The organism is Advenella alkanexedens (assembly GCF_019132845.1).
Lineage (GTDB): Bacteria > Pseudomonadota > Gammaproteobacteria > Burkholderiales > Burkholderiaceae_B > Advenella > Advenella alkanexedens.
The window spans coordinates 1-57,671 of record NZ_JAHSPR010000001.1; the positions used below are offsets into that span (position 1 = coordinate 1).

The following is a 57,671-nucleotide window of genomic DNA, read 5'->3' on the forward strand; positions in this document are numbered from 1 at the left end:
ACGTTTTCATTTCCCGCAAGAGTTTGAACGTTTTTTATTTACCCAAAAACCACAAAATCATCTATCTATTTGATTTATAAGGAAACGTCAAAAACAATAATTTGTTGTGTTTTTACACCACAACCAGGGCCGGCATTTTTAACTGCCTGCCATATCCTCTTTGCCATCAAGGATCAATATGACGATTTTTTTTCTGTCTTTGCCCAATTAATGGCATACCTGGCTGCCAGCACCCACGGTTGAACCATAAAAATACCGTGTGCCAATTTACAACACAAACAAATAAACGAACACTCACACCGTCATCAACACACACGCTTGCCCTTCAATTCTTTGTAAGTGTTTTTTTTACACTTTCATAAGCACCTTGATTAATCACATTTGTGTATCCCATATCCAGCAATGTTTGTCTGGCAATTTCTGAACGGCGACCACTTCTGCAATATAAATTAATTGGCACATCCTTATTAGGCGCTATGGACATAATTGCCGAACCAAGATTTTGGTATTCAATATTTATCGCATCAGCCCGATGACCGCTCGCATATTCAGCTGGTGTGCGCACATCAATCCAAACAGCTGCCTGCTCTGAAGTTTGCTGCAAACCCACTTCCTCTATTTGGGCATATACATATGTTCCCGCACCAAGACTCAATAAAAAAACAGTCCCGCATATAAGGTTTTTAAATCCTGTCATCACTTGCACCTTTCTTTGTTATTTAACCAATTCGACCAGACTGCCATAACCCTCAGCTTGCATTTTCCCCAAGGGAATAAAACGCAGACTGGCACCGTTTATGCAATAACGTAACCCACCCCGGTCCTTTGGACCGTCAGGAAAAACATGCCCCAGATGAGAGTTGGCAATACGACTTCTTACCTCTATACGTTGCATGTTGTAGCTAAGGTCTTTATGCCTGGTAACTGCATTCTCATCTATTGGTTTGGTGAAACTTGGCCAGCCACAGCCCGAATCATATTTATCCCTGGAACTGAACAAAGGTTCATTACTGACAATATCCACATATATTCCCGGTTCAAACAAATTATCATAAGCATGGCTGAAAGCATACTCAGTTCCGTTTTGTTGAGTAATTCGATACTGTTCTTGGCTCAGACGATCACGCAACACTTTGTCACTTGGCTTCGTAAAGTTTTTCCAACTACCCTCTTTATTTGCTGAAATCTGTTTTTTTAACGGTATCTCCGCCTTGCTTAAGTCAATATGACAATAACCGTTGGGATTTTTTGCCAGATAATCCTGATGATATTCTTCGGCATCATAAAAATGCACTAAAGGCTGGTTTTCCACAACCAAAGTCTTGCGATATTTTTTCTGTTCCTCATCCAATGCAGTCTGAATAATGGATTTTTCAGCAGGATCGGTAAAATACACCCCGGTACGATATTGTGTTCCACGATCATTACCTTGCTTATTCAAGCTGGTAGGATCAATAACTCGAAAATAATACTCAAGAATATCGGACAAACCCAAACGGTCGGCATCGTAAGTGACTTTAACCGTTTCGGCATGACCGGCTTGCCTGAAAATGACATCTTCATAACTTGGGTTTTCTGTACGGCCGTTGGCATAACCGGAAACCGCATCAATCACACCGGGAATACGTTCAAAATAAGCCTCAACACCCCAGAAACAACCACCTGCCAGATAAATGGTTTTCTGATTCATGGTTATTGAAGCCGTATCTTTAGCTGGTTTGTAAAACGACTGAAGGACTTTTTTCAAATCAGACTTAGGGTCTTGTACTAAAACAAGTGCCTGATCCTTATGCAAACTACCTTTAACAACACGAACCAATTGTTTGTTTTTATCAAATAAAAGCCAACTGGGATAGACGGCAACACTGGCATTCTTGATTGTCTTGCCTTCAGGATCCAGGAGCACTGGAAGATTAGGGTAATTCAACCCGGCATACCACTCATTGAAATCCGCCAAGGATTTTTCCCCCAGCATCCCGGGCGAAACAACAGAAACAAGATTAATATTTTCAAAAGCATTATCTTGCGTCCAAGCCTGGGTCGCCTCCAACTCAGACAAGCATAAGGGGCACCAACTTGCCCAAAGCTTTACCAATGTGGGACGCCCTTCCTGTATCCATTTTTTTGCCTGTTGCCCTTTTCCATCTTGCAATGTCAATAATTGCTGCAATCCAGCGGTTTCATTTGCATAAGCCTTGCCTGTACCCGCAAATAATATTGCCATCCACAATATTAAAAAACCCCATAAAAACACTCTTGCAGAATCACATTGCCTGAGTTTCATGATTGAACCCTGAAAAAATTAAAATAAGATCCTTTAAATAGGATCAACTTTCTTATCAGTCGTTCAAAAAAACAGTCAGTTTTTTACTATTGATTGCAACTAAATGATTCCAGCTGGTGTTTATTTTTATTAATACTGACTGAACCCAGAAACGTCTTGATAAAAACCAAATACAAACCACTGCTCAACAAGGGCCAGATAACCTGGTTAACGATGCATTTATACAACATTTTTAACCATTGCAGGCAATAAAAAAGCCGCTATAAAAGCGGCTAATTTATTGAATACAAAGCGTTTTATTGGTCCCCCCGACTGGACTCGAACCAGTGACCAAAGGATTATGAGTCCTCTGCTCTAACCAACTGAGCTACAGGGGGACAAGCAAAGGATTATGAGTCCTTTTACCTTACTTTTGCATCAACTTCTCCGAATGACTTATCACATTCAGAAAAATCAGTATTAAACCACACTTATTACTGATTTTCAAGGAAGCTTTTAAGTTTATCAGCCCGACTTGGGTGACGCAACTTCCTTAAGGCTTTTGCCTCAATCTGACGAATACGCTCACGAGTAACGTCAAATTGCTTACCCACCTCTTCAAGCGTCTGATCTGAACTGATTCCAATACCAAAACGCATCCTTAACACTTTTGCTTCGCGTGGTGTCAACGAATCAAGCACTTCCTTAAAGGCATCGCGCATTGAACCATATAACGCTGAATCGGAAGGAGCCAAGGTTGCACCGTCCTCAATGAAATCACCCAGGTGAGAATCATCATCATCACCAATAGGCGTTTCCATGGAAATGGGCTCTTTGGCAATTTTAAGGATCTTGCGAATTTTATCCTCTGGCATATCCATTTTCTGGGCCAAGGTTGCCGGATCGGGTTCTACACCAGTCTCTTGCAAAATCTGACGATTGATACGATTCATTTTATTGATGGTTTCAATCATATGAACCGGGATACGGATCGTACGGGCCTGGTCTGCGATAGAACGGGTAATTGCCTGGCGAATCCACCATGTAGCATAGGTAGAAAACTTATAGCCACGGCGATACTCGAATTTATCAACGGCTTTCATAAGACCAATATTGCCCTCCTGGATAAGATCCAGGAATTGCAGGCCGCGGTTGGTATATTTCTTGGCAATTGAAATCACCAGACGCAAGTTGGCCTCGATCATTTCACGCTTGGCTTTCTTGGCCTTGGCTTCACCTGTAACCATGCGCTTGTTAACTTCTTTCAGATCCTTGATTGGCAGGATAACGGCCGTTTCAAGGTCGATAAGTTTTTGCTGGATCTCGTGGATATCAGGAATTGACCGCTCTAGCGTAGCTGCATAAGCAGGTTTTTTTGCCACTTCCTGGTGAACCCAATCAAGATTGGTTTCATTACCTGGAAACACCTTGATAAAATAAGCACGTGGCATACCTACACGATCAATACAAGTGTGCAAAATGGTGCGTTCAAGGGCGCGAACCTCTTCAACCTGCGTGCGCAGGGAGTCAGCCAAACGTTCTACCATTTTAGCGGTAAAGCGCACCCCGATCAGCTCATCAAGGATAGCCTGCTTGGCTTCCATATACGCGGGCGATTTGTAACCTCCCTCTTCGTAGATGGTTTTCATTTTGCCAAACCAGTGTTCAACGATGTCGAATTTGGCCAACGCCTCATCACGCAAAGTCTCAATCTGCCTGCTGCTCATACCACCCGCTGGCACGTCTTCCTCGTTTTCCTCGACCACCCCTGAGCCTGCGTACTCTTCACCATCCTCAGACAGCAAGCCATCAACGACCTCATCAATTTGAGCCTGGCCATCACGGACGCGCTGGATATGATTCAGGATTTCCTTGATCGTTGTGGGACAAGCGGCAATTGCCATGACCATATGCTTAAGGCCATCTTCAATTCGCTTGGCGATTTCAATCTCACCTTCTCTGGTCAGCAGCTCTACCGTTCCCATTTCCCGCATATACATACGAACAGGATCAGTCGTACGACCAAAGTCGGAGTCAACCGTAGTTAATGCCGCTTCCGCCTCATCTTCAACATCATCATCTGCTGAGGCCATGGTCGCGTTGTCGTTCAAGAGCAACGCCTCGGCATCTGGCGCCTGGTCATAGACAGAAATACCCATATCACCGAAGGTGCTGATAATGCCGTCGATTGCTTCGGCATCGACCAGATCATCGGGTAATTGGTCATTGATTTCACTGTAGGTCAGGTAGCCGCGATCCTTACCCAGCTTGATAAGTTGCTTGAGTCGGTTACGGCGAGCCTCAAGTTCTTCTGCAGAAAAAGGCCCACGCGCTCCACCCGTAACAACGTCTTTGGCGTCTTTACCACGTTTTCCACGTTTTACAGGCTTAAGCTCAGGAACATCTTCCGCTTCTTCATCACCCGTATCAAGAAAATCATCCTCGTCATTTTTGGGTTTTGATGGGCGCCCAGGCTTACGGCCACTTGAAGCCGATGCCTTGGTTCTTTTACCTGAGAGTTCGTCATCATCCAGAAAATCGTCATCAAAATCATTCAGCGAATCATCTGTGTCAAGATTTTTACTGGAAACACGAGTCTTTGTCGTTGTGTCTTTAATTGATTTAGCCACCGTATTACTTGCTGCCTTATTAACTACTTTTGAAGATAGGGATGCATCATCCTGAAGCCGCTGTTCTGATGGGACATTTGCCTGCTTCACGGACTTGGATGCTGAAGATTCTGGTTTGATTATGCTTTTTGTGTCAAGCTTTGCCTTGGTTGAACTCTTGCTTACCGTTTTTGTTGCTGTTTTTTTTACTGCTGTCTTGGTAGAAGTTGGCTTACTACTGTCTTTGATCATTTTAGATTCCGAAAGTGACAAAACAACCACAAAACAACACTAACTTATGAATTTTTTATAAAAAAAGCTATAAATTAGAATTGGCGAAAAAGCATGAACAACCGTATATTGTACATCATTTATCGTTTTACCACACGACCCAATAATAAAATACGTTTATTCAATGCCTTGTAACGTTGGCGTGCCAATTCGGAATTCAATCCTTCCCGAACCAGCTTAGCCTGTTCATTGCGTAAGGCCTCCATTTCAATGCGCTGTAAAGCGTCATTCCACTCATCAACCGGATGCGGCAACTCTTCCATATCCATGATTTCCACTGAAATGGAAGACAAAAAGGCATGCAGGTCTGAGCCTTCGTCAGCAGCCTGCAACAACGCTCCCATATGCCTTGCACCACTTGAAATAGCCAATGAAATAAACTCACGTACCAGTCCTAGATGGGGGCTATGACTTAAAACTTCAAGTTGCTGATCTGCAATTTGATCCACCAACGCAGGATGCATGGCCAATAATCGCAACAATCTTTTAGCCAAAGGCGTTACCTGCTTGCCAGAATTATTTTTGGCATTACTGGCAAAAGGCTTTGTTTTCTTAGGCTGCGCCAGAGAAAAGTCTTCAAATGGCACCGCATCATCAGTATGGAACCCATCAAAAACAAAGGGATCAAACGAAGGCAGGACTGAACCAGAAGGCATGACAGGATTATGCACAGCAGCCTGAGGCTGCATCACCAATGAAGTACGCGCTGCCACTTCTGCCTGGTAAAGCGCAAGATCTTTAAGCAACTCTTCGGAAGTGAGCGAAACAAGCCTGGCGAAATCATGCCCTATCTGGGTTTTAATACCAGACTCGGGGATTTGCACCATCAAAGGCCTTGCCTCATGCAAACATGCCGCCCTGCCCTCTGCCTCATTTAAGGGATGGCGCTCTGCCAGTGTTTGCAACATAAATGAAGACAAGGCCATGGATTCCTGCACTTTTTCCCGGAAAACATCAGCACCAAATTCTCGAATATAAGAATCAGGATCATGCTCAGCCGGCAAAAACAAAAACCGGATGGAAACGTCATCGCGCAACAACGGCAGACAGGTTTGCAGTGCTCGCCAGGCTGCCTTCTTGCCCGCATTATCACCATCAAAGCTGAAAACAATCCGATCACTTGCCCGAATCAGCTTCTGAATATGCTGAGGCGTAGTTGCCGTACCCAGGGTAGCCACCGCATTATGCATACCCTGCTCTGACAGGCCAACCACATCCATGTAACCCTCAACCACCAGAACAAATCCTTCCGCACGGATTCCCTGACGGTTTTCCCACAAGCCGTATAATTCCTGGCCCTTGGAAAAAACAGGCGTTTCAGGTGAATTAAGGTATTTGGGCTCACCCTTGCCAATGATACGCCCACCAAAGCCAATCAATTTCCCTTTTGCATTGAAAATAGGAAACATGATCCGCTCACGAAAGCGATCGTAACGACGTCCGTCTTCTGACTCAATAACGAGACCGGACTCAAGCAAAATCGGCGCTTCGTAATTGGCAAAAACCGCTTTAAGCCCCTGCCGGTTAGTACCGGACCATCCCAAGCCGAAACGCTTGGCCGTTTGACCGCTTAGACCACGTTGTTTTAAATAGGCAATAGCCTGGGGGCTGCTTTTTAGCTGAGACAAGTAAAAGCCATGCGCCTTCTCCAGCACTTGCTGATGCAGCATGGTTTCTGTCTGTTTTTGTTTGACTTGCTTTTGCTGGAAAGCCGTACGCTGTTCTTCGGGCACAACTAGGCCCACCGAACCCGCAAGGGATCGGACCGCTTCCGGAAAGCTGGCGCCGGTATGTTCAATAAGGAAAGAAATGGCGGTACCATGAGCCCCGCAACCAAAACAATGATAAAACTGCTTGGTGGGACTAACCGTAAATGAAGGAGATTTTTCGTTATGAAAGGGGCACAGACCAAGTAAATTGGCCCCGCCCTTTCTTAACTGAACATACTTGCCAACCACATCGACGATATCGACACGGGCCAGCAAATCCTGAATAAAACTTTCAGGAATCAATATAAGCGTGGAGGCAGTTGCTGACTACGAATGCGTTTGTAGTGACGCTTAACAGCAGCGGCGTGTTTACGCTTGCGCTCTGCTGTTGGTTTCTCGTAGAATTCGCGTGAACGCAATTCTGTCAATAAACCGGTTTTTTCAATAGTGCGCTTGAAGCGACGCAATGCAGCCTCGAATGGCTCATTCTCTTTTAATCTTACTTGTGGCATGTATATGAAAGCAATTAAGCTCAGTTAATGGTAAATAAAAATTAGCCCGGTAAATAAATAAAATCACATAACGCTTGTTGACCAGCTATGCCAAGTTTGGGATTTCGCTGTATCAACTTCACGCCATGGTTATGATCTTATCTATTCCCAACTAAAACCTTGCGTTTCATTAGCCTTGCCGTTTTCCGGCTAGACCAACTAAAAACTGAAGTAATCCAGGATTATAACATAAATTAGTTATTTTCCACACCTTTTCTAACCCAAGCTTCCAATTGGTGTGGCCTTAAACTGTCATAATCCTCGAAAGGCTGGTGAATCCAGGGGTTTGTAGGCAATTTATCAACATAGTAGTCGGGTTCAACCTTAGCGTGACCTTTCCACCACAAAACCGCCGAACGCAATTCGATAATGCTGGGAAACTGCTTTAATAAATGCTCTTGCACCTTGCTAAAAGTAAGCCCCGTGTCCACCATATCATCCACCAGCAAAACACGCCCCTCAAGGGTGCCTTTCGTGATGGTGATAAATTGGGCGATATCCAGCTGCCCCTGAACCGTACCAGCAGCCTCGCGGTAACTGCTGGTGGCCAAAATACCCAAAGGAACATCAAACACACGGGAAAGCACATCACCCACGCGTACACCACCGCGAGCAAGACAAACAATACTATCAAATTTCCAGCCTGATTTGTATACAATCAGACCCAGCCTTTCAACCAGGTGATGATACTCATCCCAACTGACCCATAAATCGCTATCTGTACTTGCTGGCAATGACATATATTCACCTGTATTGGTTAGTCCTGGAATGGGTGACGACGAAGAATGGTTTCCATACGATCGGGACCGGTTGAAATCATATCAATAGGCACTTCGCAAATCTCAGCAACACGATCAAGGAAACGACGGGCATTTTCAGGCAACTGCCCGTACTCTTTGACACCAACTGTTGAGTCATTCCAGCCCGGCATCATTTCAATGACAGGCTCAGCCTTGGCAACTTTATGCGCTCCGTAAGGAAGGAGATCCACTCTTTGGCCATCAATATGATAGCCCACACACAAACCAATGCTTTCGATACCATCAAGAACATCAAGTTTGGTAACGCATAAACCGGATATACCGTTAACAATAACCGAACGCTTGAGGGCTGCCCCGTCAAACCAGCCACAACGGCGTGGACGACCGGTTACCGCACCAAATTCGTTACCGACTTTGGCAATGTGGGCACCTATCTCATTATTAAGTTCGGTTGGGAAAGGACCTGAACCCACACGGGTTGTGTATGCTTTGGTAATACCCAGAACATAATTCAGGCGCTGCGGACCCACACCCGCCCCCGCTGAGGCTGCACCAGCCAGACAGTTGCTGCTGGTAACAAAAGGATAAGTACCATGATCAATATCCAGCAAGGCACCTTGAGCACCTTCAAACAGCAGCCTTTGGCCTTCTTTTTGAGCCTGATACAGCAAAGCAGAAACATCCGCAACCATTGGCTCGATAATGGGAGCCAGGGCCATGGCCTGTGCCTTGACCTCATCAAAAGAGATCGGCTCCGCACCCAGATGCTGGGTCAGAATGAAGTTATGATATTCAAGCACCTCGTGCAATTTTGCATCGAACAGGGCAGGATTATAAAGATCCTGTACACGCAATGCACGACGGGCAACTTTGTCCTCATACGCAGGACCGATACCACGGCCGGTTGTGCCAATCTTGTTCTCGCCTTTTTTCGCTTCACGTGCCTGATCAACAGCAACGTGATAAGGCAGGATCAAGGGACATGCTTCTGAAATTTTCAGGCGTGAACGAACATCCAGACCTGCGCTTTCCAACTCTTCGATTTCTTTTAGCAAAGCCTCGGGAGACAGCACGACACCATTACCGATATAACACGTAACGCTGGGATGCATAATGCCGGATGGAATCAGACGCAAAACAGTTTTTTTACCATTAATCCACAAGGTATGACCTGCATTGTGACCACCCTGGAAACGCACAACGCCTTGCGCAGATTCGGCCAGCCAGTCAACAATTTTTCCCTTGCCTTCATCACCCCATTGGGTACCGATAACAACTACGTTCTTGCTCATATTAAATCATATAAATAAAAATACATCGTTCGTCACTTGCCGGCAAAAATGCCCCGGTCAAGACCTGATTTTACTGAATACTTTCCAGTACCCAGTCGCCCTCACTATAGACCAACTCACTTTCAAAAATGAATTCATCAATACTTTGCGTGCTATTTGGAAAAATCTGTACTACCACATGCCCCTGATTGCGCAATTCACGAATCCGATCAACCAGATTCACATCGAGCCCCCACGGTGCCTTGATGGCCCTTGAAGGCTGCGCAGGTGAAAGACCCGCTGAAACCTTGCGCAAGTCGAGACTGAAGCCGGTTGCAGGACGCGCCCTGCCAAAAACCTTACCTACGTTATCATAACGACCACCGCGCACGATGGCATCATGCCAGCCTGGTGCAAAAATAGCAAAACTGACGCCCGAGTGATAATCGTAACCACGAACATCAGCCAAATCAATACCCACACAAGCATTATCCAGAGCACCGACCAGCTCACGCAAAGACTCTAAAGCCTGACGAATACCCGGCAAATCAGGCAACCTTTCCTGGGCCTCATCGAGCACATTGATGGAGCCATACAGGCTTGGCAACAAGATCAGCGCATTGGCAATATCTTGTGGTACATCCTGACATCCATCAAGCAGTTCTTTCAGGCTTGGTACATCCTTGTCGTTAAGCAAAGAGAAGATCTCGCTGGCACGCTCGGCAAGTGATGGCACGGAATCCACCAGAACACGGGAAACATTGGGATGATTCAGATCTATGCGCGGCTTTTTGACACCAGCCATTTCAAGGCTTTCAAGGGCCAACTGAATAATTTGCAAATCCGCCTCGAAGCCGGCGTGACCATAAATTTCCGCCCCAATTTGCAGCAGTTCGCGATCAGACAGCAAACCGGATGGGCGCGCATGAATGACGCTGCCGCAATAACAAAGGCGTGTAACACCCTCACGATTCAGTAAATGCGCATCAATGCGGGTTACCTGCGGCGTCATGTCTGCCCGCAAACCCATGGTGCGGCCAGACAGCTGGTCTACCAATTTACAGGTACGCAATTGCAAATCAAGACCCTTTGCAGCCAAGAGTGAATCGGTATATTCAATTAACGGCGGCGCAACCATTTCAAAACCGTAGGTACGGTAAAGATCTAGTAATTTACGTCGCAGCTCTTCAATACGCCGCGCCTCTGCCGGGAGAATATCCGACAAGTGTTCGGGCAATAACCAGTTACTTGTTGTCATGGCAATTTATCAAATAAAAATGCGGCTCATTGCGTAAGCAATGCGAGCCGCATTTAGGAATAGTTTCTGAACTTACACGGCATTGTACAACTAATTAAGCATAAGTTCAGCAAATAAACCCGTTTTTCAATTTATTGTGTGCTGGTCGACACATTTCCATCTGCTTGCTTGAAGAAACGGAAGAAATCAGAGTTTGGATCAACAACCAATAAATCCTTTTTGGAGCCGAAAATGGATTTATAGGCATTCATGCTATTGAAAAAACTGTAGAAATCAGAATTCTTTCCATAAGCATCAGCGTAAATTCTGGCTGCCTCGGCATCCCCCTCACCACGAATGGCCTGGGCCTTGGCATTAGCCTGTGCAAGCTCTTCCTGAACCTTACGATCAGCCTCGGCACGAATTCTCTCGCTTTCAGCAGCACCATTGGCCCGCAAGCTGTTTGCCTCTTGCTTGCGCTCTGCCTGCATCCTTGAATACACGGAGTCAGACACCTCCTGCGAAAACTCAATACGTTTCAGGCGAACATCAACCACCTGAATCCCCAAAGGCTTGGCACGCTCTTCCACATTATTCAGGATCTCGGCCATTACCACATCACGCTCCTGAGATATAACAGCGCGAACCGTACGGGTGTTGACTGATGCGTTCAGGGCATCGCGAATTTGCGCGCCCAGACGATTCTGGGCCGCATAAGTGCTGTCACCAAAAGACACATAGAACTGCAACGGATTTGAAATACGCCACTTGATATAAGAATCGATGATCAGGTTTTTCTTTTCCGAAGTCTGAATTCTTTCGGTATCTCCGGACTCGATAGTCTGGATCCTTTTATCAAGATAAACCACATTTTCCAGTGGTGTTGGAAGCTTGAAATAAAGACCGGGTTCCTGGATGGTGCGTTGCCATTCACCCAACTTGAACACCAGTGCATAGTTTCGCTCGGAAACAATAAAAATGGATGACGACAACAAAAGAGCCGCCACAAAAAGCACGATACCTACGACAGTATTACGATTCATTTTACCTACCTCCTAGCGACGATCGAAGTTATCACGGGATAAACGATTCCGTGATGCTGCACTGACATCATTGCCAGAGACTGACGCGGGATTGCTGGAGGAAGTAACAGCACTGGATGGCACCGATGTTGCAGCTGGCGCCGATGTTGCACTGGATGTTTGCTCAATCAATTTGTCGATAGGCAGATACATCATATTATTGCCGCCCTCAGTGTCTACCATCACTTTGGAGGCATTTTTAAAGACATCTTCCAAGGTGGAAATATACATGCGTTCACGTGTAATTTCCGGTGCTTTCGCGTATTCCTTTTCTATGCTTTCAAAACGGGCTGCCTGACCCTGGGCCTGACCAACCACTGTTGCACGGTAACCTTCCGCATCTTGCAGCATACGTGAGGCCTGACCACGTGCCTCGGGTATAACCTTGCTGGCATAGGCGTTACCTTCGTTTTTCTGCCGTTCGTTATCCTGCCCTGCCTTGATGGCATCCTCGAATGCGGCCTGAACCTGCTCGGGAGGCTGCACGTTTTGAATCGCCACCGTGGTGACCTCTATGCCAGACTGGTAACGATCAAGAATTTGCTGCATTAACCTCATGACATCCATGGCGGCTGCTGTACGGCTTTCATACAGGATTTTATTCATTGACTGCTTGCCAACCACTTCACGCATGGCCGTTTCTGCCGCCTGACGCACCGATTCATCCGGAGAAACCAGACGGAAAATATAGTCAGCAGCAGGGCTGTATTCACCGGTCTCAAGTGGCATTTCCGCCTTGAGACGATACTGGACATCAAACTGCACATCAACGATATTTTCGTCTTCAGTCAGCATCAAGGCCTCGGGCAAAACCTTATTGCGTGAATTATCGCGATAACCCACCGAGAAAGAACGGACACTCGCGATATCAACCAATTCAACGTTTTGCACAGGCCGGGGGATATGCCATTGGAAGCCAGGCTGAACCGTTTTAAGGTATTTTCCAAATTGCGTGACCACCCCTACCTGACCTTCCCGAACGATATAAAAACCGCTGGCCAGCCAAAGCAACAAGGCAACAATGACAATAAAAACAATACCAAATTTGGCCGCTTTGGGAGAAGGATTGAAGCCACCGGCACGAGGGGGCTTGCCAAAGCCGCCGCCACCGCCTTTTTTATTACCAAACACGCTCTTGATCCGATTATTGAAATCCGCCCATACCTGATCAAGATCAGGTGGTCCGTCACCCTGATTGGTGGGACGTTTTGGCGGTTCATTCTGGCCTGAACCATTTTGATTACCACGACCCCAACCCGGATCGTTCAAGTTAAATATTTTTGAGACTCGCAACATTATTTCCTATTATTTCTTTGGCTTCAGCGATTGCCCCGCGCAATCCGTCCAAGCCGGTTCGATCTAATGCACTGACAAAAACGCGGACTATTCTGCCCTCTTCGTTTCGTTCAATTTTTGGTTCATAGCCCACAGCATCGATCTTATTGTAAACAAGAATACATGGTATGTCTTTAGCACCGATCTCTTCAAGCACTTTATTCACTTCCAGAATCTGCTCTTCACGTTGCGGACTGGAGGCATCAATAACATGCAATAGCAAATCAGCCTGAACCGTTTCTTCAAGGGTTGCCTTGAAAGCGGCAATCAGGGTGGTGGGCAGATCACGAATGAAACCTACCGTATCCGAAACAACCACCTGACCGGCGCCTTCAATCCATATCCTTCTTGTCGTTGTATCAAGGGTGGCAAACAATTGGTCTGCCGCATAGGCACCAGCACGGGTCAGGGCATTGAACAACGTTGACTTGCCCGCGTTGGTATACCCCACCAGGGAAACTGACATGGTCCCCCCCCTGGCCCTTGAACGACGCTGCGTGGTGCGTTGCCGCTCGACCTTGCTTAGCCGCTCCCGCAGTACCTTGACCTTGTCCCCAATCATCCGCTTGTCCATTTCAAGCTGGGCCTCACCCGGACCACGCATGCCTATACCCCCCCGCTGACGTTCCAGGTGGGTCCACATCCGTGTGAGCCGGGTCATGAGATGTTGTAATTGCGCCAGCTCCACCTGAAGTTTACCTTCATGGCTTTTGGCACGCAGGGCAAATATATCAAGAATAAGTGCCACCCGATCAACGACTCTTAAATTAAATGCCCGCTCGAGATTTCGCTGCTGGGCCGGGCTAAGCGCCTGATCGAACAAAATGATATCCACATCAGAAGACTGGGCCAGCTGAACAGCCTCTTCCAGTTTTCCTGAACCAATAAAATAAGCCGCATCGGGTTTGTCACGTTTGGCGACAACAGTGGCAACAACTTCTGCCCCTGCACCTTTAGCCAGCATTTCAAACTCTTCGGCATGTGCCTGATAATCGGGTTTACCGAAATTTACACTGATAATTAATGCGCGCATACACCCCTAAAAAGGAAAATGCCCGCACAGGCTAACCTGGCGGGCCATGTTTCCGCGAAAAGATTTTTATTCTTATTCAGCAGGAACATCAACCTGAAAACTGACAGCACGAGCTGGAACAACAGTGGAAATCGCGTGTTTGTAAACCATTTGGGTAACGGTGTTTCTTAGTAAAACCACATATTGGTCGAAAGATTCGATTTGTCCTTGTAATTTGATCCCGTTGACCAGATAAATTGATACGGGTACATGCTCTTTACGCAGTGCATTCAAGAAAGGATCTTGTAGTGATTGCCCTTTAGTGCTCATTGGCGAGGCTCCATTTTAATGTTATTAATAGGTGAATTTTATAAAAATAGTACTTTACCGACATTTTAAACAACTTACCACCTAATAAGTAAATTCCCATATTTTCGGTAATTTTTTTATTCAGAACCAATATTAGTTGAAGTTAATATTTCAGACAATGTTTTTATTAATACTTCACATTGTTTTCGGGTTCCTATGGTAATTCTCAGGTACTGGGAAATACGACTCTGGTCAAAATGACGAACCAAAACAAGATGCTGGCGCAACTGGGCACTTAATACCGCAGCATCAATCTGTGGATGCGAAACAAACACAAAATTGGTCTTTGAAGGCAAAACCACAAATCCCAAACCGGCAAGTTCCTGACTGACAAATTCACGTGAGGTGATGATCTCTTGCCGGGTTTGCTCAAAATAAGCATCGTCCTCAAAGGCGGCAATCGCCCCTACTTGGGCCAGTCTGTCCAGCGGGTAAGAGTTAAAACTGTTCTTAACCCTGACCAATGCCTGCAACAAATGGGGCTGCGCCATGGCAAACCCGACCCGCAAACCTGCCAATGAACGTGATTTTGACAAAGTTTGCAACACAATCAGGTTATCGTATTTTTCCAATAAGCTAACGGCTGAATCCGCACCGAAATCAACATAAGCTTCATCAATGGCCACCACAATATCAGGTTGCGCCTGCAATAACTGCTCTATTTGTTCCAGGCTGACTGCAATCCCCGTAGGTGCATTCGGATTGGGAAAAATAATACCGCAAACTTCTTCGGAAGAAGCATTGATATAGTCATTAATATCAATTTCAAATTGACTGTTTAATGCAACAGCTTCAAAATCGAGGTCATACAATTTGGCATACACCCGATAAAAACTGTAGGTTATATCCGGGAACAGGATTTTCTTGCCCTTGTGTTTGAACAAGGCATGAAACAAATGTGCCAGCACTTCATCTGAACCATTACCCGGAAAGACAAAGTCAGCAGGAATATCGTAGTAACGACCGATTACCTCACGCAATCTATCTGATTCGGGATCTGGATACAAACGCAGATTTTCCTCGACTTCCTGCCGAATCGCGTCAATAACTACCGGAGAGGGATCGAACGGTGATTCATTGGTATTGAGCTTGATGTACTCACCGTCTTTAGGCTGCTCTCCCGGAACATAAGGCTTCAGTTCCTGAACGAAATCACTCCAGAATTTACTCACGCTTTACTCCGCCTGTTTATATGGGTTTTTAGAAGACTTGAATTCTATTCGCAAAGGTGTTCCCGACAAATTGAAAGCCTTGCGCATTCTGGATTCCAGATAGCGCTTGTATGAATCGGGCACGGCATCAAGAGCATTACCATGAACAATGATAAGCGGCGGGTTTTGTCCACCCTGATGCGCATAACGCATTTTAGGCCTGAAAATCCCTTTGCGAGGGGGCTGCTGTTGCTCTACTGCCGCATGCAGTTCCCGGGTCAGTTTGGGTGTTGACAGCTTGATGAAAGCGGCCGCATGGGCCTCGTTGACCGATTTAAGGACCGCATTGACACCCTGCCCTTTAAGAGCAGAAATCGTATGCATTTTGGCAAACGACAAGAACCGCAATTTGCGCTCAAACTCCCGCTGTATCCATTCACGCTTGTCGGCATCAAGACCATCCCACTTGTTGATGGCCACCACCAGCGCACGACCCGATTCGAGAATGAAACCGGCAATATGGGCATCCTGTTCGGAAATTTCAGTCTGGGCATCAAGCATTAACAGAACGACGTTACTGGCTTCAATAGCCTGCAATGTTTTAATGACGGAAAACTTTTCAACCGACTCAAATACTTTGCCACGCTTACGCAAACCAGCCGTATCAATCAAGGTATATTTTTTGCCATTACGCTCAAAATCAATCTCAATGGCATCCCGTGTAGTACCCGGCATATCGAAAGCGATGACCCGTTCTTCACCCATCAATGTATTGATGAGGGTGGATTTACCTACATTGGGGCGACCGACAATGGCAAGCTTGATCCGATGATCGGTAAAGACTTCCTCTTCCTCGGTAGCAGACTCATCCTGCCCCAGTTCAGGCTCGGGAACCTCGACATCATCCTCTGCAGGAACGGCCTGAATATAAGGATTATCAAGCTGGGACAGCGCCTCTTCGATCAGGGCAACAACACCGTCACCGTGTGCCGATGAAATGGGATGAGGAGTCCCCAGGCCAAGCTCGTGGAACTCGGCACTGGCTTGTCCACTGTTCATACCCTCGGCTTTATTCACCGCAAGCACTACCTTGGGACCGGCACGACGCAACATGCGCGCTATTTCATGATCATGCGCATTGACACCGGCACGGGCATCCACCAGAAAAATAACCACGTCGGATTCGGCAATTGCCTGCTCGGTTTGACGTGCCATTTCCTTCAGAATACCAGTCTTGGCCACCGGCTCAAAACCCCCGGTATCAATGACAAGAAAAGGATAATCACCCACACGACCTTCACCATAATGACGATCACGGGTAAGGCCGGAATAATCGGCAACCAACGCAGCCCTTGAACGGGTCAAGCGATTGAAAAGCGTTGATTTGCCAACATTAGGTCGCCCCACCAGGGCAACAACGGGTTTAAACTGAATTCTGTTCACTTAACACCAAGCATGACTAAATTACCGGAACCATTTTGCACCAAAATGCCGATATTGGTTGCCGTCACGGGAGAAACGATGGACTGCCCGCTACCTGCGGAAACACGCCCAAGAAGGGTACCATCGGCGGCCGAATAGAAGTGTACATAGCCTTCGTAATCACCCGTGGCAACCACGTTGCCATAAACGACAGGATTGGTCAAACCGCGATTGGTTAATGTTTGATCTGTCCATAACTCCTGACCATTCGTAATATTATAGGCACGCACTTCACCATGCACACTGGCTGCATACAAAGAATTACCGGCAGCGCCTACACCCACAGCACTTGAAAACGGTTGGTTCCAGACTGGCTGTGCACCATTGGCAGAAATGGCATAGCATCCCACACGCCCCTGGTATGTGGCAATACACAAACCATTACCCGACAGCAAAGGTTGTCCCACCACATCAGTCACACTGTCAAGATCGGTTGGCCCCTGTATAGTCGCCGCCAGAATATCCCAACGAGGTGTACCGGTTTGCAAATCCAAAGAGACCAGTCTTCCGGTTGGAACACCCACCAGCACCTGATTGCCATCAATCAGCATACGTGAGTTTGCCTTGAGCGCCATTTCCGGATTCGTTCTGAGATAGCTCCATTGCAGCTCGCCATTTTGCGCATTGAAGGCCTGCACGCGATAGTCATCGGCACGCACAATCACCAAACCACCCCCAATAGCTGGAGGAGTTGAGGCAATGGTAGAGGCATTGGCTGTCCAGAGTTCTTTACCCGATGCATCCAGGGCAATGACTTTTCCTTTTGTGGTGGTCACAACTGCAATATTGCCATCGCTACCCACACCGGCAGCCAACTCCTCGTCCAGTTTTGTTCTCCACTGGATTGACCCATTGGAGAGGTTTGCCTTGACAACAGAGCCATCCGGAGTGGCCGCATAAACCGAATTCCCCACCAAGGCAGGCGCAAAACCATAACCACTGCCTGAGCCGACATTGGCCGACCAAACGGTAAAGCCAGTAACTTGTTGTTGATATTCCGTAAGCGCTACCGGCTCAAAACGCGACTCGTTGCTAAAGAGGGAGCACCCCCCTGTTGCAGCGACGGCAAGCGCAAGCATAGAACCTGACAAAATACGATGACACGTTTTTTTCATAAATTATTCCCCACCCAGCACACTTAATTTTAATTCAACTGCACGAACAAATTCGGCGGCCAGATCTGGCTGCTCAAGCGCGGCTTTCCATTGTTGTACAGCCTCTTTTGTTTTCCCCTGCGCCACCAGAACATCACCGGTACGATCCAGGAATACGGCCTTGAAAGCCTCTGGCGGATTGGCCAACTGCAATAAGGCAGCATCGTACTTTTCCTGATCTGCCAACAGGGATGCCATTCTTAAACGGGCAACCGGAACCAGATCCGGAAAGGTTTCGGCCTGCCCAATCAGCCATTCAAGCTGGGCTTGGGCAGCTTCAGGCTGCTTGTTATTTGCCAGAAAACTGGCTGCCAGCAACACCGCCCTGCCTGCATAAGGTGTTTTGGCATAATCTTTCTGTAAAATCGCACTGGCCTCATGCACCCGGGTCGCCGCTGCCTTGTCGTCATTGACCAATGCACTTTGTATAACCTCAAAATATCCCAAGGCCTGCCTGGACTGGTTCGATTGGTACCATTGCCAGCCATACCAGGCCAAAAAAGCCAGCATGATGACTGTAACCAGCGACATAATAGGCGTACCCCAACGATCCCACCAGGATCTCAGGGCATCAATTTTTTCCTGTTCTTCTAAGTCAAAAGCCATACTTCTGTTTAAACCCTATTTTTTAATTCATTAATGAATGCTGCCACAGGTACTGTCACCTGAGGTGCAATATTACCACCTTCAGCGGCGCGCAACGATTTAATGCCAATAGTACCGCTTTTCACTTCATCTTCACCCAGAATGGCAGCAAGCCGTGCCCCACTGTTATCCGCGCGTTTGAACTGTGCCTTGAAGGAGGCGGCACCGGCATGCACAATGACACGAATCCCCTCATCGCGGCATTGCTCGGCCAACACCTGGGCATGGCGTGAAGCCTCTGGTCCCTGGTGAATGAAATATACATCACATTCAGCCGGTTTAACCAGTTCTTTATCCTGTATCACCAGTGCCAGCAAACGCTCGATACCAATGCCAAAACCGATGGCAGGAGCAGGCTTGCCACCGAGCAAGGACAACAGGCCGTCATATCGACCACCACCGCATACGGTCCCCTGGGCGCCCAGACGATCGGTGACCCATTCAAAAACCGTCAGGTTATAGTAATCAAGACCACGCACCAGACGCGGATTAATAGTGTAAGCAATACCTGCCTCATCAAGGCGGGCCCGTATTTCATTGAAATGGGCCAAGGACTCTTCTTTCAAAAAATCAAACAGCTTGGGCGCATTATTGGCCATGTCCTGCATGACTGGATTCTTGGTATCGAGTACACGTAAAGGATTGCTGTACATGCGACGCAAACCGTCCTCATCCAGCAATTCCTTATGTTTTTCCAGGTGAGCAACCAAGGCCTCCCTGTGCGCCTGACGCTCTTCGGGCTGACCCAAAGAGTTCAATTCAAGACGAACATCGGTCAGGCCAAGGATTTTCCACAAACGGGCCAACATGATGATTTGCTCGGCATCAATATCGGGGCCTGCATAGCCCATAGCTTCTACGGAAACCTGGTGAAACTGGCGATAACGACCCTTTTGCGGACGCTCATGACGAAAAACCGGACCCATTGAAAAAAGGCGTTGGGGCGCATCATAAAGCAAGTTATGTTCAATCACCGCACGTACGATACCTGCCGTAAACTCGGGCCGCATCGTCAGCATTTCACCCACATCGGTTTTATCTTTTGACATGCTGAAGGTATACATTTCCTTCTCAACGATGTCGGTCACTTCACCAATTCCACGGGCAAACAAACGCGTTTGCTCAAGAATGGGGGTACGGATATTGTTATAACCATATTGAGCCAACCATTCACGAATGGTTGCTTCCAGTTTTTCCCAAAGCCAGCTTTCAGCCGGCAAAATATCATTCATTCCACGTATTGCAGAAACTTTTTGGAATGTTTTAGTCATACAAACGGATCTCTTTATTCAGATAATTTATTTTTTTACTGTACGCTTTATGAACGGACACCGTAGCGACGTTCTACATAGTTACGGACAATTTCATGAAACTCGGCTGCAATATTATCACCCTTAAGGGTTACTGTGCGTTCTCCATCGATAAAAACCGGTGCGGAAGGCACTTCACCGGTACCGGGCAGACTGATGCCAATATCAGCATGACGACTTTCACCTGGGCCATTCACCACACACCCCATCACGGCCACGTTCATATTCTCAACTCCGGGATACCTGGTTTTCCAGACCGGCATTTGATCACGCAAATAAGACTGGATGCTATCGGCCAGTTCCTGGAATACCGTACTGCTGGTACGGCCACAACCGGGACATGCGACCACCATGGGCGTAAAAGCCCGCAACCCCAGACTTTGCAGTATTTCCTGGGCCACAACCACCTCTTTACAACGATCACCGCCCGGTTCTGGTGTTAGCGAAATACGAATGGTATCGCCAATTCCTTCCTGCATGAGCACGGCCAAAGCTGCTGTTGAGGCCACAATACCTTTGCTGCCCATACCGGCTTCCGTAAGACCCAGGTGCAAGGGGTAATTGCAACGCCCGGCCAGATTCCGGTAAACGGAAATCAGATCCTGAACATGACTGACCTTGCAGGAAAGGATAATCGCATCTCCAGGCATGCCCAGCTGCTCGGCCCGCTGTGCATTACTGATGGCCGAAACAACCAATGCCTCACGCATGAGGGATTGCGCATCCCATGGCTCGGGCTTGGCATTGTTCTCATCCATCATGCGGGCCATTAATTCGTGATCGAGGCTACCCCAGTTCACGCCGATACGAACCGGTTTTTCATATTTACAGGCAACTTCGATCATTTGGGCAAAATTATCATCGCGTTTTTTGCCGCCCCCCATATTACCGGGGTTGATGCGATACTTGGACAGCGCCTGTGCACACTCGGGATATTGGGTTAACAATTTATGGCCGTTGTAATGAAAATCCCCCACCAACGGCACCAGCACACCCATTTTATCAAGTTGTTCACGAATGGCTGGCACGGCCTGTGCTGCCTCGGGGGTGTTGACGGTAATACGCACCATCTCGGAACCCGCCAAGGCGAGTTCTTTAACCTGAATAGCTGTGGCAATGTGATCGGCCGTGTCGGTATTGGTCATTGACTGAACAACAATAGGCGCACTGGAGCCAATGGGCACAACCGTAGAACCCCAGGCAACATTAACCAGACGGGTCTGATGACGGACAGCGGGTCCGACAGGAAATGGATTTTGGCAAATGGACATGATTAACTAAATAAATTCCTGAGATTTTCCAAACCGATTTCTTCAAGCGTAAACCATTCACGGCTATATCCATAAACAGCGATAACAACCAGGATCAGGAAGATGATAAAGATCCATGTTCCCGTACCCGAACGCCTTGACTCATACCCTTCATGGGTGCTGAAATCGGTCGTTGACTGTAGGCTTGTCACTTCCTGCTTATTGACATTGGCACCACTTTGCCTTGCCAGAAGATCAAGCATTTGTTGCTCATCTTCCCCAAGAAAACGGGCATATTTGCGCACCAAACCTTTTAACACAAAACCTTGCGGCAACGCAGACCAGTTCTGCGCCTCTAGCGAAATGATTTGAGCCGATGAAAATTTGATCTGATTCGAAACATCGTTGACTGACAGCCCTTTTCTTTCTCTCCGTCCTTTTAACAACAAACCCAGGTTTTTATCTTCCAGGGAATCTGAACCGGACACATCACTCGTACCTGAATTCAATTGAGTCACTACTGCACCTCGATAATGGGAATGGATTTTCTGGCCTGCATAAGCGCGCTGATTTTGGTTTTATCCTTGACATCGCCAGCCAGCTGACCACAGGCAGCATCAATATCATCACCCCTGGTCTTACGCACGGTTGTAATGACCCCGGCATCCATCAAGATACTGGCGAATATACGCACCCGGGCAGATTTTGAGCGCTTCAGCCCCGATTCAGGAAACGGATTAAAAGGGATGAGATTCAATTTGCAACGAACCTGCTTGGTGATTTCAATCAACTGGCGCGCATGCTCATCAGTGTCATTGACACCATCAAGCATGACATACTCAAAAGTGATGAAATCACGAGGGGCAAATTCCAGATAACGGTTGCATGAAGCAATCAATTCGGCCAACGGGTATTTTTTGTTTAATGGTACCAATTGGTCACGCAAGGCATCATTGGGAGCATGAAGCGAAACCGCCAGTGCCACAGGACAGTCCCGGGACAAGCGATCCATCATGGGAACCACACCGGATGTTGATACGGTGACACGACGGCGTGACAAACCATAAGCATTGTCGTCAAGCATAATCTGAAGGGCCGGAACGACCTGATCATAATTAAGCAAAGGTTCTCCCATGCCCATCATGACAACATTGCTGATGACTCGTGAAATTTCTTCAGGGGCTTCTGCATTACCGATACGGGCAGACTGCAGGTCTTGCTGGATAACGCGGCGAGCGTGCCATAACTGGCCAATAATTTCTGCCGTGCTTAAGTTGCGGTTAAAACCCTGATGCCCGGTGGAACAAAACCGGCAGGCAACCGTACAACCAGCCTGACTTGAAATGCACAAGGTACCACGATCATCCTCAGGAATAAATACCGTTTCAATAGCATTATTATTACCCACATCGAACAACCATTTACGGGTGCCATCAGAGGATATTTTTTGCGTAATGACCGGTGGTGCCTGAACGCAACAGGAGCCGGCAAGCCGGGAACGGAAATCTTTGGCAAGATCACTCATTTGCCCGAACTCGCTGACTCCACGCTGGTGAACCCAGCGCTGAAGCTGCTTTGCACGAAAGGGCTTACTCCCCCACTGACCCACCAGGTCAATGAGGGCATCGGTCGGGACGCCCAGGAGATTAATGTGGTCGGTCATGGAGTAAGCCTTATTCAATATCAAAACTCTATATCTTAAAATTACCGATTACTTGCCAAAGAAATAGGCAATTTCAACAGCTGCTGTTTCAGGCGCGTCTGAACCATGAACCGCGTTTGCATCGATACTGTCGGCAAAGTCGGCACGAATGGTACCTGGCTCTGCTTTTTTAGGATCGGTAGCACCCATCAGGTCACGGTTTTTCTGGATGGCGTTTTCGCCTTCCAGGACCTGAATAAATACAGGACCGGAAATCATGAAGCCAACCAGATCATTGAAGAAAGGACGCTCTTTGTGAACAGCGTAAAAACCTTCGGCTTCTTCACGGGTCAATTGTTGCATACGTGCCTCAACAACTTTCAAACCTGCTTTTTCAAAGCGGGTAATGATCTCGCCAATCACGTTTTTTGCAACCGCATCGGGTTTGATAATAGACAATGTGCGTTCTACAGCCATTTAATACTCCAAAATTTCAATAAAAACAATAACTTCAAGTAAGTTTTACTCAACTTGGCATTTTAACATGCAAAAAGTACCTTCTACACCTTAAAATAAGGGTTTTCGCGAACAAAACAACCAAACCGTCGGAATCAGAATCAGAATGAACCAAGAATCTAACATTATTGACACCAAAGAGCTCTCCAAAAGCTTCGAGCCCAAAGAGCTGGAGGCCCGCTGGTATGAAGAGTGGAACAAACAAGGCATTTTCGCTGCAGGACAATATACAACAACCGCCTCGGAAGAATGTGGTCAGCCATTTACCATTCAATTCCCGCCACCAAACGTGACCGGCACCCTGCATATGGGCCACGCTTTCAACCAAACCATCATGGACGGCTTGGTTCGCTACCATCGCATGCTGGGCAATGATACCGTTTTTGTACCGGGCACCGACCATGCCGGTATTGCCACGCAAATCGTGGTTGAGCGCCAGCTGGATGCACAAAAGATTTCCCGTCACGACCTTGGTCGTGAAAAATTTCTTGAAAAGGTCTGGGAATGGAAAGAGCTTTCAGGCAATACCATTACCAGCCAGGTTCGCCGCCTGGGTGCCTCGGCCGATTGGCCACGCGAATATTTCACCATGGACGAACAAATGTCCAAAGGTGTGATTGAAACCTTTGTACGCCTGCATGAACAGGGCCTTATTTATCGTGGCAAACGTCTGGTCAACTGGGATCCGGTTCTGGGCACGGCAGTTTCCGACCTTGAAGTTGAAAGCTGCGAAGAACAAGGAAGTCTGTGGCATATTCGCTACCCGCTCAGCAAACCGTCCGGTGAACTTACCCATTTAACCGTGGCCACCACCCGTCCCGAAACCATGCTGGGTGACGTTGCGGTAATGGTACACCCCGAAGACGAACGCTACGCGCACCTGATTGGCCAAACCGTTATCCTGCCACTGGTCAATCGTGAAATCCCCATTATTGCCGATGACTATGTAGACCGGGAATTTGGCACCGGCGTGGTTAAAGTAACCCCTGCCCACGACTTCAATGACTATGCGGTCGGGCAACGCCACGGCCTGTCTTTTTCCAGTATTCTTACGCTTGATGCCAAAATTGTTGATGATGCGCCCGAAGCCTACCGTGGCATGGATCGCTTCGAAGCCCGCGAAAAAATCGTGGCTGACCTTCAGGCCCTGGATTTACTGGAAAGCGTCAAGCCCCATACCTTAATGGTGCCTCGTGGCGACCGCACCAAAACCGTTATCGAACCCATGCTGACCGACCAATGGTTTGTGGCCATGAGCAAGCCTGCGCCTGAAGGCACTTACAACCCCGGCAAAAGCATTACCGAAACCGCCCTGGACGTTGTGCGTTCGGGTGAAATCAAGTTTTACCCCGAAAACTGGACCAATACCTATTACCAGTGGCTGGAAAACATTCAGGATTGGTGCATTTCCCGTCAACTATGGTGGGGCCACCAAATTCCCGCCTGGTACAGCGAAGACGGGCAGATTTTTGTTGCCCGCAATGAAGAGGAAGCGATTCAGAAGGCTCGCGCAGCCGGTGTCAACGGCCCCTTGCGCCGTGATGAAGACGTCCTGGATACCTGGTTTTCTTCTGCACTGGTTCCCTTTACCACCATGGGCTGGCCCGAAGAAACTCCCGACTACAAGCGCTACCTGCCCTCCAGCGTACTGGTAACCGGTTTTGACATTATTTTCTTCTGGGTTGCCCGCATGATCATGATGAGCATGCACCTGACCGGCCAGATTCCGTTCAAGTTTGTTTATGTACACGGCCTTATCCTTGATGCCAACGGCCAGAAAATGAGCAAATCCAAAGGCAATACACTTGATCCGGTTGACCTGATTGACGGCATTGAGCTTGAACCCCTGGTAGCCAAGCGCACCAGTGGCCTGATGAACCCCAAACAAGCCGCGAAAATCGAAAAAGAAACCCGCAAGGAATTTCCTGACGGCATTGAGGCATACGGCGCCGATGCCCTGCGCTTTACCATGGCCGCTTACGCCACGCTTGGCCGCAACATGAACTTTGATCTCAAGCGCTGTGGAGGTTATCGCAATTTCTGCAACAAGCTATGGAATGCCTCCCGTTTTGTACTCATGAACGTGGAAGGTCATGATCTGTCTGGCAAGGACGGCGTTGAACTCTCTTTTGCCGATCACTGGATTCTTTCCCAGTTGCAAAGAACACTGGCCGAAGCAGAGAAAGGCTTCAAGGATTTCCGCTTCGACAACATCGCCAACGCCATTTACCACTTTGTCTGGGATGAATACTGCGACTGGTATGTGGAACTGGCCAAGGTCCAAATCCAGCAAGGCACACCCGCCCAACAATGCGGTACCCGTCAAACCCTGATCAACGTTCTGGAAACCATCTTGCGTCTGGCCCACCCCATTATTCCGTTCATTACCGAGGAGTTGTGGCAAAAAGTGGCCCTGATCGCTGGTAAACGCAAGGCGAATGAAACCACTTCCATCAGCATACAACCTTATCCCCTTCCAGACTCCCAACAGATTCACGAGCAAGCCGAAGCCTCACTGAAGCAATTAAAGGCACAGGTAGAAGCCGTTCGTGCCCTGCGTGGTGAAATGAACCTGTCTCCTGCTCAGAAAGTACCCCTGTACGCCCAGGGAAATGCCTCTTTACTTGCCCGCAATGCTCCTTATTTGCAGGCACTGGGCAAATTAAGCCAGGTTGATATCGTTAATGAACTGCCCGATTTGGGAGCACCAGTACAAATTCTTGAAGACACTCACCTGATGCTCAACGTTGAGATTGATGTTGAAGCGGAGCTGGCGCGTCTGGACAAAGAGGCCAAACGTCTGGAAAACGAAATCGCAAAAGCCAATGGCAAATTGGGGAATGAGAAATTCGTGGCCCGCGCCCCTGCTGCTGTCATTGAGCAGGAAAAAGAAAGGCTGGCCAACTTTAGCGAACTGTTGGCCAAAATCAACGAGCAAAAAAATCGTCTCGCAAAATAAAACCACACTCAATAGAATGCCCGTCAGGGCATTCTATCCTGACTTTTATATACCCTTAAACAAAAACCCCAGGAAACCGAAGGATGTCCGGTTTCCTGGGGCCAATTCAATAAAAAACAATAGCCTGTTAATGTTTACAGCTTATTAGTTTTGGCTTTTCGCAAATCTTTCCGCACTGGCCACGATTTCGGCTTTGGCGGCCTCAACACCGTCCCAACCTTTAACCTTGACCCACTTGCCTGGCTCCAGATCTTTGTAGTGCTCAAAGAAATGCTGGATACGCTTGAGTTCTTCTTCAGGCAAGTCTTCAGGAGACTTGATATTACGATAAACCGGATAGAGTTTGTCTACGGGAACGGCCAGCAATTTAGCATCACCACCGCCTTCATCATCCATGTGCAAAACGCCAATGGTACGGCATTTGATAACGGCACCTACCTGAATCGGGAAAGGCGTCATGACAAGCACGTCAACCGGATCACCATCATCAGAAATGGTTTGTGGGATATAGCCATAGTTGCATGGATAATGCATAGCCGTCATCATGAAGCGATCAACAAACACAGCGCCTGTGTCTTTATCCACTTCATATTTTACTGGGTCGGAATTCATTGGAATTTCAATAACCACGTTGAATTCATCTGGTAATTTTGAACCTGCTGGCACACGATCTAAACTCATAAAATGACCTTTAAAGATTAAAAGAAATATTAACTATTTTCTACCTTGTTTTTCGGCTTCATAACCCGGTATGGGTGCAGTATCAAAATACTCATCCGCCTGATAATCGTCATTGGCATCTGCCGAAACTTTTGTTGACATTAGACGATCATCCAGGTTATCAAGCTTTTTCCTGTCGGGCGGACCATCCGGATCTTCGGTAGTATCGGCCGCCGGTAGAATACTATCATTATTTAATACAGGTAATGCCGACGTAGCCGCTGAAGCAATACGCCAATGCTTAATGGCATCCTGGGCGCGCCCAAGACGGTCATACAACGTTCCCAGCAATGCATGGGTCTGGGCTTCTTCACGCGACACCCCAACCTCTTGGCCAGCCTCTGTGGCAGCCATTTCACTGCGAATAGCCAGACTGCGTGTGAGGTAGCGTTCAGCCTGCCCCCACAACTGCCCCTTCAGGCACAAATAACCAAGTGCCGTTAACAACTCAGGATTGTTCCCATCCTTTTTCAGCCAGCCCTGCGCCATCGCCAATCGTTCCTGAACCGACCCACCTGCAGTTTGCACATACATTTTAAGCAAGCGGGCATCTTTTGTAACAGCCCAGGCCTCTTCAAGCACCTTGCCTGCATTTTTATTGTCACCACCGGCCTCAAAGCGTGCAGCGGCCGCCATTGCGACCAAGGGCATTGTTTTCTCATCACCACTCAGGCTTTTCCAGACATATTGCCACTCTTCAGGAGCTGCATGATTAATTCTGCCCGCTGCCGCATGCTCTATCAGCCTGAGTGCCTCAAAACGGTCAACCCGACCTTTTTTAAGCATAATCCGGGCCAGGGGCAACAGCTTTTCATTACTACCTGTTTGCTTGTAAGCACGTAACAACAGTTTCTGGATATGTTCCTGGTTACTGCCATTGGCCGTATCCAACGCCTCCAATAATGCCTGTGCCTGTCTGGACTCTCCCTGATCCAGCAGCAACTCGGCCTTGACCGTAGCAGTTGCTTCGGCAAGACGGGGAAAATGCCTGGACTTGTTTTCAGCCAGCAACAAGAGTTTATCGCGTTGCTCATGGTGTCCGGACATGTGAGCCGCCTTGGCCGCAGCCAGGCTGGCAATGGCCTGGCGCGAAGGATTATGGCTATGATTAAAGAGGCGGGTGAAATCTTTTTCAGCGGAGTCAGCCCGACCCTCAATCAACTCAAGCCACCCCTTTTCAAGCAGAGTGACATCTTTACTGGTATGGCGCCTAACCCGCCATTGCTTGAAACTGGTTGGTGAATTGCTTAAGGTGGCTATCAAGCGAACCAGCAAATAAACAAACACAAAAGCGATAATCAGCAGAAAAACGCCGGTAGTCAGGGAAACCGTACGACGCTCATCACCGGTTACAAGCATAAAATAGCCGCTTGAATCTTTGATAATCAGTGCAAAACCCACAGCAAGCGCGAGCAGCACAAGTAATTTTAAACCTGTCCTCATGGCTTACTCCTGCGGGTTGCCCAGATTGATGATCTGGTTTCTGGTTTCCTCAATGGCTTTCACACTATGAGTAATTTGTGGCAATTGAGGCCTCACAGGGGTTGCCAATAAGGTACGGGTCAACTCAAGTGCCTGACGTGTGGCGGGTGCATCCTGGTTATAGTATTTAAGCAAGCCTGCCTGTACTGACTCAAGAGAGCTGGTCCAGATTCCCTGCTGGGCATTCAGCAACCCCTGCTGTGCAAATCGCAAATCGAGCTTGAGATTGTTCTTAAGCGCGGCAGCCTGTCCTGCCGAAATCAGGGCAACCGTTGGATCATCAAGTTTTTCAACCCGAACCAGTCCTCCCAAATCTGATTTCAGCAGACCCAGAGCCTGTGAAGGCCAGGACTGGATCTCGTCCCAGGCTTTTTCATACCAGCTCAAATCCTGGCTGACACTGGTCTGAACCTCAGCCTCACTGGAAACAGCATGTGTTTGCACCGGCAAGACGGTTGACAAATGATCAACCCGATCGGGTGAAATGAGCGGTGCCTGATCGAGCAACTCGATTAACTTGCCCACTTCCTTGAAAAGCGTATCCGTATTCATGATTGGCGCTGATTTAAGCATCACGATATCGGAAGAAACGGCACCGGCAAGCCCAGCCAGAATGGGACTGTTTGCACGCAATATGGTTTGCTGCGCCATTTCCAATGCACGAATGGCATTGGGTAAGTTACCGGCAATGCTTAACTCGTTATCAGCCGATTGCACCAAGCGGGAAACATCATTGACAACGAACAGGCTAACATCAACGTCTGCCCGGTTCAGTCGTTGTTCCAGCAATTCGGCATACTGCGCCTGCATTTGCTGCAACTCGGTTTTCAGCTGATTAATCTGTTCAGTTTGCCGGTCAAGTTGTGCCTTAAGTCCGTCATCCTGCTCACTTTCATTGCCGGCCTTTGCATCTGCATGAACCACCTCCGTTTCATTGACCGCTGATACGGCCGTAGCGGCATCGCTTTGAGCTGCATGTTGCGCCGTTTCAGCCGAGGCACTTTCTTCTGCTGAATCAATGGATTTTACCTGCTGCGACGTACTTGACTCATTTGTTACCACCTCTTCAGCGCCTGACGGAGACTGAGGAGCAACACCATCTTGTGTGGACACAGATTCAGTCTGTGTCGCTACCACGGAATTGCTTACGCTATCAGCCTGCCCTGGACTTTTTTCTGCCTGGTTAGCGTCTGATTGCGCTTCGGGTGTTGACGCTGTGGAAACGGATCCAGACTGATCGGAAAGTGCTGCTGTACGCGAAGCGGAGTTACCTTTTGACCACTTGCTGCCGATTTGGGATTGCTGGGTCATGTAAACGGCCCCACCCACTACAGCCGCCAGCACAACGGCCGCCGTACCAAACACTTTTTTATTAATACCAGACTTTTGACCTGAGGTTGAAGCCGATGACGCAGACTTCTCAGCAGAGATAGATGGTTCATGCCCGACGTCGTCGGAGGCAACCACAGGCGTTACATTATCTGTCTGATTATTATGTTGATTTTCTTCTGGCGTATTCAATGCTTTAGGGTCTGAAGATTGAATACTTTCCTGTTTTTTTTCATCCATGCTTTTTGATCCCTTGCTGAGATTATGGTTTTTAGAATGTAAATGATGGCGTGCTTGCTTCTTTTTCATAATCGCATTGTAGTGGAAGATGACGGCAATTTTACTTAAGAAGTGGTTAACATCTCAAATATTGACTCATCACTTGGTTGACATATATTAATGACAACCCTCTTTTCAGGCAAATTTTCCTGAAACGCCCCCCCTTTTAAATGCGCCTGAATCCGAGCGCCAATTCTTGGATGAGTAACCAAAAAATGGTGTCTCAGGCAATATTGAACAAGCTGATATCGTTTTAGCTCATCAAATATGCTATCGACACTTTCCTTACTGGTTAACAACCAGCTTATTGGCTTACTGGATTGCAACAGCGATATCATTGCTTTACTTTCAGATGGCGTCCATACCCGGGGCTTTCTTTCATACACCGGCAAAAAATCAACCTGTACCTTAGCAGCCCGCAACTGTTCAGCAAGCCACTGACGACCGCTCTGACCACGAACCACCAGAACCCGGTTAAACTTATCAAGACCTATTTTAAGCAATTCATCAAAAAAAGCTTCCGAATCCTGATTTTCAGCATTGGGAGCCGGATGAATGATTCGACTGGCAGAAACACCCAGCTTTTGCAAAACATTGGCCGTTGCCATGCCAACAGCACCTGCATAAAGACCCGCCGGCCAGGAGCGGTGATGTTGTGCCAGCATTTCAAAAAAGACCTGCACCGCATAGCCGCTAACAAAAAACACCAGATGATAGGCAGCAAGATTGGGAAGCTCCCCTGCCCTTAAAGACAAGGGAAAGCGTTCAATGGCGGGAAGTTCTGTAACCTGATAACCCGCCGCGGCAAGCAATGATTGTAATGATGCGTTTTTTCCTGCCGGGCGGGTAAGAATAATATGTCTGTTCATGTTTTCTTGCCAATCAAGAGTCAAGAAAACACAATTAATTATTCAACAATGCAGCTAAAATTTTATCAGCGCCAGCCTGATGTAACTCTTTGGCCACATCCAGTCCCAGCTGCCCTGCCAGCTCAATCGGACCCGTGCTTTGCGCACGCAATACCCGGGTACCATCCGGCAAAGCGACAAACGCCTGAATGGTAAGATTTTGGCCAGTGATAACGGCATGCGCAGCCAAAGGCACCTGGCAAGACCCCCCCAGGAATGATGAGACGGCCCTTTCTGCCGTTACACATGCCAGCGTTTCCGGACAAGACAGGGGTTGTAAAGCTGCCAGCACATCGGAACGGGATTCCAGAATCTCGATACCGAGCGCTCCCTGCCCGGCTGCCGGCAGACTATCCTCTATGGACAGAAAACTGCGGATTCTTTCAGGCAGACCAAGACGCTGCAAGCCAGCTGCCGCCAGGATAATTGCATCGTATTCGCCGTTATCCAGCTTGCCCAGACGAGTATCAAGATTGCCACGCAACGGCTTTACAACCAGATGCGGGAAATTGGCCCTGATTTGCGACTCACGACGCAGGCTGGAAGTGCCCACTACTGCACCTTCGGGCAAGTCGGCCAGCTTTGCATATTTATTGGATACAAATGCGTCACGTGGGTCTGCACGGTCCATGACAACCGCCAGCTGAAATGGCGAGCCAAGATCCATAGGTACATCTTTAAGGGAATGTACGGCCAGATCGGCCCGACCATCAAGCAAGGCAGTTTCAAGCTCCTTGACGAACAGCCCCTTGCCACCCACTTTTGACAGGGTGCGATCAAGAATCTGGTCGCCCCTGGTGGTCATAGTCAGTAGTTCAACACGGCAAGCGGGATACAATGCCTGCAACTTAGCCTGTACAAACTCGGCCTGCCATAAAGCCAGACGACTGGCACGAGTAGCGATAATCAATTTTTCAGGATGTACTGACATTGCTGATTCCTATTTAAAATAATTGGCAAGGACAGCAATAACAATACCGATAACCGCAAGGGCAAACAAAAGTTGCAACAGGGTAAATTTAGGTTTTTGTGACATGTTTTTAACTGACTATCCTTAAAATAAATACGTACTTATTCAGCCTTTTCAGATGATGCATCAGCCTTTCGCATGGCAATAAGCTTACCAACGATCATGACCAGCAATGCACAACCGATCTGGGCAGTATACTTGATTGTGGCCGAAGATTCGGCACCACCGAGGAAGGTATTTTGAATATACATATCACTCACAAACATACCACCAGCCAACCAGCCCAGCAAGCCGGCACCAAACATAATAACCAGCGGGAATTTGTCAATAATTTTCAGGACGATTGTACTGCCCCAGATAATAACAGGCACACTGACCAGCAAACCGAAAATCACATAAGCGGTCTGGTGATCGGCATGAGCATTGGTGGCAGCACCGGCAATGGCAATGACGTTATCAAGACTCATGACAAAGTCTGCGATCAGAATGGTTTTAACCGCACCCCATACACTGCTGCTGGCCTGGATACCTTCACCGTGATCATCTTCGGGAATAAGCAGTTTGATACCGATCCACACTAGCAAAGCACCACCAACAAGCCTGAGAAATGGCACTTTCAACATTTCCATGGCAAATAAAATAAGGACCACACGCATGCCAATCGCGCCTACCGTACCCCAAAGAATACCTTTGATGCGCTGCGCCTTTTGCAGGTTTCGACAAGCCAGGGCGATAATAATGGCATTATCTCCGCCCAAAAGAATGTCGATCAGAATTATTTGGCCAATCGCGGACCAATGGATCTGTTGAAAAAACTCTAACATTTTTTTACCTATTGTCTTGTTAAGAACACAATTGATGGACGGCAAGAACGTGACGACCCGCCCAAAACAGCCTTAATGGCCAAATGCTGCCCCGTATTGAATCATGTATTGACTGCGTTTCCAAGGAAAACAGCAAATTATAATTCAGTTCAAGGTAGTTTTAATTTTGAATTGAAAAAGCCAACCTTATAAGCCCGGCAAACCAGCCTGTGTACAAACCGGATCTTCTCCTGCCAGGATGACAAGTACCCGCTTACTATAGCGGCCTTTACAGCAAGTAAAAAACCGCCCATCAAAAATATTGATCGTGGCGGTTTTTTGTTGCGCTAAGACATATTACAGAATGGATTTCAGCAATTTGCCCATTTCAGAAGGATTGCGGGTTGTACGAATGCCACAAGCTTCCATTACTTCAAGTTTGGCATCTGCCGTATCGGCACCACCGGAAATCAGGGCACCAGCGTGACCCATGCGTTTTCCTGGAGGCGCTGTAACGCCAGCAATAAAGCCAACGATTGGTTTATTCATATTGTCTTTGGCCCACAATGCAGCATTAACTTCATCGGGTCCACCAATTTCACCAATCATGATAACCGCTTCAGTTTCAGGGTCATCGTTAAACATTTTCAGGATATCGATGTGCTTCAGGCCATTGATGGGGTCACCACCAATACCGACCGCTGCAGACTGGCCCATACCCAATTCGGAAACCTGTGCAACGGCTTCATAGGTTAATGTACCGGAACGGCTAACAATACCGATTTTACCTTTACGGTGAATGTGGCCAGGCATAATACCAATCTTGATTTCATCAGGAATGGTCAAGCCCGGGCAGTTAGGGCCCAACAACAGGGTTTTCTTGTTTTCAGCGCGCATGCGGTTGCGTAGTTCAAGCATGTCACGAACAGGAATACCCTCGGTGATGCAAATAGCCAGATCCAGGTCGGCTTCGGCAGCCTCCCAGATGGCGGCGGCGGCACCTGCGGGTGGAACATAAATAACGGAAACAGTAGCGCCGGTTTCTTCCTTGGCTTCTTTAACGGAAGCGTAGATGGGAACACCCTCGAAATCTTCGCCGGCACGTTTGGGGTTTACACCAGCGACAAAGGCTTCTTTACCATTACCATATTCACGGCACATACGTGTGTGAAACTGACCGGTTTTACCTGTAATACCCTGGGTAATGACTTTTGTGTCTTTATTGATAAGAATAGACATTGATGAGTTCCTTACTTACTTGGCAGCTTCAACAACTTTGGTTGCTGCTTCGGCCATTGTGTCAGCACTGATAATAGGCAGACCTGAATCTTTCAGCATTTGCTTGCCCAGTTCCTCGTTGGTTCCTTTCATGCGAACAACCAGAGGCACATTCAGGTTTACCGCACGGCATGCGGCAATAACGCCTTCAGCGATCACATCACAACGCATGATACCGCCAAAGATATTAACCAGAATTGCTTTCACGCCTTCGTTTTTCAGCATGATCTTGAACGCTTCGGTTACTTTTTCTGCCGTAGCACCACCGCCCACGTCAAGGAAGTTTGCGGGTTCGCCACCAAACAGCTTGATGGTATCCATGGTCGCCATGGCCAGACCGGCACCGTTTACCAGGCAACCGATATTGCCGTCGAGCTGAATGTAAGCCAGATCAAACTTGCTGGCTTCGATTTCTGCCGGATCTTCCTCATCAAGATCGCGGTAAGCCACGATTTCAGGCTGACGAAACAAGGCGTTTGAATCGAAATTGAATTTGGCATCCAGGGCAATGATATCGCCTGAACCGGTCAGGATCAGGGGGTTGATTTCTGCCAGGGATGCATCGGTTTCGCAATACACTTTGTACAGTTTCTGGAACTCGGCTGCCGCTTTGCCCACAGACTCTTCTGGCACACCAATCCCACGCGCCAATTCTGCTGCTTCCTCATCGGTCAGACCGGTAGCGGGATCAACAAATACTTTCAGGATTTTCTCAGGCGTTTTCTCGGCAACTTCTTCAACATCCATGCCGCCTTCGCTGGAAGCCATTACACAAACACGTTGGGTAGCACGATCGGTAACGATACCCACGTAGTATTCTTTTTTAATGTCAGCCCCCTCTTCAATCAGAAGACGGTTGACTTTTTGACCTTCCGGGCCAGTCTGGTGTGTAACCAGTTGCATACCCAAAATTTCAGAAGATAACTGACGCACCTCATCGATGGAACGGGCCAGCTTAACGCCACCACCTTTACCACGGCCACCAGCGTGGATTTGAGCTTTCACAACCCAAACCGGGCCGCCCAGTGTTTCTGCCGCCTTAACAGCCTCGTCAACAGAGAATGCGGGAATACCGCGAGGTACGGTAACGCCAAACTTCCTTAGAAGTTCTTTACCTTGATACTCATGGATCTTCATGTATTACCTATATAGATGTAGGAAAAAATAAAATACCCCGCTTGCGCAGGGGACCACCATCAATTGATCTTGCCCGTTTCCCGATTTTCATTGACGTACCACTCGGGATAAAACTCTTTTACCACAGGTGAAGTTAAAGCCAGGGCATGACAACCTTCAAGCTGGAAAGGCTTTTTACCCGACTGTGCTTCTTTCCGATTACGGGACACCGACAGACTTTGAACAAAAACCGTGGGTAATAGTACAACAAGTTCGGACATATGAGTACAACCAGACGTTCGGGAAAAGCGTTCCTTGACCGCATTACGAAAATTTCTTAGTAAATGCAAGCCAATCAGGCCCTTGTAAGCCTTTTCAATTGCCGAACAGTTTTGCTCATAAGGTGCATCATCATAATGTGCCCGGGCATCACGCACTTCTCCATCTTCCGAGACCAGAAGGCAGATTGTCATGTTATGCACTGGAGAACCCGCCACTTTGATACTGCCATTGCGTTTGGGAAAATCGTAAGCCTTGACATCAAGCAGGGTTGCTTCCAGCTCCCACAAACCATCCTCCCTTAAAAAGGAATTCATTTCTATTTTTCGAGTGTGAATAGGTTTGCGGCTTACGGAGGAATCAAACGACATTATGGACGAATTCAAGAACAATTGATGAATGATTGCGGAAAGTATAACTTACCCGTAAATTATCATACATGAATTCTTAAATTCGTCGTTTATTTCTAGGGTTTACCCTAATTAAAACCAAATTAATAATCTATTGCAACCTTAATACCTTGGCAGCCTCAACCATTTTTTCCAGTGCCGCACGGGTTTCCGGCCAGTCCCTTGTCTTCAGGCCACAATCAGGGTTGACCCACAAACGCGCCCTGTCTATTTTTTCCGAGGCCTTTTGCATTAATTGAATCATCCAGTCCGTATCGGGAATATTGGGAGAATGAATATCATAAACACCCGGACCAATTTCATTGGGGTAATGAAACTGCTCAAAGGCAAGTAGCAACTCCATATTGGAACGGGAGGTTTCGATGGTGATCACATCGGCATCCATCGCCGCAATGGCTTCAATAATGTCATTAAATTCCGAATAACACATATGCGTATGGATTTGCGTCGCATCCCGAACACCAGAAACAGACAGCCGAAACGCATCAACCGCCCAAGCCAGGTAAGCCTGCCACTTGCACTTGCGCAATGGCAGCCCTTCGCGAAACGCGGGCTCATCAATCTGGATAATATGAATACCCGCCTTTTCAAGATCCAGGATTTCCTCACGTAATACCAAGGCCAGCTGGCGACATGTTTGTTCTCTTGGCTGATCATCACGCACAAATGACCATTGCAGCAACGTGACAGGACCAGTCAACATACCTTTCATGGGTTTGTTCGTTAGGGATTGAGCATAAGCCGTCCATTCAACCGTCATTGGCATAACCCGGGCCACATCACCATAAATAAGCGGTGGTTTTACACAGCGTGAACCATAACTTTGTACCCAGCCATTTTCGGTAAAGGCATAGCCGGCCAGAAGCTCACCAAAATACTCAACCATATCATTGCGTTCAGGCTCTCCATGAACCAGGACATCCAGCCCGACCTCTTCCTGGAAAGCCACCACTTTAGCAATCTCTTCCTTGATGGCTGCCTCATATTTTACATCGCTCAACCCACCCTGCTTCCAATCACGACGTAATGCCCTGATGTCTGCCGTTTGCGGAAAAGAACCGATCGTGGTGGTTGGGAACAAAGGCAAGCCCAATGCAGCCCGCTGTTTTTTCATGCGCTCATTAAAAGGCGTCCGGTCACGGCTAATTGACACGGATTGAGCCAGTTGCTGCTGCACCGCCGGGTTATGAATTCGCCTGGATGTTTTCCTGTTTTCAAGCGCCTGATGTTGCCTGGCCAGAAACGCTTCAATCGCGGGCGTTTGGCGCTTATCCAGAACCGCCGCCAGAGCGTTTAATTCTTCAAGTTTCTGGCGTGCAAAAGATAGCCAGGATTTCAGTTCGTCATCAAGCTTTTTTTCAGAAGCCAGATCCACCGGCACATGCAATAAAGAGCAAGACGGCGCCAGCCATAAATTTTCACCCAACTTTTCTTTTAGCGGCTGTAAACGGACTGCAGCGGCATCAAGATCAGTACGCCAGATATCACGGCCGCTGACAATCCCCGCCGACAGAACCTGCCCTGGCTGAAGAATATCCGCAATGGCTTGCAAATCGTCATTGCCACGGACCAGATCCACATGCAAACCGTCAACCGGCAAGTGGCCGGCCAGGGCCAGATTGTCATCCAGACTCTCAAAATAAGTGGCTAGCAGAATCCTCAGTTTTTGTTGCACCAATTTCGCATAAACGAGTTTGAAGGCATCTTTCCAGGCCTGAGGCAACTCCAGCGTCAGGATAGGCTCATCAATCTGCACCCATTCAACACCCTGCTCTTGCAAGCGTGTCAGCACTTTTTCGTAAACCTCCAGCAAAGCGGGAATCAAGGCCAGCTTGCGCTCATCACTGGCGCCATTGTTGAAGTCCTCTCCTTTGCTTAACCACAAATAGCTTAGCAAACCCGGAATAACCGGCTTGACCTGATGTCCTGCGGCAAGGGCCTCATCAACCTGATCAAACAGGGAGCTGCGGGCAATGCGGAACGTCTGCCCTGCTTCCAGTTCGGGGACGATATAGTGATAGTTGGTATCAAACCACTTGGTCATTTCGCATGCTGCGGTGGGCTCTCCGGTAGGCGCTCTGCCCCGCGCCATTCTGAATAAAGTATCCAGCCCGGTTTCCTGCTGGGCATCTTGTGCAAAACGGGCAGGAACGGCACCAATCAATGTGCTCCACTCCAGAATCTGGTCATACCAGGAAAAATCGCCCACTGGCAATAAGGATACACCGGCATCCGCCTGCTGCTGCCAATGTTTTTTTCTTAGTCCAAACCCAACCGCCTCAAGTTCCTGGGCATTGATTTGTCCGCGCCAGTATTGTTCCAGCGCTTTTTTCAATTCCCTTTGGACACCAATCCTGGGGAAACCCAAGTTATGAATAATAGTCATATAAATCCTAAATAGCATGAATGTTTATCAAGTATCTGGATTTTGCCTTACAATTAACATGAATATATCTCTAAATTCTTAAAATAACATGAGAGTTTTTAATATTAATGCATAAGCAATTGATTTATTTACTTATTTTTAATTGCATAAACGAATAGTCTTGTTTGAAAAAATCGACACATGCTTGAAATAAAACATCTGGAAACGCTAACCGCGATTCGTAATTTTGGCAATCTCCAAGAGGCGGCTGACCATCTTTCGGTCACCCAATCCGCCCTGTCACACCAGTTGCGCGACCTTGAAAACAGGCTGGGCACAACGGTCCTGAACCGACGAACCCGGCCGGCCAGATTAACCACCGCCGGATTACGTATACTTGCGCTGGCCGATGATATTTTGCCAAAGGTAAAATCTACTGAAAGGGAATTGCAAAAACTGGCCGCAGGCAATACCGGCAGACTGCATCTGGCCATTGAATGCCATTCCTGCTTTGAGTGGCTTATGCCCGCTCTTGATGCATACAGGCAACAATGGCCCCACATTTCACTGGATTTGTCAGCGGCATTTTCTTTTGCCCCTTTTCCTGCCCTGCGGCGGGGTGACCTGGATCTGGTCATCACTTCAGACCCTGTGCGCTCGGAAAACATTGATTACCTCCCGCTTTTCAAGTATGAACTGGTGGTTGCCGTCTCTGCAGACAATCCGCTTTCAAAAAAGCGATACATCAGGCCACAAGACCTGGCCGACCAGATATTAATTACTTATCCGGTTGAAAAAAACCGGCTGGATATTTACCATACTTTTCTTGACCCCGCCGACGTAGAGCCCGCTGCCACCAGAACCGCAGAATTAACGCCTATGATTATCCAGCTGGTGAACAGTAACCGGGGCGTTGCCGCCCTACCTAACTGGACATTGAGCGATTATGTCAGGCAGGAATGGCTTAAGACTTGCCATTTAGGTGACCCACCAGGCATTTGGCAAACATTGTATGCCGCCGTACGCAGCGAAGACACTAATGCTGCTTATATCCAGGCTTTTTTAACATTAGCCAGGGAAATATGCTTTAAAAACCTATCAGGCATTAGAACCTAATAGATTCAGTTTGAAATTTTGTGGTCACAATGGTAAGTTATACCCATTATAAATAATAGAAAGATCTCTTGACGATGTAAAAGGTATCCATTTCCAGTATTACACAGTGCCTTTCATCTCTTTAGGCTCTGTGCTCTTTAATTCGTTGTTTTCTTTATCTACGCTAAAGGAAAGCTCATGAAACACCAGGAGTTAACAGAAGCAGCACATTCAAAAACAATCAATAACAAGTCATGCGAATACCTTAATCAACTATTGGCCAGCGCAGGCATAACCATAAACGGGAACAATCCATGGGATCTCCAGATTCATGATCCCAAAGCGGCCGACCTGATTCTGGCCCAAGGCAGCAAGGGCTTGGGCGAAAGCTATATGGCAGGCATGTGGGATTGCCAGCGTATTGATGAACTGATCAACCTGATCCTGCATAACAAACTGGATGCCAAAATAAAAAGCTTAAGTACCTTATGGTACAGTTTGCGTGCCCAAATCCTTAACCATCAAACCCGTACCCGCGCATGGGAAGTAGGCGAAACCCACTATGACATAGGCAATGATTTTTTTGCCAAAATGCTGGACCCCTACATGACTTATACCTGCGGCTACTGGGACAAGGCCAACAATCTGAACGACGCCCAATTGGCAAAACTGGATCTGGTTTGCCAAAAGCTGGATTTGAAACCCGGTATGCACGTTCTGGATATTGGTTGCGGATGGGGCAGTTTCATGCGCTATGCCGCAGAAAATTATGGTGTTACCTGTACAGGGGTCACCATTTCGAAAGAACAGGCGGAATATGGCCAGCAATTATGCCAGGGATTGCCCGTTACGTTTCGGCTGGAAGACTACCGCGACCTGAATGAACAATATGATGCCATTGTCAGTCTGGGCATGTTCGAACATGTTGGACGTAAAAACTACCGTACCTATTTTGAGGTAGCCCGTCGCAACCTGAAAGAAGACGGTCTTTTTCTGCTGCATACCATTGGCGGGCAAATCCGGGACCATCACCCCGATCCATGGATTGACAAGTATATTTTCCCCAATGGAGAAGTGCCTGTGCTTGGACAGATCTCCGACTCACTGGAGTCCCTGTTCGTGATAGAAGATGTTCACAATTTTGGGGCGGATTACGATAAAACACTCATGGCATGGCATGCCAACTTCGAAAAACACTGGCATGAATTCAAAGACCAGTATTCCCAGCGTTTTTATCGCATGTGGCGTTATTATTTATTGGTTTGTGCCGGCTCATTCCGGGCACGTTCGAATCAATTATGGCAGATTGTGCTGTCACCGGAAGGCGTCAAAGGAGGTTACCGCCGACCCAGGTTATAAACCACCTGAGGCCGGCAATAACCGATCACGCCCATTTCTCAGGACTCAAATACCGCGATGGATTCCACATGCGCGGTATGCGGGAACATATTGATAACCCCCGCTGATACCAGCCGGTAAGCACCATTTTCAACCAGCACGCCTGCATCCCTGGCCAGGGTGGCAGGGTTACAGGACACATAAACGATACGTTTGGGTCTTTCATGTGACTCAAGCTGCACCAGTGCCCTGGCAACCTCCAACGCCCCCTCGCGGGGTGGATCAATAAGCATACGGTCAAAATAACCCAAGTTACGCAACCATTGAACATCCACCTCAAACAGGTTAAGGGTTGAAAAACTGGTTTTACTTTCCAGACCATGGTCTTTTGCGGCTTCAAGCGCCCTGTCTGTCAAGGTTTTGCTACCCTCGATACCCACCACTTCTTTGGCTTGGGTTGCCAAAGGCAAGGTAAAGTTACCCAATCCGCAAAACAAATCAACCACCCTGTCCCGGGATTGCACATTTAGCAAATTAAGTGCCCTGGCAATAAGAGCCCTGTTAATCTGATGGTTAACCTGGGTAAAGTCGGTAGGCTTATAAGCCATACGCAGACCAAATTGCGGAAGGGTATAAGCCAATTTACCGGCATCTTTTTCATGTAAGGGCTTAACCGTTTCAGGCCCTTTCGATTGAACCCACCAGATAATATTATGTTTATCCGCAAACTCATCCAGCAAGGCTAAATCATTACCGTTGAACGGGTCCATGTGCCGTATGGTTAACACGGTCGTACCATCACCAATCGCCACTTCAATCTGAGGCACCCGCTCACGCACACTTAAACTGCCAACAAGCTCGCGTAATGGTACCAGCAAATCAGAGACATGTTTCGGCAAAATATGGCATTCGGTCATATCCGCCACATAACCGCTTTTGCGCTCATGAAACCCAACCAGAACCGTGCTTTTTTTTCTGACATAACGCACCGATAAGCGCGCACGGTAACGATACCCCCAATCGGGCCCGTGCATGGGTGCCAGCACCTGTGGAATTTTAAGTTTTGAGATATGCTGGAAACAATCTTCCAGGGCACGTTGCTTGACAGCAACCTGCGTGGACGTATCAAGGTGCTGCATGGCACAGCCACCGCACATGCCAAAATTGGGACAACGGGGCTTGACCCTTAAGCTGGACGCTTTCAAGATCCGCTCCGTGCGCGCAATTTCATAAGAGGGTTTCTTTCTTAGAATAGTGGCCTCAACCACCTCGGTGGGAAGCGCCCCCTGGACAAAAATGGTTTTTCCTTCACGACGTGCGATGCCACGTGCCTCAAGATCCAATGATTCTATAGACAATACTTCAGACATGACTGTTCCAATCCAAACGAAGCACCTATTGTAAATTCAAGCATGACACAAATGGACAATGTCATGAAAATCATAAAAAAATCCCGGTTAAAGAACCGGGATAAGAGAGAGGATAGATACTAAGCGGTACAACTATTCAGTCAATCAGGCCTTTGTTTCAGCCTGTTCAGCTGGAGCCTGTTTGGCTCTGTTTTCCTTACGTTGCTCACGTTTTTCCTGACGATCTTTACGACGCTCCTGCATTTTCTGGGCTCGTTCCTGATAGTATTTACCTACCGTAGACTGCTGTTCAGGTGTGAAACTTTCCCACAAAACCAGCCATTGAGCCTGGTGCGCATCACGTTTTTCCTGCATGGCGGCACGCAATTCTTTCTCGGCTTCCAGCAAGGCTTTAGGATCAAGCTTGCCAGACTCTATTTGCTGCTTGCGAAGATCAGACACTTTCTTGAACGTATCGCGATGTTCGCCACGGGCCTGTTTTTTCGCATCCAGTGCAGCTTGCAACTTGGCTTTTTGATCATCATTGAGTTTCAGGTCATCAACCAGTTTCTGATCAACAGGACCAAAACCGGGAATAACAATAGCGGCTTTGGCATTCATTTTTTGGCCATCATATTTATGATGACCACGCTCACCTTTGAATTGAGCCTTACCATCGCCCATTCTTTGACTTACGCCAGGACGGGTATCATCACCCTGGGGCTGGGCGCTGGCAATTGAAAATGTTGAGCCGATCGCCAAGGCTGTAGTAGCCACAGCAAGTGATTTAACAACGAATGAAGAAAGTGACTTAGCCATAATGGTGCTCCTTTGTATTAACTGATAACGTGAAGCCATTGTGAGCCATAACCCGTTTCAAACAAATTACACTTCTGGCGGAATATTTTCAATTGATTACCGGGGAGACAGGCGTTTGATATAAACGCCTCCCATTGATAGCCTGTTTTTATATATTCCAGACCGCCAGATACTCCTGCCAATGCGAAGCATTGATTTCCTCAAGGGTCTGCCGAACCAGCTCCACTTCACGGTCATAAGCAATCTTGTCTATTTCGCCGCGCATAAAACGAAAACGGCAATAAACCAGCCAGGTATTCACAACATCGGTCTCGCAATAGGCGCGCACCTCATCGGCCTTACCCGCCTGCCAGGCTGGCCAAACCTGCCCGCCATCCATACCCAGCTTACCGGGGAAGCCGCAAAGCTTGGCCAATTGATCTAATGGTGCATTGGCACGACCATTATATTTAGCCAGTAAATCCATCAAGTCTATGTGACGGGTATGATAGCGACTAATGTAATTATTGTATTTGAAATCACGATCTTCCTCACCCATATCCCAATACCGATGTGCCTGAATCCCGTGAATCAGGCTACGGTAATGCAATACCGGCAAATCAAAGCCATTGCCATTCCAGCTCACCAGCCTGGGGGTATAGCGCTCGATGGTTTTGAAAAAGCCATTGATGAGAGTCGCCTCATCATCGTCTGGTTTTCCCAATGTTTTAACCCTGAACCCGCTATCATCCCGAAAAACACAGCCAATCACCGCAATTTTTTGCAGATGAAGGGGAAAAAAATCAGAACCGGTTTCCGCTATCCGGATATCCGTGGCACGCTCAATGACTTCAGCATCGGGCATATCCGGTTCCCAGCCATTCAGGCTACGGAGTCCCTGTGCATCGGGAATGGTTTCAAGGTCAAAAACAAGAGTGGGAAGCATAAGCAATTTTTATTTTGGCAAGTAAGACAAGGGGTTGACCGGCTGGCCATTGCGACGGATTTCAAAATGCAAGCGTGGAGAAGTGGTATCAGACTGCCCGACCTCAGCAATTTTTTCACCTTTGCTGACTCTTTGTTTGTCTTTAACCAGCAATTTGCTGTTATGTGCATAAGCGGTAATAAAACCGTTACCATGTGAAATCAGGATAAGATTACCCAAGCCACGCAGGCCATTACCCACATATGAAACCGTTCCCGAAGCGGCCGCATAAACCGGATCGCCCATATTACCCGCAATATCTATACCACGGGTTGAGCTGGAATAACCGGTGATAATATTTCCCTTAAGTGGCCAGGTCCAGGAAACCAGACCTGCATCACTGGCCGTCGGTGCCGATGTTGACACACTGCCTGCAGAAGAAGCCTTGGCAGTGCGGCCAGCGGTGCTGGCCACACTTGAAGATGAAAGACGCAAACGTTGTCCCACCTCGAGTTGAGAAGGATCTGAAATATTATTCAGGGATTTCAGTTGGGCAACAGTCACGTTATGCCTACGGGAAATACCGTAAAGCGTATCGCCTCTTTGCACCACATATTCCCCGGCAGAAGCACCACCGCCACCACCCAGACTGGACACTGGCGCCTTTCCCGTACCGCTACAGCCAGCAAGTACTGCTGCCATAAACACGGTACCCAATAATAATGACTTTCTTCTGAACGAATGCATATTCATAATATCCAGTTTGCCAATTAAATTTAAGGCAAAAATTCTCCAACTAAGATTGTATACCTGACCGTAACGGAACGAAGCGCACTGCCTCCAGTTCTGTTCGATCCCAAGAGTCTTGTCCGGTTCTTTCTATCAGAACCAGTCTTTGATTACTGGTGCCCTCAGGGGCAATCAACCTACCCCCCACGCTAAGCTGGGATAACAATACACCCGGAATTTCCATACCGGCAGCCGCGATGACAATCGCATCGAAAGGGGCATATGAAGGCAATCCAAGCATCCCGTCTCCGAAGGTAAGACTGACTTTGGAAACCAGTCGCAAATCACGCAAGTGCTCGCGCGCCATATCATAAAGGCCTTTTATCCTTTCTATGCTGTAAACAGCAGGAAACAAGTGAGCCATTACCGCGGCCTGATAACCGCAACCCGTCCCGATTTCCATCACTTTTCTCGGGTTTCTGTCTTCACACACAATGGAAAGCATTCTGGAAATAATCCAGGGTTGGGAAATGGTTTGGGAAAACCCAATAGGCAAAGCGGCATCTTCATATGCCCTGCTGGCCAAGCCCTGATCAACGAATATATGCCGCGGCACCGCCTGCATTGCCGCCAGTACCCGCGTATCCGTGATACCTTTTTGCTTCAGGCGTGTAACCATCTGGTGTCGCAATCTTTCCGAATTCAATCCGAGATTCATGGGACCTCCTGCTGTACCACCAGCCACGCCTGGCTTGAGCTGACTGGCGAAACCACTTTGTCCATAAGAAAAAGACTGGGCACCTGACAAAATCCGTGTATTGCTATTCGCAGGGGTAATTTTAATTTGATTTACCGCTGACGAACCGAATGGCGACGTTTTTTTTCCATCCCTAACATTTTTATTACCATAAACTACAAGATCGTCTATGGGTTTACGCATAAACCCTCCAGCCACTCATGGGTAATGCTTAATTCGTCATAATGCGTCAAATCAAGTCGCAAAGGAGTTACTGATATTTTTCCCTGTTTGATAATGCCAAAATCGGTATCACTGCCTGCATCGGCCACTTCACCGGTAGGACCAATCCAGTAAATGGTTTCCCCACTGGGGTTGGTTGCTTCAATAACCGGTTGGGAAGGATGGCGTCGCCCCAAACGGGCAACGCAAATGTTTTCAGGCTCATGCTTTGGCAACGGCGGGATGTTCACGCTAAGCAGGCAAGGGGCCTGGCGAGGCTGCGCCAGCTGATGCCTGACAATATGAACCGCGATTTCAACGGCGGCTTCAATGTGGGGCCAATTACGCTCTGTCAGGGAAAAAGCAATGGAAGGAATACCAAACAAATAGCCTTCGGTGGCCGCTGCAACCGTGCCTGAATACAGTGTGTCTTCACCAAGATTGGCACCATTGTTAATACCGGACACAACCAGATCAGGTTTATGCTTGAGGATGCCTGTCAGGGCAATATGCACACAATCGGAAGGCGTGCCATTGACATAGTAATACCCGTTGGCTGCCTGCCGCACGGTTAACGGACGAGTTAACGTTAATGAGTTGGAAGCACCGCTATGATTGGTTTCTGGTGCAATGACTATGACTTCCGCGAACGATCGTAGCGCCTCTGCCAGTAACTCAATGCCTTTTGCGTTATATCCATCATCATTAGAGACTAAAATTCGCTTCATATATTCCAAACCAGAAAAAGAACCCAATAAATGATGGGTTGGAAAACCTCAACCCCAAAATAAAAGTTGATTTACTTATTATTTTTTATCATCAGCCCATGGCATTTTAAAACAATATACCCCGAATGAACTTGTTTGAATTACATCTTGCAGATATTATCCAAAAAAATCATACATCGACTTAAAAACAAAAATTTTCCTGTTTATAATCTGCTCTTGATAAAAAGAAGGAATCCTGATGAACTCTATACTGGCCAGCATTCTTGCCATTATTTTAGCTTACCTGGCAGGGTCAGTCCCATTCGCCATTATTACCAGTAAATTATTTGGCCTGAAAGACCCCAGAACATTTGGCTCCGGCAATCCCGGAGCCACCAATGTGCTCAGGACCGGCAACAAACTGGCTGCCGCACTCACCCTGGTTGGGGATGCTTTCAAGGGATGGCTGGCGGTATATCTTGCCATTAAGTTTGCCCCGGAACTGGGTCTTACCGTCACTGGCATTGCGCTGGTTGCACTGGCTGTTTTCCTTGGGCATTTATACTCTATCTTTCTTAAATTCAAAGGTGGAAAAGGTGTGGCAACCGCTATTGGCATCCTGCTTGCCATCCAGCCCTGGCTGGCGCTGGCCACCCTGGCCACCTGGCTTATTATTGCCGTGTTTTTCAGGTATTCTTCTTTGGCAGCCATTGTAGCCGCCATTTTTGCACCCTTTTACTATTATGCCGGCAATCAGATAGCCTGGTATCGCCTGCCTGAAATTTTTTGGGTGATTTGCATTATTTCACTCATACTTATTTACAAGCACAAGAAAAACATTGCCAACCTGCTGGCAGGAACGGAAACCCGGCTGGGCCAGAAAAACAAGCAAAAAACCTAAACCTCGGCAAGATCCCAACGGGGCCTTACGCCAAACGCGTAGGCGCTGTTATTCAAGTCAACCAGCCCCGCCTTCACCCGTTCGGACGCGGCATGTGCAATCATGGCGCCATTATCAGTACACAGAGCCAGTGGCGGGAAAAACACCTGCCCCCCCTGTTTGGCCATCTCGCTACGTAAATAACTGCGCAATTGGCTGTTTGCCCCTACGCCACCCGCCACCACCAGCCTTTTCAACCTGGTTTTCTTCATGGCCTTGATCACCTTATAACCCAGTACATCCACAATCGCCTGCTGCGCTGAAGCGGCCAGGTTTGCCCTATCCTGCTCACCCAAAGGACCGGCCTGCTCTATTTTTCGCAGTGTTGTCAGCACCGCTGTTTTCAGGCCACTGAAACTGAAATCCAGATCAGGGCTATGCATCATGGGGCGCGGCAGGGCATACGCGGCCGGATCACCCTTTTCGGCCAGTTTGGATAACGCAGGACCACCAGGATAAGGTAGGCCCATGAGTTTGGCCGATTTATCAAAAGCCTCTCCGGCCGCATCATCAAGGGTTTCTCCCAGGAGCTCATACTGCCCAACCCCATTGACCCGCATAATTTGTGTATGCCCACCGGAAACCAGCAAGGCAACAAAAGGGAATTCAGGGACCTCTTCAGCCAGCATGGGCGAAAGCAAATGCCCTTCCAGGTGATGAATGGGGATCGCGGGCAAACTATGTGTCCAGGCAAAAGCCTGTGCCATCGATGCACCAACCAGCAAAGCACCGGCAAGACCCGGGCCCGCTGTATAGGCAACCGCATCAATATCCTTGATGGTCAAACCCGATTTTTCAAGAACCTCACGGGTTAACGGCAAGACACGCCGGATATGGTCACGTGAGGCCAGCTCGGGCACCACACCACCATAAGCCTGGTGCATGGCAATCTGGCTATGCAAGGCATGTGCCAGCAAACCTTTCTCTGTATTGACAATTGCCACACCTGTTTCATCACAGGAACTTTCAAAACCGATAATATTCATTATTTCAAATTAAAAACAGCCGTTGCAGGCCAAATGGATTGCTGGCAATCACTTTCTTGGCACACCTTCCCGGGTGTACGGCAAAATTATTGTGTTGCTTATTAAAGACGCACGCACGCAAATAACCAAAGCAGACGCCTTTTTATTTATGAAGGATACACCGTGTACGTTAAAGTACTTATATTTTACACGTTGTTCTACATTAAATAGGAGTAATGCCCATGCTTGAGTCACTGTTTAAGTTACGGGAACATTCCACTGACGCCCGAACCGAGGTTTTGGCTGGTGTTACCACTTTTCTGACCATGGCCTATATTATCTTTGTCAACCCGGAGATCCTCGCGACGACCGGGATGGACAAAGGTGCCGTATTTGTCGCTACCTGTCTGGCTGCAGCCTTGGGATGCTTCATCATGGCATTTTTGGCCAACTGGCCTATCGGTATGGCACCCGGCATGGGACTGAATGCTTTTTTTGCCTTCGGGGTGGTCGGTGCCATGGGCTATACCTGGCAACAGGCACTGGGCGCCGTCTTCGTATCAGGCGTGATCTTCCTGATTCTTTCAGCCTCAGGCTTGCGAAAATGGCTGATTGAAGGCATTCCCAAGTCACTTAGGGCTGCCATTGTGGCAGGTATTGGCCTGTTTCTGGCCCTGATTGCCCTTAAATCAGCCGGTATTGTGGTGGGCAATGAGGCCACGCTGGTTTCCCAGGGAGACTTAAGTTCACCCACGGTATTGCTGGCCATTCTGGGTTTCTTTATTATTGCCGTGCTTGATGCCATGAAAATCAAGGGTGCCATTTTAATCGGCATTCTGGCCATTACCGTTTTATCGGCCCTGCTGGGTTATAGCCCCCCCATTTCAGATATTATTTCCATGCCACCCAGCGTTGCGCCCACCTTATTTCAGCTTGATATTGCCGGTGTGCTGAATCATGGTTTCCTGAATGTTATTCTGGTATTTGTACTGGTAGAGGTTTTTGACGCTACCGGTACCCTGATTGGCGTGGCAAAACGGGCCAACCTGTTACCTGAAGGAAAACCCAACAAACTGGGCCGCGCCCTGTTTGCCGATAGCAGTGCCATTTTGGCGGGCTCATTAATTGGCACCAGCAGCACCACCGCCTTTGTGGAAAGTGCCGCAGGCGTGCAGGCAGGTGGCCGCACCGGGATGACGGCCCTGGTCATTGGCATTTTGTTCCTGCTGTGCCTGTTCTTTGCACCGCTGGCCAGCGTGGTACCTGCTTATGCTACCGCCCCCGCCCTGCTTTATGTTGCCGGCTTAATGGTCAGGGACCTGACTGAAATAGAATGGTCTGACGTTACCGAAGCCATTCCCGCTTCATTAACCGCGATTATCATGCCGTTTACCTATTCCATCGCTGAAGGTATCGCATTTGGTTTTATCAGCTACGTGATCATGAAAATAGGAACGGGCCGGATGAAAGAGCTGCATATTGCCAGCGTGATTGTTGCCATATTGTTTGTTATCCGGTTTGTATTGGAATAAACAAGCGTTTCAACAGATCCCAGGGTCTTATTCCAGACCAACGCCCCATTGAGTACAGCTTAAAAAGCCGACATTGCAAACCAGCAATGTCGGCTTAATCATTTAGCTATAGCAGCGATAAAAAAATTCAATTTTAATTAAGTGCCCCTGGCCCTCATTTACAGTTACTATACAGGTTTAACTTCATTCAGGATCATTCATCATGGCCATTAAAGAACTCACCCAGGCAACCTTTGAGGCTGCCATCAAAGACGACAACACCCTTATTATTGATTTCTGGGCACCCTGGTGTGGTCCTTGCCGTCAATTTGCACCGGTTTTTGAAAAAGCCGCAGAAAAATTCACGGATATTGACTTTGCCAAAATCAATACCGAAGAAGAACAGGAACTGGCGGGCGCACTAAGAATCCGTTCCATCCCCACTTTAATGGTTTTCCGTGAAAAAGTATTGATGTTTTCCCAGGCGGGCGCATTGTCAGCCAATCAACTGGATGAACTTCTCACCAAAATCCAGGAAATTGACATGGAAAAAGTGCATCAGGAAATTGCCACCGCACAGGCCAAGGCAGACGAGCAAAACAAGGCTTGATCACTCTGCATTAACGCTGCTCCTGGCAGGCATATAGCGTGCCTGCCTTCAGAGCAAGCGGCCGTGCTGCATCTTATAGCGGTCCGATTTCATCGGGCAAATACCACTGCCCCTTACCCTTGGTCAGGTTAATAAAAACCTGCTCAAGCGGTGATACCTGTTCAAGGGGTATTTCCAATGTCATGGTAATACCCGTGTCGGTATATATTTCATCAGTAACCCTGGCTTCAGTCTGGGCAATGCGTGACTTGACCAGGGCCATTTCCGAAAACAGACAAGAACAAATCACGGTTCTTGTTTCGATAATTTCAACCTGGGGTGCCTGACGCAAACATTTGGCTGCACACCCTCCATAGGCCCGGACCAAACCACCGGTACCCAGCTTAATACCGCCAAAATAACGTATCACCAATACCGCGACATTGGTCAGATCCTGCCCTTCTATAGCTTGCAAAATAGGCCGCCCAGCTGTTCCGCCAGGCTCACCATCGTCATTAAAACGATAATTTTGGCCTACTTTGAAAGCCCAGCAATTATGCGTTGCTTCGGGTTCATGCAAGCGGGAGAAAAAACCAAGCGCCTCTTCTGAAGAAGAAACCGGCATTGCATGCGCAATAAAACGGCTTTTTTTAATTTCTTCTTCAAACGAGAATGGCTCAGACAGTGTCCTCATTAATCCTCAATACCGCGTGAAGTCAGATAATCCTCATAACCACCCTGATAATCGACAATCTCACCATCAGGCATGATTTCAATAATACGGTTGGCCAGACCCGAAACAAATTCACGGTCATGCGACACAAAGATCAATGTACCCGCGTATTTTTCCAGTGCAAACTGCAACGATTCAATAGATTCCATATCCAGGTGGTTGGTAGGTTCGTCGAGCAACAACACGTTGTGCCGGCCAAGCATAAGACGGCCAAATGTCATGCGGTTTTTCTCGCCACCTGACAACACCTTGACCTGCTTGACGATATCATCGGCAGAAAACAGCAAACGTCCCAGTACCGAACGAATAGCCTGGTCTTCGTCACCCGGCTTGCGATACTGCCCCATCCAGTCAAACACATTAATATCGGCCTGGAAATAATCAGAAACGTCCTGGGCCATATAACCGATATCGGCATTTTCAGACCATTTGACCGTACCGCTATCCGGTTTCAGGTCGCCGGCAAACAATCTGAGCAACGTTGTTTTACCCACACCGTTGGCACCGATAATGGCAATTTTCTGACCCGCTTCGATCATGGCCGAAAAATTATTAATAACCGGCGCATCAAAGGCCTTGCTGACTTTTTCCACCGTTACCGCCAGACGATGCAGGACTTTTTCCTGCTCAAACCTGATGTAAGGGTTCTGACGTGAAGACGGCTTGACCTCAACAGCTTCAGACTTGATACGGTCAATTTGCTTCAGACGGGAAGTGGCCTGACGGGATTTGGATTTATTGGCGGCAAAACGGCGCACGAAGTCTTGCAGTTCGCTAACCCGCTCTTTGGCCTTGGCGTTGTCGCTGATCAGCCTTTCACGTGCCTGGGTGGAAGCCAGCATATAATCATCGTAATTGCCGGGATAAATGCGGATTTCGCCGTAATCCAGGTCGGCCATATGGGTACAGACCTGGTTCAGGAAGTGACGGTCGTGACTGATAATAATCATGGTGCTTTGATAACCGTTAAGCACCCCTTCAAGCCAGCGAATGGTATTGATATCCAGGTTATTGGTAGGCTCGTCAAGCAACAGGACATCAGGGTTGGAAAACAAGGCTTGTGCCAACAATACCCGCAGTTTCCAGCCCGGTGCGATTTCTTTCATGGGAAGGTTATGTTGTTCGACGGGAATTTCCAGTCCCAGCAACAGCTCTCCGGCACGGGCTTCAGCCGTGTAACCATCATATTCGGCAAACTTGGCTTCCAGCTCGGCGGCACGCATGTAATCGTCGTCGGTAGCCTCAAGATTGGCATAAATGGCATCACGCTCACTCATGGCTTCCCACATTTCAACGTGCCCCATCATGACTACATCCAGCACGCGAACTTCTTCGTAGGCAAACTGGTCCTGGCGCAACTTACCCAGGCGCACACCGGGATCCAGCGAAACATTACCCGAGGTTGGTTCAAGGTCACCACCAATAATTTTCATAAAAGTGGATTTACCGGAACCATTGGCACCAATCAGGCCATAACGGTTGCCTCCGCCGAATTTAACACTGACATTTTCAAACAGGGGTTTGGGACCGAATTGAATGGTAAGATTTGCTGTAGAGATCACGATAGTTTTTAATGGAAAAATTGCTTGCAAAGAAAAATGCCTTTTCCTGGTGGAAAAGACATTTCAAGATTGAATATGGCCGCTATTTTAACAAAATAACGGCCTTAATTATTGAAAATAATACCTTTTTTAATAATTCACCTGTTTTGTGCGAAACTACCCGTCATTCTTGACGGGAAGAATCGATGATTATTTTTTCTTCTTTTTGCCGGATTTTTTATTGTTCTCGGGCTTGGGCTCTTCATGTATATGCAAGTGCACACCCTCATGAAAGTGATCATACCCCTCCAGGTCATCTATGGCTGCCTCTGCGTCATGAGTATGTTCATGCTCTTCCAGCACCAAATACGCCATTCCGTCTTCCGTGGCAATCCCCACCTTTTTGCCAATCGGCAAGGTCACCCTGACATCGCCATGGCCATAAGGCAGACCATACACAAGCGGTACATTCACCTGCTCTTTCAGCCACTTGATGACATGGGGCATATCGTAGCCGTTATCATTTTCAGCCAACTTGTAATCGGTAATGTGCCCCAACACAATGGCCTTTTGTTTGTGCAAAATACCGGCATGCAACAAATGCGTCAGCATCCGTTCAACCCGGTAGGGATGCTCACCCACATCCTCAAGAAATAAAATGCCATTTTTAATCTTGGGTAAATAGGGCGTGCCAACCAGTGATGCAATCATGGCCAGGTTACCTCCCCAAAGCGTTCCCCTGGCATCCACCGCATCCGAGTCTGGCGACTCAAAACTCAGGATTTCCAACTCACCGCGCATGCTTTCGACAAAAATCTCGGCAGTCAGGTCATCTATTTTTTTATTACCGAAGTCGGAGACTGCGGCTGGGCCAGTATAGCTGCTTAAGCCGGTTTTTGCCAATAATGCCAGGTTGAAAGCGGTGAAATCGCTATAACCGATATATTTTTTGGGGTTATTCTCGAGCAGTTTCCAATCAATCTGGTGCAGGATCCGGCTAATACCATATCCGCCACGGGTTGCCATCACTACCGTGCTGCTGTCTTTGGCCGCACGGGAAAACGCCTGGGCCCTTTGTTTGTCGGTACCGGCAAAACGCAAGTGCTTGGCATCTGCCGCCTTGTCTATCTTGACCTTGAAGCCCATTTTAGTCAGGCGCTTTTCAGCCAGAGCCAGCTTGGCCGGATCCGGCAAGGCACCTGAGGGGGAAAGCAGGTACAAACCAATCGGATCGTCGTAAACCGAGATGGGCACGGGGACGTCATCGGCCTCATCCAGCAAAATCTGCACATCGTTTAAACGCTCAATGTCTTCCTGGGTTTTATCCTTCTTGCTGTGATGTTCTGCACTTGCGTTCATAATTTTAATCCTTTTCTGCGTTCCCTGAAAAAATGGCGCAGCTTTTCTGCGCATGCCCGCTCCAAAACACCCGACGTAATTCTTGTGTGATGATTGATTTTTTTATTGGCCTGAATGCACAACACACTGCCACAGGCTCCTGTTTTTGGATCCGATGCACCATAAACCACATGGGCGATCCTTGCATGCGTTAATGCCCCTATGCACATAACACAAGGTTCAAGTGTTACATAAACAGTCAGGTCGGGCAAACGATAATTCTTCTCGTGAGCCGCCGCCTGACGCAAGGCAACAATTTCCGCATGCGCGGTGGGATCTGAGTCAATAATGGTGCGATTGTAGCCCTTGCCAATCACTTCACCAGCACTATTAACCACCACTGCACCCACCGGCACTTCTGCGCACTCATAAGCCAGTTGCGCCTGCTGTAAAGCCATTTGCATGAACATTTCATGCCTGTCTGCCAGTGACACCTGGAGTTACTCCCACTCTATTATTAATAGCAGTCAAAATTCTATATTCTGCGTTCCCACACAGGAGCATGAAAACGAGTACGATAGCAGCCTAGATTCTATACTTTTCAAAAATTGATGGCACAAAAATGCCTGGACATCATGAAAATAGCAAGCTTGGGAGTTTGCAAATATCGGCATCAGTCTTTTCTATATATCGCCAGTCAAATAAAGTGAAAACCAAGGGTAAGTTAGGCTGGTATTTTCAATGGTTTTCCATATACTATGCCGAAACAACACTTCAAAAGGAAATCCATTATGAAAAAATATCTCATTGCCGGTTTATTAACTGTCAGCACAACTACGGTTTTTGCCGAAACATTCTCGGGCCCGCTGATTGCCGCGTTTTATATGGAAACCATGTCCACCCCCAAAGGCTGGGAACTTTCTTATAAAGGCAAGGAAGGCCCAGTACAGGTTTTTACCATGCGCAGAGACCTGGATGCCTACCCGCAAACCGCCATCATGTCACCCCTTGATCAAATGCGACGACTCATGTGCGGTGACGACTCTCTAAAAAACATGATGAAAAACGGGCTCAAAGTAAGAGTGGATGCAAAAGATAAAGTGGATGGCAAGATAAAAACAAGCAAAGGACCCATCCTGTCCTCATGCCCGAGTTATTAAAATCGGGATTTATAAGAATACGTGGTTGTCCCCACGCCGAGCATGGGGACAAGCTGTCGTGTGTTTTGCAGTATTTACCCGGCTCCTGATGGTTTTTGGCGTTGATCTGATAGGATAATCACAGGCAAGCATTCAATCAGAAGACGCTTGCAACCAATACCTCGCTCCCACGTTCCTGCATGGGAGCGGCCAGCCCCTCGCTAAATGGAAAGTTCTTTACGAACGATTTCCGCACCGGCACTTAAGGCATGCAACTTGCCTCTTGCCACCTCACGGGACAAAGGAGCCATCCCGCAATTGGTACAAGGATAAAGCTTGTCGGCATCCACAAACTGAAGGGCTTTTCGTAGGGTATTGGCAACCTCTTCGGGCGTTTCGATGGTATTGCTGGCCACATCAATGGCCCCCACCATCACTTTCTTGCCCCTGATAAGCTCAATAAGATCAAGGGGCACATGAGAATTATGACATTCCAGCGAGATGATATCTATCTTGGATTTTTGCAACTTTGGAAAAGACTCTTCGTATTGGCGCCACTCTGAACCCAGCGTCTTTTTCCAGTCCGTATTGGCTTTAATCCCGTAACCATAGCAAATATGCACGGCAGTTTCACATTTCAGTCCTTCAATGGCCCTTTCAAGGGTGGCAATACCCCAATCATTCACATCATCAAAGAAAACATTAAATGCAGGCTCGTCAAACTGGATGATATCGACACCGGCAGCCTCTAATTCTTTGGCTTCCTGATTAAGGATTTTGGCAAACTCCCAGGCCAGTTTTTCGCGGCTTTTATAGTGATTGTCATACAGCGTGTCAATCATGGTCATGGGGCCCGGCAACGCCCACTTAATAGGCTGCCTGGTGTGCTGTCGTAAAAATTTGGCATCTTCAACAAAAACGGGTTTTGTGCGGGCCACAGCCCCCACCACCGTCGGCACACTCGCATCATAGCGATCACGAATTCTCACGGTCTCACGCTTCTCAAAATCAACGCCACTAAGGTGCTCAATAAACGTGGTCACAAAATGCTGGCGGGTTTGTTCACCATCACTAATAATATCAATACCGGCTATCTCTTGCTCCTGCAATGACAAACGCAGCGCATCCTGTTTGCCTTCCAGCAATTGCTCTTCCTGTAACCGCCAGGGAGACCAAAGCGTCTCGGGTTGCGCAAGCCAGGAAGGTTTAGGTAAACTGCCGGCTGTAGAAGTAGGTAATATTTTTTTCATCATAAATATCTTTTTTAATTAATTAAAGCGCGTAACCGGCCGCCCATTGCTCAAGCGTGGTTTTATAGGGCTTCATGAAATGTTCTTCAGTCAGCCTGCCCTGCTCAATCGCCAATTGGCTGCGTTCTTCCCGGTCATACACAATTTGGGTTAATGAGTAATCGGAATTCGTTAAACGTGGTTGATAGCATTTGCCTGCCGCAGAATTAGCGTTATAAATTTCAGGCCGGTAAATTTTCTGGAACGCTTCCATCGTGCTGATGGTACTAATCAGCTCAAGATTCGTGTAATCATTCAGCAAATCACCACAAAAATAAAAGGCCAACGGTGCAACACTGTTTTCAGGCATAAAGTAACGAACCCGCATCCCCATTTTTTCAAAATATTGATCGGTTGGAGAGTACTCATTCTGCCGATACTCAATACCCAAAACCGGATGACGGTTTTCAGTCCGGTAATAACGCTTGCTGCAAGCAACACTTAAGCAGATAACGGGCAGTTTGTTAAAGTTTTCCTTGTAAACATTCGAATTCAGGAAACATTGGAACAGCTTGCCATGCAAATCACCAAAATTTTCCGGGATGCTGAATTCTCTTTTATCCTTATTGTATGCAGGCAGCAACACGCTAAAATCATAGTCCCGCACGTAAGAAGAAAAATTGTTTCCCACGATACCGTCTATGCGTTTGTTATCTTTATGATCAACAATATTGGTTTTTAATATTTCAATCACAGGAAAGGGAACTCCCTTACCTTCAATATCCACATCAACTGAAATAATTTCAAGCTCAACCGAATAACGATCCCCTTCAGGATTATCCCAGTTGGCCAGCTCATTGAAGCGGTTATTAATCATCCTTAACGTGTTGCGCAAATTCTGTTGCCGGCTATCGCCCCTGGCTAAATTGGCAAAATTGGTGGTGATGCGTGTGTTTTCTGCAGGATGATAGTTTTCATCAAAACAAATACGCTTGATACTAAATGCAAATGCTTTACTCATTGTAATCCGTCACTCCAGTTTTAATAACTAGCATTGTAGGAAAGCACTTATATGAAGTAAAATGGTCTTATTTCATTAACCCATGAATATTAATCATAAATTATGTTGGAACGTATCCATCTGTCCATTGTGCAGCAAGTTGAAAAACAAGGCTCCATGACCGCAGCCGCAGATGTGCTGCACGTTACCCAGTCAGCCCTTAGCCACAGCATGAAAAAGCTGGAACAG

At 47.8% G+C, this 57,671-nt stretch carries 52 protein-coding genes and 1 tRNA gene (1 of these 53 running past the window's edge); 8 read left to right on the plus strand and 45 right to left on the minus strand.

Features of this window, described 5'->3' with window-relative positions:
* Positions 1-325 precede the first annotated feature (325 nt).
* The 22 genes from KU392_RS00005 to ndk form a co-directional block, all read right to left on the minus strand.
* On the minus strand, positions 326-697 hold the full coding sequence (locus KU392_RS00005; protein ID WP_169295692.1) for a rhodanese-like domain-containing protein: 372 nt from the start codon (positions 695-697) through the stop codon (positions 326-328).
* An 18-nt stretch (positions 698-715) separates the two neighbouring features.
* Complete coding sequence (msrAB, locus tag KU392_RS00010) at positions 716-2,284, minus strand: bifunctional peptide-methionine (S)-S-oxide reductase MsrA/peptide-methionine (R)-S-oxide reductase MsrB (protein ID WP_246587155.1); 1,569 nt, start codon at positions 2,282-2,284, stop codon at positions 716-718.
* A 300-nt stretch (positions 2,285-2,584) separates the two neighbouring features.
* Positions 2,585-2,661 (minus strand) — tRNA-Ile (locus KU392_RS00015).
* A 96-nt stretch (positions 2,662-2,757) separates the two neighbouring features.
* A complete protein-coding gene (rpoD, locus tag KU392_RS00020) occupies positions 2,758-5,124 on the minus strand; it encodes an RNA polymerase sigma factor RpoD (RefSeq protein WP_169294753.1) in 2,367 nt (788 codons plus the stop codon).
* 119 nt (positions 5,125-5,243) lie between these two features.
* Entirely contained in the window at positions 5,244-7,175 is a 1,932-nt protein-coding gene (gene dnaG, locus KU392_RS00025) for a DNA primase (RefSeq protein WP_169294754.1), read from the minus strand.
* Positions 7,172-7,384, minus strand: a complete 213-nt coding sequence (rpsU, locus tag KU392_RS00030) for a 30S ribosomal protein S21 (RefSeq protein ID WP_169294755.1) — start codon at positions 7,382-7,384, stop codon at positions 7,172-7,174. Before rpsU ends, dnaG begins: the two co-directional genes overlap by 4 nt.
* A 233-nt stretch (positions 7,385-7,617) precedes the next feature.
* On the minus strand, positions 7,618-8,163 hold the full coding sequence (locus KU392_RS00035) for a phosphoribosyltransferase (RefSeq protein WP_169294756.1): 546 nt from the start codon (positions 8,161-8,163) through the stop codon (positions 7,618-7,620).
* 17 nt (positions 8,164-8,180) lie between these two features.
* Positions 8,181-9,476, minus strand: a complete 1,296-nt coding sequence (locus KU392_RS00040; RefSeq protein WP_169294757.1) for an adenylosuccinate synthase — start codon at positions 9,474-9,476, stop codon at positions 8,181-8,183.
* Positions 9,477-9,546: 70 nt separating this feature from the next.
* Positions 9,547-10,713 carry an ATP phosphoribosyltransferase regulatory subunit gene (locus tag KU392_RS00045; protein ID WP_169294758.1) on the minus strand — a complete coding sequence of 389 codons (1,167 nt, stop codon included), beginning with the start codon at positions 10,711-10,713 and terminating at the stop codon, positions 9,547-9,549.
* A 131-nt stretch (positions 10,714-10,844) separates the two neighbouring features.
* Positions 10,845-11,735, minus strand: a complete 891-nt coding sequence (gene hflC / locus KU392_RS00050; protein ID WP_169294759.1) for a protease modulator HflC — start codon at positions 11,733-11,735, stop codon at positions 10,845-10,847.
* Positions 11,736-11,747: 12 nt separating this feature from the next.
* Entirely contained in the window at positions 11,748-13,070 is a 1,323-nt protein-coding gene (gene hflK, locus KU392_RS00055) for an FtsH protease activity modulator HflK (protein ID WP_169294760.1), read from the minus strand.
* Positions 13,045-14,142: a GTPase HflX gene (hflX, locus tag KU392_RS00060; protein WP_169294761.1), complete on the minus strand. Its 1,098-nt coding sequence runs from the start codon at positions 14,140-14,142 to the stop codon at positions 13,045-13,047. The genes hflK and hflX overlap by 26 nt, the downstream gene beginning before the upstream one ends.
* A 72-nt stretch (positions 14,143-14,214) precedes the next feature.
* Positions 14,215-14,451: an RNA chaperone Hfq gene (gene hfq / locus KU392_RS00065; RefSeq protein WP_169294762.1), complete on the minus strand. Its 237-nt coding sequence runs from the start codon at positions 14,449-14,451 to the stop codon at positions 14,215-14,217.
* A gap of 116 nt (positions 14,452-14,567) precedes the next feature.
* Positions 14,568-15,662, minus strand: coding sequence for a histidinol-phosphate transaminase (hisC, locus tag KU392_RS00070; protein WP_217734250.1), 1,095 nt, complete (start codon positions 15,660-15,662; stop codon positions 14,568-14,570).
* A gap of 3 nt (positions 15,663-15,665) precedes the next feature.
* On the minus strand, positions 15,666-17,075 hold the full coding sequence (der, locus tag KU392_RS00075; RefSeq protein WP_169294868.1) for a ribosome biogenesis GTPase Der: 1,410 nt from the start codon (positions 17,073-17,075) through the stop codon (positions 15,666-15,668).
* Between the two features lie 5 nt (positions 17,076-17,080).
* Positions 17,081-18,238: an outer membrane protein assembly factor BamB gene (gene bamB, locus KU392_RS00080; RefSeq protein ID WP_169294764.1), complete on the minus strand. Its 1,158-nt coding sequence runs from the start codon at positions 18,236-18,238 to the stop codon at positions 17,081-17,083.
* Positions 18,239-18,241: 3 nt separating this feature from the next.
* Positions 18,242-18,883, minus strand: a complete 642-nt coding sequence (locus KU392_RS00085; RefSeq protein ID WP_169294765.1) for a YfgM family protein — start codon at positions 18,881-18,883, stop codon at positions 18,242-18,244.
* Positions 18,884-18,891: 8 nt separating this feature from the next.
* Complete coding sequence (gene hisS / locus KU392_RS00090) at positions 18,892-20,193, minus strand: histidine--tRNA ligase (RefSeq protein WP_169294766.1); 1,302 nt, start codon at positions 20,191-20,193, stop codon at positions 18,892-18,894.
* A 47-nt stretch (positions 20,194-20,240) separates the two neighbouring features.
* A complete protein-coding gene (gene ispG / locus KU392_RS00095; RefSeq protein ID WP_169294767.1) occupies positions 20,241-21,503 on the minus strand; it encodes a flavodoxin-dependent (E)-4-hydroxy-3-methylbut-2-enyl-diphosphate synthase in 1,263 nt (420 codons plus the stop codon).
* Between the two features lie 2 nt (positions 21,504-21,505).
* Positions 21,506-22,000, minus strand: a complete 495-nt coding sequence (locus KU392_RS00100; protein ID WP_217734251.1) for a helix-turn-helix domain-containing protein — start codon at positions 21,998-22,000, stop codon at positions 21,506-21,508.
* On the minus strand, positions 22,000-23,145 hold the full coding sequence (rlmN, locus tag KU392_RS00105) for a dual-specificity RNA methyltransferase RlmN (protein ID WP_217734252.1): 1,146 nt from the start codon (positions 23,143-23,145) through the stop codon (positions 22,000-22,002). Before rlmN ends, KU392_RS00100 begins: the two co-directional genes overlap by 1 nt.
* A 48-nt stretch (positions 23,146-23,193) precedes the next feature.
* On the minus strand, positions 23,194-23,601 hold the full coding sequence (ndk, locus tag KU392_RS00110) for a nucleoside-diphosphate kinase (protein ID WP_169294770.1): 408 nt from the start codon (positions 23,599-23,601) through the stop codon (positions 23,194-23,196).
* 145 nt (positions 23,602-23,746) lie between these two features.
* Between ndk and KU392_RS00115 the strand changes: the two genes are divergently transcribed.
* A complete protein-coding gene (locus tag KU392_RS00115; RefSeq protein ID WP_217734253.1) occupies positions 23,747-26,599 on the plus strand; it encodes a valine--tRNA ligase in 2,853 nt (950 codons plus the stop codon).
* 144 nt (positions 26,600-26,743) lie between these two features.
* Here KU392_RS00115 and ppa read toward each other — a convergent pair whose 3' ends face one another.
* The 10 genes from ppa to metE form a co-directional block, all read right to left on the minus strand.
* Positions 26,744-27,280, minus strand: coding sequence for an inorganic diphosphatase (gene ppa, locus KU392_RS00120; RefSeq protein ID WP_217734254.1), 537 nt, complete (start codon positions 27,278-27,280; stop codon positions 26,744-26,746).
* A gap of 33 nt (positions 27,281-27,313) precedes the next feature.
* Positions 27,314-28,762 (minus strand): heme biosynthesis HemY N-terminal domain-containing protein, encoded by a 1,449-nt coding sequence (locus tag KU392_RS00125; RefSeq protein WP_169294773.1) that lies wholly within the window; start codon positions 28,760-28,762, stop codon positions 27,314-27,316.
* Positions 28,763-28,765: 3 nt separating this feature from the next.
* Positions 28,766-30,370, minus strand: coding sequence for a uroporphyrinogen-III C-methyltransferase (locus KU392_RS00130; RefSeq protein ID WP_169294774.1), 1,605 nt, complete (start codon positions 30,368-30,370; stop codon positions 28,766-28,768).
* A gap of 104 nt (positions 30,371-30,474) precedes the next feature.
* Entirely contained in the window at positions 30,475-31,302 is an 828-nt protein-coding gene (locus KU392_RS00135) for a uroporphyrinogen-III synthase (RefSeq protein ID WP_217734255.1), read from the minus strand.
* A 10-nt stretch (positions 31,303-31,312) separates the two neighbouring features.
* Positions 31,313-32,248 (minus strand): hydroxymethylbilane synthase, encoded by a 936-nt coding sequence (gene hemC, locus KU392_RS00140; protein WP_169294776.1) that lies wholly within the window; start codon positions 32,246-32,248, stop codon positions 31,313-31,315.
* Positions 32,249-32,388: 140 nt separating this feature from the next.
* Positions 32,389-33,111, minus strand: coding sequence for a TerC family protein (locus KU392_RS00145; protein ID WP_169294777.1), 723 nt, complete (start codon positions 33,109-33,111; stop codon positions 32,389-32,391).
* A gap of 336 nt (positions 33,112-33,447) precedes the next feature.
* Positions 33,448-34,329: a succinate--CoA ligase subunit alpha gene (gene sucD, locus KU392_RS00150; protein ID WP_169294778.1), complete on the minus strand. Its 882-nt coding sequence runs from the start codon at positions 34,327-34,329 to the stop codon at positions 33,448-33,450.
* A gap of 15 nt (positions 34,330-34,344) precedes the next feature.
* Positions 34,345-35,505: an ADP-forming succinate--CoA ligase subunit beta gene (gene sucC / locus KU392_RS00155; protein ID WP_169294779.1), complete on the minus strand. Its 1,161-nt coding sequence runs from the start codon at positions 35,503-35,505 to the stop codon at positions 34,345-34,347.
* Between the two features lie 59 nt (positions 35,506-35,564).
* A complete protein-coding gene (locus KU392_RS00160) occupies positions 35,565-36,134 on the minus strand; it encodes a DUF2889 domain-containing protein (RefSeq protein WP_169294780.1) in 570 nt (189 codons plus the stop codon).
* 130 nt (positions 36,135-36,264) lie between these two features.
* Positions 36,265-38,559 (minus strand): 5-methyltetrahydropteroyltriglutamate--homocysteine S-methyltransferase, encoded by a 2,295-nt coding sequence (gene metE, locus KU392_RS00165; RefSeq protein WP_169294781.1) that lies wholly within the window; start codon positions 38,557-38,559, stop codon positions 36,265-36,267.
* Positions 38,560-38,739: 180 nt separating this feature from the next.
* Here metE and KU392_RS00170 point away from each other — a divergent pair, with 180 nt between their 5' ends.
* Together KU392_RS00170 and cfa are read left to right on the plus strand one after the other, a co-directional pair.
* Positions 38,740-39,654, plus strand: coding sequence for a LysR family transcriptional regulator (locus tag KU392_RS00170; RefSeq protein WP_169294782.1), 915 nt, complete (start codon positions 38,740-38,742; stop codon positions 39,652-39,654).
* A 177-nt stretch (positions 39,655-39,831) separates the two neighbouring features.
* Positions 39,832-40,992 carry a cyclopropane fatty acyl phospholipid synthase gene (cfa, locus tag KU392_RS00175; protein ID WP_217734256.1) on the plus strand — a complete coding sequence of 387 codons (1,161 nt, stop codon included), beginning with the start codon at positions 39,832-39,834 and terminating at the stop codon, positions 40,990-40,992.
* Between the two features lie 38 nt (positions 40,993-41,030).
* Here the strand turns inward: cfa and rlmD are convergent, their stop codons facing one another.
* From rlmD to surE, 6 genes are all read right to left on the minus strand, one after another.
* Positions 41,031-42,341 carry a 23S rRNA (uracil(1939)-C(5))-methyltransferase RlmD gene (gene rlmD, locus KU392_RS00180; protein ID WP_217734257.1) on the minus strand — a complete coding sequence of 437 codons (1,311 nt, stop codon included), beginning with the start codon at positions 42,339-42,341 and terminating at the stop codon, positions 41,031-41,033.
* Positions 42,342-42,485: 144 nt separating this feature from the next.
* On the minus strand, positions 42,486-43,139 hold the full coding sequence (locus tag KU392_RS00185; RefSeq protein WP_169294785.1) for a Spy/CpxP family protein refolding chaperone: 654 nt from the start codon (positions 43,137-43,139) through the stop codon (positions 42,486-42,488).
* A 148-nt stretch (positions 43,140-43,287) separates the two neighbouring features.
* Positions 43,288-44,064 carry a 3'-5' exonuclease gene (locus KU392_RS00190; RefSeq protein ID WP_217734258.1) on the minus strand — a complete coding sequence of 259 codons (777 nt, stop codon included), beginning with the start codon at positions 44,062-44,064 and terminating at the stop codon, positions 43,288-43,290.
* 9 nt (positions 44,065-44,073) lie between these two features.
* The gene (locus KU392_RS00195) at positions 44,074-44,745 is read right to left on the minus strand and encodes a peptidoglycan DD-metalloendopeptidase family protein (RefSeq protein WP_246587166.1); all 672 of its coding nucleotides are present in this window, start codon (positions 44,743-44,745) and stop codon (positions 44,074-44,076) included.
* A 94-nt stretch (positions 44,746-44,839) separates the two neighbouring features.
* Positions 44,840-45,490: a protein-L-isoaspartate(D-aspartate) O-methyltransferase gene (locus tag KU392_RS00200; protein WP_246587201.1), complete on the minus strand. Its 651-nt coding sequence runs from the start codon at positions 45,488-45,490 to the stop codon at positions 44,840-44,842.
* Between the two features lie 206 nt (positions 45,491-45,696).
* On the minus strand, positions 45,697-46,458 hold the full coding sequence (surE, locus tag KU392_RS00205; RefSeq protein ID WP_169294789.1) for a 5'/3'-nucleotidase SurE: 762 nt from the start codon (positions 46,456-46,458) through the stop codon (positions 45,697-45,699).
* A gap of 238 nt (positions 46,459-46,696) precedes the next feature.
* Here surE and plsY point away from each other — a divergent pair, with 238 nt between their 5' ends.
* Positions 46,697-47,338, plus strand: a complete 642-nt coding sequence (gene plsY, locus KU392_RS00210) for a glycerol-3-phosphate 1-O-acyltransferase PlsY (RefSeq protein ID WP_169294790.1) — start codon at positions 46,697-46,699, stop codon at positions 47,336-47,338.
* Here plsY and tsaD read toward each other — a convergent pair.
* Positions 47,335-48,363: a tRNA (adenosine(37)-N6)-threonylcarbamoyltransferase complex transferase subunit TsaD gene (gene tsaD / locus KU392_RS00215; RefSeq protein ID WP_169294791.1), complete on the minus strand. Its 1,029-nt coding sequence runs from the start codon at positions 48,361-48,363 to the stop codon at positions 47,335-47,337. The two genes, plsY and tsaD, sit on opposite strands and share 4 nt — an antisense overlap.
* Before the next feature lie 221 nt (positions 48,364-48,584).
* On the opposite strand from tsaD, the gene KU392_RS00220 reads away from it, so the two are divergent.
* Together KU392_RS00220 and trxA are read left to right on the plus strand one after the other, a co-directional pair.
* Positions 48,585-49,874: an NCS2 family permease gene (locus KU392_RS00220; protein ID WP_217734259.1), complete on the plus strand. Its 1,290-nt coding sequence runs from the start codon at positions 48,585-48,587 to the stop codon at positions 49,872-49,874.
* A 202-nt stretch (positions 49,875-50,076) separates the two neighbouring features.
* On the plus strand, positions 50,077-50,463 hold the full coding sequence (gene trxA, locus KU392_RS00225) for a thioredoxin (protein WP_169294793.1): 387 nt from the start codon (positions 50,077-50,079) through the stop codon (positions 50,461-50,463).
* A 73-nt stretch (positions 50,464-50,536) separates the two neighbouring features.
* Here trxA and KU392_RS00230 read toward each other — a convergent pair whose 3' ends face one another.
* The 4 genes from KU392_RS00230 to tadA all read right to left on the minus strand — a co-directional run bounded on the left by KU392_RS00230 (position 50,537) and on the right by tadA (position 54,524).
* The gene (locus KU392_RS00230; RefSeq protein WP_169294794.1) at positions 50,537-51,136 is read right to left on the minus strand and encodes an IMPACT family protein; all 600 of its coding nucleotides are present in this window, start codon (positions 51,134-51,136) and stop codon (positions 50,537-50,539) included.
* The gene (locus tag KU392_RS00235; protein WP_169294795.1) at positions 51,136-52,737 is read right to left on the minus strand and encodes an ABC-F family ATPase; all 1,602 of its coding nucleotides are present in this window, start codon (positions 52,735-52,737) and stop codon (positions 51,136-51,138) included. The genes KU392_RS00230 and KU392_RS00235 overlap by 1 nt, the downstream gene beginning before the upstream one ends.
* A gap of 189 nt (positions 52,738-52,926) precedes the next feature.
* Positions 52,927-54,075 (minus strand): LD-carboxypeptidase, encoded by a 1,149-nt coding sequence (locus KU392_RS00240; protein ID WP_217734260.1) that lies wholly within the window; start codon positions 54,073-54,075, stop codon positions 52,927-52,929.
* Positions 54,072-54,524: a tRNA adenosine(34) deaminase TadA gene (gene tadA / locus KU392_RS00245; protein ID WP_281421590.1), complete on the minus strand. Its 453-nt coding sequence runs from the start codon at positions 54,522-54,524 to the stop codon at positions 54,072-54,074. The genes KU392_RS00240 and tadA overlap by 4 nt, the downstream gene beginning before the upstream one ends.
* A gap of 321 nt (positions 54,525-54,845) precedes the next feature.
* On the opposite strand from tadA, the gene KU392_RS00250 reads away from it, so the two are divergent.
* Positions 54,846-55,214, plus strand: a complete 369-nt coding sequence (locus KU392_RS00250; RefSeq protein ID WP_217734262.1) for a hypothetical protein — start codon at positions 54,846-54,848, stop codon at positions 55,212-55,214.
* A 200-nt stretch (positions 55,215-55,414) separates the two neighbouring features.
* On the opposite strand, the gene KU392_RS00255 is transcribed toward KU392_RS00250, so the two are convergent.
* Positions 55,415-56,443 carry a methionine synthase gene (locus tag KU392_RS00255; RefSeq protein WP_217734468.1) on the minus strand — a complete coding sequence of 343 codons (1,029 nt, stop codon included), beginning with the start codon at positions 56,441-56,443 and terminating at the stop codon, positions 55,415-55,417.
* Between the two features lie 22 nt (positions 56,444-56,465).
* Positions 56,466-57,443 carry a DUF1852 domain-containing protein gene (locus tag KU392_RS00260; RefSeq protein WP_217734263.1) on the minus strand — a complete coding sequence of 326 codons (978 nt, stop codon included), beginning with the start codon at positions 57,441-57,443 and terminating at the stop codon, positions 56,466-56,468.
* A gap of 102 nt (positions 57,444-57,545) precedes the next feature.
* Between KU392_RS00260 and KU392_RS00265 the strand changes: the two genes are divergently transcribed.
* Positions 57,546-57,671: the start of a LysR family transcriptional regulator gene (locus KU392_RS00265; RefSeq protein ID WP_169294801.1), read on the plus strand. Its footprint extends 762 nt past the window's final position; the window shows 126 of its 888 coding nt (coding positions 1-126); it begins with the start codon at positions 57,546-57,548; its stop codon lies off the right edge, out of view.

What these genes read in the sequence shown, in the direction of transcription:
- KU392_RS00005 (WP_169295692.1), bottom strand. Translation starts at nt 697, where the DNA reads ATGACAGGATTTAAAAACCTTATATGCGGGACTGTTTTTTTATTGAGT.
- msrAB (WP_246587155.1), bottom strand. Translation starts at nt 2,284, where the DNA reads ATGAAACTCAGGCAATGTGATTCTGCAAGAGTGTTTTTATGGGGTTTT.
- rpoD (WP_169294753.1), bottom strand. Translation starts at nt 5,124, where the DNA reads ATGATCAAAGACAGTAGTAAGCCAACTTCTACCAAGACAGCAGTAAAA.
- rpsU (WP_169294755.1), bottom strand. Translation starts at nt 7,384, where the DNA reads ATGCCACAAGTAAGATTAAAAGAGAATGAGCCATTCGAGGCTGCATTG.
- KU392_RS00035 (WP_169294756.1), bottom strand. Translation starts at nt 8,163, where the DNA reads ATGTCATTGCCAGCAAGTACAGATAGCGATTTATGGGTCAGTTGGGAT.
- KU392_RS00040 (WP_169294757.1), bottom strand. Translation starts at nt 9,476, where the DNA reads ATGAGCAAGAACGTAGTTGTTATCGGTACCCAATGGGGTGATGAAGGC.
- KU392_RS00045 (WP_169294758.1), bottom strand. Translation starts at nt 10,713, where the DNA reads ATGACAACAAGTAACTGGTTATTGCCCGAACACTTGTCGGATATTCTC.
- hflC (WP_169294759.1), bottom strand. Translation starts at nt 11,735, where the DNA reads ATGAATCGTAATACTGTCGTAGGTATCGTGCTTTTTGTGGCGGCTCTT.
- hflK (WP_169294760.1), bottom strand. Translation starts at nt 13,070, where the DNA reads ATGTTGCGAGTCTCAAAAATATTTAACTTGAACGATCCGGGTTGGGGT.
- hflX (WP_169294761.1), bottom strand. Translation starts at nt 14,142, where the DNA reads ATGCGCGCATTAATTATCAGTGTAAATTTCGGTAAACCCGATTATCAG.
- hfq (WP_169294762.1), bottom strand. Translation starts at nt 14,451, where the DNA reads ATGAGCACTAAAGGGCAATCACTACAAGATCCTTTCTTGAATGCACTG.
- bamB (WP_169294764.1), bottom strand. Translation starts at nt 18,238, where the DNA reads ATGAAAAAAACGTGTCATCGTATTTTGTCAGGTTCTATGCTTGCGCTT.
- KU392_RS00085 (WP_169294765.1), bottom strand. Translation starts at nt 18,883, where the DNA reads ATGGCTTTTGACTTAGAAGAACAGGAAAAAATTGATGCCCTGAGATCC.
- hisS (WP_169294766.1), bottom strand. Translation starts at nt 20,193, where the DNA reads ATGACTAAAACATTCCAAAAAGTTTCTGCAATACGTGGAATGAATGAT.
- ispG (WP_169294767.1), bottom strand. Translation starts at nt 21,503, where the DNA reads ATGTCCATTTGCCAAAATCCATTTCCTGTCGGACCCGCTGTCCGTCAT.
- rlmN (WP_217734252.1), bottom strand. Translation starts at nt 23,145, where the DNA reads ATGACCGACCACATTAATCTCCTGGGCGTCCCGACCGATGCCCTCATT.
- ndk (WP_169294770.1), bottom strand. Translation starts at nt 23,601, where the DNA reads ATGGCTGTAGAACGCACATTGTCTATTATCAAACCCGATGCGGTTGCA.
- KU392_RS00115 (WP_217734253.1), top strand. Translation starts at nt 23,747, where the DNA reads ATGAACCAAGAATCTAACATTATTGACACCAAAGAGCTCTCCAAAAGC.
- ppa (WP_217734254.1), bottom strand. Translation starts at nt 27,280, where the DNA reads ATGAGTTTAGATCGTGTGCCAGCAGGTTCAAAATTACCAGATGAATTC.
- KU392_RS00125 (WP_169294773.1), bottom strand. Translation starts at nt 28,762, where the DNA reads ATGAGGACAGGTTTAAAATTACTTGTGCTGCTCGCGCTTGCTGTGGGT.
- KU392_RS00130 (WP_169294774.1), bottom strand. Translation starts at nt 30,370, where the DNA reads ATGGATGAAAAAAAACAGGAAAGTATTCAATCTTCAGACCCTAAAGCA.
- hemC (WP_169294776.1), bottom strand. Translation starts at nt 32,248, where the DNA reads ATGTCAGTACATCCTGAAAAATTGATTATCGCTACTCGTGCCAGTCGT.
- KU392_RS00145 (WP_169294777.1), bottom strand. Translation starts at nt 33,111, where the DNA reads ATGTTAGAGTTTTTTCAACAGATCCATTGGTCCGCGATTGGCCAAATA.
- sucD (WP_169294778.1), bottom strand. Translation starts at nt 34,329, where the DNA reads ATGTCTATTCTTATCAATAAAGACACAAAAGTCATTACCCAGGGTATT.
- sucC (WP_169294779.1), bottom strand. Translation starts at nt 35,505, where the DNA reads ATGAAGATCCATGAGTATCAAGGTAAAGAACTTCTAAGGAAGTTTGGC.
- KU392_RS00160 (WP_169294780.1), bottom strand. Translation starts at nt 36,134, where the DNA reads ATGTCGTTTGATTCCTCCGTAAGCCGCAAACCTATTCACACTCGAAAA.
- metE (WP_169294781.1), bottom strand. Translation starts at nt 38,559, where the DNA reads ATGACTATTATTCATAACTTGGGTTTCCCCAGGATTGGTGTCCAAAGG.
- KU392_RS00170 (WP_169294782.1), top strand. Translation starts at nt 38,740, where the DNA reads ATGCTTGAAATAAAACATCTGGAAACGCTAACCGCGATTCGTAATTTT.
- cfa (WP_217734256.1), top strand. Translation starts at nt 39,832, where the DNA reads ATGAAACACCAGGAGTTAACAGAAGCAGCACATTCAAAAACAATCAAT.
- rlmD (WP_217734257.1), bottom strand. Translation starts at nt 42,341, where the DNA reads ATGTCTGAAGTATTGTCTATAGAATCATTGGATCTTGAGGCACGTGGC.
- KU392_RS00185 (WP_169294785.1), bottom strand. Translation starts at nt 43,139, where the DNA reads ATGGCTAAGTCACTTTCTTCATTCGTTGTTAAATCACTTGCTGTGGCT.
- KU392_RS00190 (WP_217734258.1), bottom strand. Translation starts at nt 44,064, where the DNA reads ATGCTTCCCACTCTTGTTTTTGACCTTGAAACCATTCCCGATGCACAG.
- KU392_RS00195 (WP_246587166.1), bottom strand. Translation starts at nt 44,745, where the DNA reads ATGGCAGCAGTACTTGCTGGCTGTAGCGGTACGGGAAAGGCGCCAGTG.
- KU392_RS00200 (WP_246587201.1), bottom strand. Translation starts at nt 45,490, where the DNA reads ATGAATCTCGGATTGAATTCGGAAAGATTGCGACACCAGATGGTTACA.
- surE (WP_169294789.1), bottom strand. Translation starts at nt 46,458, where the DNA reads ATGAAGCGAATTTTAGTCTCTAATGATGATGGATATAACGCAAAAGGC.
- plsY (WP_169294790.1), top strand. Translation starts at nt 46,697, where the DNA reads ATGAACTCTATACTGGCCAGCATTCTTGCCATTATTTTAGCTTACCTG.
- tsaD (WP_169294791.1), bottom strand. Translation starts at nt 48,363, where the DNA reads ATGAATATTATCGGTTTTGAAAGTTCCTGTGATGAAACAGGTGTGGCA.
- KU392_RS00220 (WP_217734259.1), top strand. Translation starts at nt 48,585, where the DNA reads ATGCTTGAGTCACTGTTTAAGTTACGGGAACATTCCACTGACGCCCGA.
- trxA (WP_169294793.1), top strand. Translation starts at nt 50,077, where the DNA reads ATGGCCATTAAAGAACTCACCCAGGCAACCTTTGAGGCTGCCATCAAA.
- KU392_RS00230 (WP_169294794.1), bottom strand. Translation starts at nt 51,136, where the DNA reads ATGAGGACACTGTCTGAGCCATTCTCGTTTGAAGAAGAAATTAAAAAA.
- KU392_RS00240 (WP_217734260.1), bottom strand. Translation starts at nt 54,075, where the DNA reads ATGAACGCAAGTGCAGAACATCACAGCAAGAAGGATAAAACCCAGGAA.
- tadA (WP_281421590.1), bottom strand. Translation starts at nt 54,524, where the DNA reads ATGTTCATGCAAATGGCTTTACAGCAGGCGCAACTGGCTTATGAGTGC.
- KU392_RS00250 (WP_217734262.1), top strand. Translation starts at nt 54,846, where the DNA reads ATGAAAAAATATCTCATTGCCGGTTTATTAACTGTCAGCACAACTACG.
- KU392_RS00255 (WP_217734468.1), bottom strand. Translation starts at nt 56,443, where the DNA reads ATGAAAAAAATATTACCTACTTCTACAGCCGGCAGTTTACCTAAACCT.
- KU392_RS00260 (WP_217734263.1), bottom strand. Translation starts at nt 57,443, where the DNA reads ATGAGTAAAGCATTTGCATTTAGTATCAAGCGTATTTGTTTTGATGAA.